The sequence below is a fragment of the Allokutzneria sp. A3M-2-11 16 genome (assembly GCF_024213555.1).
Lineage (GTDB): Bacteria > Actinomycetota > Actinomycetes > Mycobacteriales > Pseudonocardiaceae > Allokutzneria.
Genome location: NZ_JANAVO010000013.1, coordinates 56,655 through 112,172 on the forward strand (window position 1 = coordinate 56,655; position 55,518 = coordinate 112,172).

A 55,518-nucleotide genomic window follows, 5' to 3' on the forward strand; every position below is an offset into this window, starting at 1 on the left:
GTGCTCGTGCACCCAGTTGGCCACGCCGAGCACCGCGTCGACCGGGCTCGCCCCGCGGCGGAGCTCCCGGGCCACCGCGGCCAGCTCGCGGTGCCGGGGCACGATCTGGGTCGCCTCCAGGTACTCGGTGTAGCGGTCCACCACGTCCTCGGCCCGCAGCCGGTTCCAGGTCGCGGTGGTCACCGCGTCGCCCGCCGCCGCGGTCTCCACCACCGACGAGCCGACGATCTTCAGCTCGGTGTGCGGGGCGTGCAGGTCGAAGGAGGTCACCACGTTGCGCCAGTAGTCGGTGTAGCGGTAGGAGCGCGTCGCGGGCGTTGTCTCGACGCGGTTGACGACTACCTCCTGCCGCCGGTCCCCGCGCGGGGTCAGCCGCACCTCGTTGAAGGACTGCACGACGGGCGCGGAGTAGCGGTAGCCGGTGCTGTGCACCACGCGCACCCGCCAGCTCACGAAACCACCTCCGCGTTGTTCCACGCCACCCACGGCGCGGAGTGGAAGTACTGCAACGACACGGCCTCGCCGACCTCGTGGATCATGTCCTGCAACGCGCCCAGCCTGCTGGGCAGGTCCTCCAGCAGGTCGGCGGGCCGCAGGAACTCCAGGTCGCTGCGGGCCCGCCCGAGCAGCCGCAGCGCCTCGGCCTTCGCCCCGATGCGCACGCTCGGCCGCTGGTCCAGCTGCTCCAGGCACGCCTCGGCCTGACGCAGCGCGTGGAACACCGAACGCGGGAAAAGCCTGTCCAGCAACAGAAACTGCACCACCCGGCCCGCGTCGATCGCCCCGCGATAGGTCCGCAGATAGGTGTCCTGGGCGCCCGCCGAGCGCAGCACCGTCACCCACCCCGGCGAGGACAGCTTGTCGCCGACCCGGGACAACAGCAGCCGCACCACCATGTCCACGCGCTCCACCGAACGACCCAGGACGAGGAACCGCCAGCCGTCGTCACGGCTCATCGTGGAGTCGGCCAGCCCGGCGAACATCGCCGCCCGTTCCTCGATGAACGAGAAGAACGCGTGCGGGCCGACGCGACGGGCATAGCGCTGCCGCTCGCTGATCGCGTTCCAGGTGGCGTTGAGGCATTCCCACATCTCGGTGGAGACGACCTCGCGCGCGCCACGGGTGTTCTCCCGCGCACTGGTCAGCGACGCGGTGATCGACCCGATCTGGTCGGGGGAGTAGGCGACCAGCTCGGTCAGCGACCACGCGTCCAGCGACAGGTCCTCCGGCGGTGCGATGCCCAGGACGCCGAGCAGTTGGCGGCTCGTCGCGTCCGGGTCGACCGTGGCGTCCTCCAGCAACTGGTGCACAGAGACATCGAGGATGCGGGCGGTGTCATCGGCGCGTTCGACGTAGCGGCCGATCCAGTACAGCGATTCCGCGTTGCGGGCCAGCACGGCTTCCTCCTCTCGTCGCTACTGCTGTTGTTGTTGCGCCGCAGTCAGTTCCGGGCCCTGCTCGGTTACCCGGCCGTCCACGGCGTGCGAGCTGACGAGCCCGGGATCGCCGAGTTCGCGTTCCGCGGTGGACGAACGCGACGCCAGCACCCACGTGTCCTTCGAACCGCCGCCCTGCGAGGAGTTCACCACGAGGCTGCCCTCCGGCAACGCCACCCGGGTCAGGCCGCCGGGCAGCACGAACACGTTCTCGCCGTCGTTGACCGCGAACGGCCGCAGGTCGACGTGCCGCGGGGCCAGCCGATCACCGATCTTGGTGGGCACAGTGGACAGTTGCACGACGGGCTGCGCGATCCACCCGCGCGGGTTCTTCCGCACCCGCCTGCGCATCGTGGCCAGCTCGGAGCGGGAGGCGTTGGGGCCGAACACGATCCCGTAGCCGCCCGAACCCTCGACCGGCTTGACCACCAGCTCGTCCAGGCGGTCGAGCACGAACGCCCGCTCGTCCGGCAGCCAGCACCGGTAGGTGTCCACGTTGGGCAGCAAGGGTTTCTCGTCGAGGTAGTACTTGACGATCTCCGGAACGTATGTGTAGACGAGCTTGTCGTCGGCGACGCCGTTGCCCACCGCGTTGGCGATCACCACGTTGCCCGAGCGCGCGGCGTTGATCAGCCCGGCCACCCCGAGCACCGAGTCCGGCCGGAAGTGCACCGGATCGAGGAAGTCGTCGTCCAGCCGCCGGTAGATCACGTCGATCTGCCGCTCGCCCTCGGTGGTGCGCAGGTAGACGACGTTGTCCCGGCAGAACAGGTCGCGGCCCTCCACCAGCTCCACGCCCATCTGCCGCGCCAGCAACGAGTGCTCGAAGTACGCGGAGTTGTGCACACCCGGCGTGAGCACCACGACCGTGGGATCGGCGGCATTGGGCGCGGCCGAGGCCCGCAGCGCGCGCAGCAGGTGCACGGCGTAGTCGGAGACCGGCCGGACCCGGTGCCGCGCGAAGAGATCCGGGAACACGCGAGCCATGGTGCGGCGGTTCTCCATCACGTACGACACCCCGGACGGGCAGCGCACGTTGTCCTCCAGCACCCGGAACACGCCCTGCTCGTCGCGCACCAGGTCGATCCCGGAGACGTGCAGCCGCACCCCGTTCGGCGGGGAGATCCCGAACGCCTCCCGGTGGAAGTGCTCGCAGGAGGCGATCAGCCTGCGCGGCAGCACCCCGTCCCGCAGGATCTGCGCGTCGCCGTAGATGTCGGCGAGGAACGCCTCCAGAGCGCGCACCCGTTGCACGATCCCGCGTTCGAGCTTCGCCCACTCCGAGGCGGTGATCACCCGCGGGATCAGGTCCAGCGGGAACGGCCGTTCCTGGCCGGACAGGGAGAACGTGATGCCCTGGTCCACGAACGCCCGGCCCAGCGCCTCCGCCCGCGCCCCGAGGTCGGAGATCTCCGTCGGCGCGATGGACTCGTACAGGGTCTTGTAAGCGGCCCGGATGCCGAAGTCCGCGGCGAACATCTCGTCGTAGGCACCGGCGTGCGGACGCGTCGGATTGAGGTACCCGTCGAACAGCGCGCTCGTGGTGACAGGGGAACGCACGGCTCGGGTCATGGGTCCACATCCTGTCTGAGCCGGGCGGCACCGCGAGTCAGCACAGTGTCAACGACAGGTTTCCGCGCGAACACCCCTGAACGGCTGATCAGATCCCTTGGACACCGGTGGACGCGACCACACGCCTACCGTCCTGTGACTGCCGGAGCGGAGCCCAATACCCTTGGCGGATGGGCAGGAACACCTCGACGGCGGAACGCGCCGTCATGCTGGGCGCCCTGGTCGCCTCGGTGGCCAGGGACGTGGTGGCGGAGTCGGACAGCGGGCTGACCGAGTCCGAGGTCCGGCTGTTGTGGATGGTCGACCCGAAGGCACCGCCGAAGATCATCGGCGACTACGCCGAGCTGATGCGTTTCGACCGCGGCTCACTGAGCCTCATCGGCGGCAAGCTGGAACGCCTCGGCCTGGCGCGCCGCGTCGCGTTCCCGGCCGACCGCCGGTTCCGAACCCTGGTGCTCACCCCGGCCGGGCGCAGGCTGCGCACCCGGCTGATCAAGAACGCCGCGGCCCGGATGCCGCTGGACGCGCTCACCGGACGGGAGCAGGAGCGGCTGTTCACCTTGCTGGCCAAGGTCCTCGCCGCCGTCTAGCCCACATCCCGCAAGCGCTCCCCAACAACCGCACACCCCCCGGACCCTCCCCCCCAACATCAGCTGGGCAGCCCAAATCCCGTTTCGTACTCAAAACGGGTTTTTGGAGCGCTCTTTTTCCCGTTATGAGTACGAAACGGGGTTCTCTAGACGGCGCCCGCGGGGGATGGGGTGGACGGGCGCGTGTGGGGCATGGGACAGAGTTTACTTGGTGGGCGGAGTGCGGGGGACTTGAAGGAGGCGGGCTAGGCGGTGCGGACGGCGGCGGCGACGATCGGATCGCTGACCTCGGGGCCGGTCGGAGTCACCACGACGAGCCCGCGCGCGACCAGCTCCCGCACGAACCGCTCGTGCCGCCACGGCCGCACCCCGACCCAGGCGGCGACGAGCCCGCGGAGCTGTTTGATGTCGGCGACGGCGGCGGTGAACAGCCAACCCTCCGCGTAGCCGATGGACACCCCGACGAGAACGGTCCAGAACGACGGCCACTGGTGGCCGGTGGCGAGCAGCGCGTCGAGCGAGACGGCCAGGACGACGAACACGGCGAACTGCCACTGGCGCCGTCCTTCGAGCGCGATGGACGAGACCCCGAAGAGCATGCCCGGAACGAGCGCGGGGCCCATCTCCCCGAGCACCGGTACCTCGCTCAGCAGTCGATCGGTGACCTCGGCCAGCTCCACCGCCGCGAAGCCGATCAGGAAGCCCAGTGCGAGCCCGGCCGCCGCGCCGAGCAACCGCCGGACAACGCGTCCGGGCAGCGTCGGCCGGACCACCAGGGCCACGACCACCCCGGCCGTCAACCCGGTCACCGGGTTCAGCCACGGTGTGAGGCCCGCCGCCAGGACCAACGCGGGCAGCATGATCCCCTCGGCCAGCGCGCCACCCGCGTAGGGCGTGAGCTCCGTGCTCGGTGCGAGGTGTCGAAGCCACCGCTGAGCCAGGGCGGGAAGGCCACGCAGCTTTCTGTCCACATAGGACTGAACGCTGCGCGCCGCGGCGGCGGGGCCCAGTTGCCCGACCCACACCAGCCGTTCGCACAACAACGGGTCCGGGTTCTCGACGCCCGACGCGACAAGGGCGCGCTCCACCTCGTCGGGACTGAGCGGGTCGATCCGCACCTGCGCCAGCTGCGCGGGCGGGTCGATCGGGCCGGGCCTGCCCGCGACCGCGACCGCCAGGTGCGGGTAGGCATTCAGGAACTCCTCAAGCATCCCCGAAACCCATGCCGCCGCACCGGAATCCATCTTGTTGAGTCCGTCCAACAGGATGGTGAGCTGACATTCGTGCAGCCACCGCAGCGCGGTTTCCTCGCCGATGCCGTAGCGCTCACCCAGCTGGTGCGCCAGCCAGGCCGTCAGCGGGCGGATGATCCCCGTGCGCCCTGACCAGTTCGGCAGCGTGCCCAGGTCGAGTAGCACCGGGATCGGCTCGCGCTCGTGCGCGGCTCGTTCCGCGAGGTCGTCGGCCAGCTCCAGCAACAAGGTGGTGGAGCCGGACCCCGGCGGGCCCAGGAACAGCAACCGGTTGCCCGTGTCGGTGAAGGCGGTGACCGCAGCGTCCGGGCCCAGGTATCGCCGCAGATCACCGTTGGCGTTGAAGCGGTTCAGCGACTGCGCGCAGCGGTAGGGCGGATCGGACCTGCGTTGAGCGAGGTACTCGCGCACCCGGTCGAGGGCTCGGTCCCGTTCGTCGGTGTCGGAGAGCGTGGGGACGCGGCCGTCGAAGACGTCGATCCGGCCGATGTGCTGACGCAGCACGGGATGCAGGAACCGATAGCCGTCGTCGTGCCGGACGATGAGCCCCCTGCGAGCGCTCGCGCGCAGGAACCGGCGCAACCGGAAGGGCAGCAACCCGGTCCACCGGAAGACGATGCCCGCCGAGAGCATGTCCAGCAGCCACCCCGTGAAGGCGCCGATGGCCGCGGGCACGGTCAAGCCGAAGGTCCCCGCGCCGAGGATTCCGCTGATGGGCCCGATGACGAACGGGTGGCTCCCCGGGGCCGCCACCGCGACGACCACCCCGACGGTGACCAGACCGAGGACGAGCGCGACCGGAATGGACCGGCGCGCGGTCCTGGACTCGTAGAGGTGCCTGCTGTCCGAACCTTCCGGCAGCGGACTGGAGATCGCCGCGATCCCGACGCAGGTGCCGCCGCCGAGCATGCCGATCATCCATCCGGCCGTGAACCCGGGCACATTGGCGATGAACCAGACGCACAGCCAATACGTGACGAAACCCGCCACGACGACGGAGGCGACGCGGACGAACCACGACCGCTGTTCGGCGAACAGGTACGCCGACGCCACGACGGGGAGGACGATGACCGCCACCTGTGTGCCGAAGGACGCGTTCGCCAGCGCGTGCGCGCCGAACGAGGACGCCACTCCGAGCGCGCCGCCCAGCACCAGGCCCGCGAGCTGTCCGGCGAGTGCGCGCCACCGCCGCACGGCAACGGGATCGACCACGTAACCGGCGGGGGAGTTGTTGAGCGAGCCGAGCGCGCTCATGACGACCACGACGTTCAGCAGCGCCGTGACCAGACCGGTGATCGGGCCGAATAACAGCGTGACCGGCAGGACGATCCCGGTCGCGCTCGCGGCGGCGACGCCCGTGGGAACCACCCACGACCGGATCGCCAGCGTCAGCTCCGGCAGGTCGACGGTCCGCACGCCGCCCAGGGTGCGGGGGTCGATCCGCTCGGGGTCGGGGGTGTACGAGGCGACCCGGGTCAGCAGGCTGACCGTGCGCAGCACCTTCGCCCGGTCGGCCGCGTCGCGCCGGTCGAGCAGTTCGGTGAGGTAGGCGTCGAGCAGCTGCTCCCGCACCTGGACCAGGCCGAGCCCGGTGTCCAGGCGAACCGGGACCTGCTTGACGATGCGCAACCACAGCGGGGCGGTGAGGAGCGCGCGGAACTCCTCGTCGGCCAGCAGCGGGTGTCCCTCCAGCACCTCCTCGACCTGTTCGGCCGTCAGCGGTTCGACGAGCGCGGTTCGGCGCAGCAGCAAGGGATTCGGCAGGCTGGCGTACTCGGTGTCGCGGCAGGACACGACCAGCGGCGGTGGGACGCCCGCACCGACGAGATCGTTGACCGCCTTGACCGCTCGCGGGCGCAGCTCCGGCTGGATCTCGTCCAAGCCGTCCAGGATCAGCACCACCGAACGATCACCCATCCAGGCGCGCACGATGTCCGGCTCGACCCCGTAGCGCTGCCGCGCCTGGTTGAGCAGCCAGTCCAGCAGCGGCTGAGGTTCCGTACCCGAGCCGGAAGCCTGACGCCGCAACAGGTCGCGCAGCCGCTGCCGCTGTCGCCTGCGTCCCCAGCCACCCAGGGACAGCACCAGGGGGATCGGCGCGCTCTCGTCGGCCCGGTCCAGCAAGGTCGAGGCCAGCCGCAGCAGCTCGGTGCTCTTGCCGGAGCCCGCCGCGCCCAGGACCAGCAGCGACTCGTCCCAGTCGAACGCGGTGACCAGCGACTGGTCCGGCAGGTCCGCGTCGCCCGTGCGCATGGCCAGGTCGAGCGGCTCGACCACCGTGAACGTCTCCGCCAGCACGCTGTCGACGTGGTGCCGGGAACGCCGCGACGCCCGCGCGCGGTCGCGGGGCGTCGGCTTCGAACCGCCGAACGGCCGCGCGCGGACCCGGGGGTTGCGCCTCAGCTCGACCAGCGTCAGGGCGAGCGCGCCCGCGATCCACACCTGCCACTTCCAGGGCTCGACCGGCTTCAGGAAGTCCGGGAGATCATCACCGGTGACGACGTTCGTGAGCAGTCCCATCAGGACCAGCAACCACGTGGCCGTGATCGACACCCAGACCGGAGATCTCATCGTCGCGGAGCGTAGCGAAGATCACGCGCCCGGTGATCACGACTTGGGCAGCTCCAGGGTGACGATCGCGCCGCCGTCATCGGCGTTCGCGAAGCGCAGTTCTCCCCCCAGCACCCGCGCCTGTGCCACCGCGATCGTCAGGCCGAGGCCGTGCCCGCCGCCGCGGTCGCTGCTGCCCGTGCGGAACCGGCTCGGCCCGTCGCGCAGCAGCTCCGCGGAGAACCCGGGCCCGTGGTCGCGGACGCGCAGCACGGCACCGTCGACCTCCACGACCACCGGGGGCCTGCCGTGCTTGCGGGCGTTGAGCAGCAGGTTCACCAGGACCCGCTCCAGCCGCCGCGGATCGGTGCGCACCGGCTCCTGGCCGTCCACCCGCACCTCGGCCTCCGGCAGGATCGCCGAGACCCGCCGCCGCACGAACTCGCCCAGCACCAGTTCGGTCAGCTCCGCCCGCTCGGTCGCGGTGTCCAGCCGGGCCACCTCGAGGATGTCCTCGACCAGCCCGCGCAGCACCCGCACCCGGTCCCGCACCATCTCCGCGGGCCGCCCCGGCGGGAGCAGCTCCGCCGCCGTGACCAGGCCCGTCACGGGGGTCCGCAGCTCATGGGCGATGTCCGCGGTCACCCGGCGCTCCGCGACCAGCCGCTCCTGCAGGGCGTCGGCCATCGCGTCGACCGCCCGCGCCAGATCGCTGGTCTCGTCCCGCGGCCGGTCGCCGATCGCGTCGTGCACCCGCACGTCCTGGTCGCCGTCCGCGACGTGCCGCGCCGCCACCGCCGCCAGGCGCAGCCGCCGCGACAGCCGCGCGCCCAGCACCACGCCGAGCAGCGTGCCGAGCCCGACCACCGCGGCCGAGCTGATCAACAGCACCTCGTCCAGCTCCGCCAGCGCCGTGTCCCGGTCCTGGTAGGAGCTGCGCAGCGACAGCACCTTGCCGTCGATCTCGGCCGCCGCCCAGATCACCGACCCGGTCGGCGTGCGCTCCAGGAAGGTGGCGCGCTGACCGCCGCGGACCGCCTGCAACAGCTCCGCGGGCACGTCGGCGGAGTCCAGCGTGCTGCCGAGCACCGCCTGCCCGGTCCGCGCGTAGTCCCGCAGCACCAGCTGGATCCGCTCGTCCTGCAACCGGCGCGCGTCATCGACCTGCATGCTGATGAACTCCGTGCGCACCAGCACGCTCAGCGCGATCGCGACCAGCGCGCTGACCACGGCGATCACCGCGCTCAGCCGCCACCGCAGCGTGGTGGGGAACAGCCTCACGGGCTGCTCTTGAGCTTGTAGCCGAAGCCCCGGACGGTCTCGATCCGGTCCTGGCCGATCTTCGCCCGCAGCCGCTGCACGTGGACGTCCACCACCCGCGAGTCACCGCCCCACTGGTAGTCCCACACCTGTTCCAGCAGCACCTCGCGGGTGAGCACGTTGCCGGGGGAGTCGGCGAAGCACAGCAGCAACCGCAGCTCGGTCGGTGTCAGCTCCAGCCGCCGCCCGGCGCGCCGCACTTCGAGACCGTCCTTCTCGATCTCCAGGTCGCCGAAGGCCAGCGGCTTCGCCGAGGGTTGCTCGGCCCGGCCCATCCGGCGCACCACCGCGCGGATGCGGGCCACCAGCACGGCGCTGTCGAAGGGTTGGTCACGTAGTCGTCCGCGCCCGCCTCCAGGCCCAGCACCACGTCCACCGGATCGGCCCGCGCGGAGAGCATGATCACCGGGGTCGGGCCCTCGTCCCGAATCTGCCTGCACAGGCTCACCCCGTTGATGCCCGGCAGCATGATGTCCAGCAGCGCCACGTCCGGCCGCTCCGCCCGGAACGCCGCCAGCCCGGCGATCCCGTCCCCGGCGACCGTCACCCGGAAGCCGTCCCGCTCCAGGCTCAGCTGCGTGGCCTCGCGGATCACGTCGTCGTCCTCGACCAGCAACACGTGCGTGGTGGTCATCGGCCCGCCTTGACGAACGCGGCCCCGGTCCACGAGTACACCGTCGTCTCCTCACCACTGGGACAGCACGAACGATCACCCGTGCGGTACCTGGCCCGCACCAGGACCAGCCCGGAGCCGGGATCGGGCTGCACGATCACCCCGGACTCCTCGATCGCGAACAGCTGCACCGGAGGTTGCCCCGGCGGCAGCCCGTAGACGTAGGCGGCCCGGTTGTAGCCGTAGGCGGTGTAGGCCGCCGCCCGGCACTCCTGCACGTTGAGCACGACCTCGGAGACGCCGTCCCCGGTCACGTCCACGTAGCGGCTGTCGACCGGGTACCGGCCGCTCTCGCACGGGCTCAGCATGAGTTTGACCTTCTCGTTGACCTTGGCGTCCCCGCGCAGCAGGGCCACCACGTCCACGGTGACCGGCTGACCCGCGATCGTGGTCGGCAGCGGGCGCTCGACTTCGGCCGCCTTGCCCTCGACCCGCACCCCGCTCGGGGCGGCGCAGCCCGCGAGCACGGCGACCAGCGCCGCGCAGCCGAGTGCTCTCATCGCCGTCCGCACTCCACCATTCTGCCCATCCCGGAGTGACCGCCCTCACCGGAACGCGCCGTCGACGTGCGCTGTTACCCAGCCGAGGGGTAGGTGCCGGGGGACTGTTACACGACTGAGGGGAAGCGGCCGGAAACCGTCCATAGCGTCGAAGGCGAACGAGCCGAGGGGACGCGCATGGAGCAGGTACAACGGCGGCGACGGGTGCTGTCCGGAATAGGCAGGGCGACCGTCGTGCTGGTGTCGACGGCCACGTTGGGGGCGAGTGCCCTCGGCTGGACGGCCTACCAGGGAGTCACCGTAGCGGTCACCACCGACGACGTGATCGCCGCCCCGGCCACCGCGCCGAGCCGCGAGAAGGCCGCCGCGACCGACATGACCTTCCTGCTGGTCGGGGTGGACAGCAGGACCGACGCGCAGGGGCGCCCGCTGCCCAGGGAGGTGCTCGACGAGCTCCAGGCGGGCAACGCCTCCGGCGAGCAGAACACCGACACGATGATCCTCGTGCACGTGCCCGCCGATCGGGCGAAGAAGGCGTTCGCGGTCTCCCTGCCCCGTGATTCCTATGTGGACATCGCGGGCGGGTTCGGCAGGCACAAGCTCAACTCCGCCTACTCCAGGGCGAAGAACGCCGCGGGCGGCAGCGCCACCGCGGGCAGGCGCAACCTGATCGAGACGGTGAGCACCCTGACCGGGCTGCGCGTCGACCACTACGCCGAGATCAACATGTACGCCTTCAGTCAGATCACCAAGGCGGTCGGCGGTGTCCCGGTCTGCCTGAACAAGGCGGTCGAGGACAGCTACTCCGGCGCCGACTTCGCCAAGGGCGAGCAGGTGATCCAGGGCGCGGACGCGCTGAGGTTCGTCCGCCAGCGGCACGGCCTGCCCCGGGGCGACCTGGACCGGGTGCGGCGGCAGCAGGCGTTCCTGGCCGGGCTCGCCTCCCGGGTGCTGTCGGCGGGCACGCTCACCGACCCCGCTAAGGTCACCGGGCTGCTCGAAGCGATCAAGACCTCGGTGGTGCTCGACCAGAACTGGGACCTGCTCAGCCTGGCCGAGCAGGTGCAGGGCCTCAGCGGCGGGCGGATCGAGTTCCACACCATCCCGACGCTGCGCTCGGACCTGGCCACCCCGGCCGACGGCACCGCGGTCGAGGTGAACCCGAAGCAGGTCAAGGCGTTCGTCCAGGACCTGCTCAACGCGGTCCCGGCACCGCCGGTGCAGATGCGCCAGGGCCTCGGCCCGGGCGCGACCGAGCAGCCGCAGGAGACGATCACCGCGAACGGAGTGCACTGTGTCAACTAACCGGCTTCGCCGTGGGTCAACTGAACGCCTTCGCCGGGGACTGCCGTGGTGGGCGGTCGCGCTGGCCGGGATCGCGGTGACCACCGCGGGCATGGCCTTCGGCGAGGTCTACTTCCCGTTCGCCCTCGCGGGCGGGTGCGTGGTCGCCGCGCTGCTGGCCGACCGTTCCGCCCTGTTCACCGCGGCCGTGCAGCCACCACTGGTCGCCGCGGTCGTGCTCGGCGGGGCGGCGCTGTTCGGCGGTTCGCTGCTGCGCTCGGCCTCGGTGTTCGCCTCGGTCTTCCCGATCCTCGGCGCCACCACCGGCGCGGTGGTCCTGATCGCCCTGGTCCGGTTCGCCGTGCACCGCAGGGGAGCCCGGACCAGGACCGGCGCCCAGTAGGTCAGACCCGCTAGTTCACACCCGGAGCAGGCGGGTGGTCCGCCACCCCAACGCGAGCGCGGCCGCGGCGAGCAACGGGAGCCCGAGCAGCAGCACCAGTCCGCCGCCGATGTTGGCGCCGATACCGCCCGCGGTGAGGATGCGGCAGAAGAAGCCGACCAGCCCGCCGAGCGCCAGCGCGCCGAGGAACTGGCCCAGCCAGCGGCTGCGCGCCGCGGTCGTCGCGGTGACCAGCAGCGTCGCCGAGGCCAGCGCCAGCGCCAGGCTGCCGAGCAGCACGTCGATCGCCGGGCTCATCGACACGATCGGCACCGGCCGCACCAGGTAGTCCAGTCGCGTTCCCGGCGGCATCTCCGGGCTCAGGTCGCCCACCAGCCACCAGGCCGCGAGCGCGCCGGAGGCCAGCAGCCGCACCTGCGACCGCAACGGTGCCCGCGCCGGGTGGCGGTCGGCGCCCGCCTCGGGGGAGCGGATCAGCTGCCAGGTCCGCCACGCGAGCACGGCGGTGACAACGGCGATCACCGGCAGTTCGACGAAGAGCACGAAGATCGCGCCGATGTTCACGCCGATCCCTCCCGCGGTGAGAATGCGCGCGGCGTGCCCGAGGTAGCCGCCGATCGCCAGCGCCACCAGCAGCAACGCGTACCACCGCCGGTCCAGTTCCGTCGCGCACAGCACTTCGGACAGAATCCCCGCAATCAGCAGCACCGCGCCGAAGCCCAGCACCATATCCACGATCGGATTGCTGATCAGAGGGCTTACCAAGTAGTCCATTCGTGTTCCCGGCGGGAGTTCCGAGGACTTGTCCCCGGTCAACGCCCACCCCGCGAGCACCCCTGCCACCAGCAAGAAAAGCTGGACGCGCAGGGGAGCCCCGAGCACCCCGACGAAACGGCCGCTGTGTTTCATGCGCTTATCGTGAAGGGTGAACGGGGCCCGTGCAAATAAGAGATTCAAAGAATAAGTGAAACTACCTACTGTCGGACGTGATTTCGCGTTCGAGCGGTGTGCGGAAACGCGGAACGAAACGGACGTCGCCGATCCACGCGCGCAGCCGTTCCACCTCCGCCTCCACCGCGCGCACCACCGAGCGAGGCTGCTCGCCGAACAGCCGGACCCCGATCGCGCCGTCCCCGCGCTGCGCCCAGCCGCCGATCACCTCACCGTCGCACCACACGGTCGGCCCCACGTTGCCGTAGGTGTCGAACAGCGCGGCCCGATACGCGTCCGGCAAATACCAGTCGCGGTGTTTCCACCCCATGGGCGTCGGGTCCAGCGCGGGCAGCAACGCCACCCATTCCTCGGTCTCCACTGGATCGCAGGGGAGATCAAAGCCTTCCCCTTCGTCGAGCGCGACGACCTCAGCGCCGATCGCGGCGAGCGCCTTGCGGGTTTCCCCGAGTCCCCAGCCGGTCCACCACTTGATGTCTTCCAGGGTGCCGGGGCCGAACCGCTCCAGCCACCGCCGCACCAGCTCCGCCTTCGCCTCGGCCGCGGGAGGCTCCGGGTGCGGCGTCGCGAGCGTCCAGCCGAACTGGTTGCTGGTCCACGACCCGCGTGGCGCGGTTCGCCGGATCACCCCCTCCACCGACAATCCGCGCAGCACCCGCGAGCACACGTTTTGCACTGCCTCGTAAGGCTTTCCGGCCGCGACGACCACCTTCTCGCGCAGCTGCGGGATCTCCGCCGACAGCTCCGCCGCGGTCGCCTCACCCCGCTCGCGCAGCACGGAGAGGACCGCGTCGTGCGTGCCCGCCAACCACTTCGCGTCCCAGCCACCGCCTTCGGCGAGGTACTTCAGCAACAGCGTCTGCTGCTTCGCCGCGATCGTGCGCGCTGTCGAGGACCACACCGCGGGAGCGACCGCCGCGGAGACCACGAACATGGTGCGCCGCATGCACAACAGCCGCTCCATGCCCTCGAACAGTTCGTCGGTCATCGCGTTGAGATCCGCGAAGCGCATCCGGGCCCACGCGGAGAGGAACACGGTCGCCGGATCGGTCGCGTGCAGTGCGACCACGGCGTCGGCCGCCTCGGTCACGGTGTCGACGCGCCGCGACGGAGCGAGGAGGTGCCGGGCGCCGATCCGGGCGCGGCGCTGCTGAGCGGTGATCTTTCGGGTCACGGGTCAATCTTCGGTGCCGGACCCGGTCGGCGCTTGCACAAACGCGTCACTCCGCCTCGGGCGGCCCGAAAACGCTGTCCACGTGGTACTCGGCGATCCGCGCCGCGTCCTCCTTGCTCATCGAGCCGAGCACCACCGCCGCGCGCAACCCGTCCGCGACCGCGAGGAAGGTGCCCGCCTCCAGCGCCGCGTCGCGGTCGGCCGGGATGCCGCCCATCTCCTGGATGCCCTGGAACTGCTCGGTGAGCGAGGCCAGCGCCTCGGTGTAGATCCGCTGGTTGATCTCGGCCAGCCGCGGGTTGACGTGGGAGCGGGAGTCGAAGGCGATGATCACCCGCGCCTCCTCGACGCTCTCCGCGTCCATCGGCAGGCCGGCCACCGCGATCGCCCGGAACATGCCCCGGATCGAGGTCGGCGGCAGCAGCGGCTCCAGCCGGGCGCGGATGCGCTCGCGTGCGCTGTCCACGACCCGCTCCAGCGCGAAGACGAGCATGTCGTCCTTGGTCTTGAAGTAGTGCTGCACCGATCCCATGGACACGCCCGCCTCGCGGGCCACGTCACGCAGGCTGACCGCTTCCAGGCCGTCCCGGCTGGTGATCCGCAGCACGGCCTCGGCGATGTGCCGCCGACGCTGCTCGTGATCGACCTGCTTGGGCACGCGAGCACCTTGCTTCCCGAGACGGCGATGTCCTTCGACATACATAATAATGCAGTCGCATTACGACGGTGTCCCGGCGTCGTCACCCGGCGTGTCCGGCCTACCGGGGCAGCAGGCCCTCCGAGACCACGTCGCTGGCCACGGCCAGCAACCGCCGCAGCCCGGCGTCGTCCCGGCGCAGCTCGTCCGGGCGCCAGTGCAGGCTCATGATCCCGTTCCACGCCGCCCACAGTACGGTCGCGACCTCCTCGGGCTCGACCGGGCGGAGCCTGCCCGACTCGACACCCTCGCGCAGCGTCGCGACCAGCCGCGCGTTCTGCTCGTCCACCGCGCGGGCCAGCCGGGTCGCCAGCTCCCGGCCCGCGGCGTACTGCCCGGGGGCCTGGGGGAAGGCCAGCATCCGGAAGTAGTCTGGGTTGGCGAGGTAGAAGTCCAGGTACGCCTCGGCCGCGGCGCGGATGCGGTCGTTCGGCGAGCCGTCCCGGAGGTAGGCGCGGTCCATGTGGCCGCGGTTGTCGTCGATCGCGCGCTCGACGACCGCCGCGTGCAGCCCGGCCTTGGAACCGAAGTTGTTGTAGATGGACCCGACCGCGACCCCGGCGCGCTCGGCGATCTCCTCGACGGTGACGTCGTCGACCGAGCGCGTCCGGAAGATCTCCTCGGCTGCGGTGAGCAGCGCGTTCAACGTGCGTGCCTTCCGCGGATCCATCCCCCAACCCTATACACCCGAAAAACAGGGGGCCGCCGGTCTTCAAGTCCCCCCAACCCCCGCCCCAACCGTCTCAAACCACCCCCAACCCCCACACGCGCCAGCCCGTCTTGCTCCGAACGAGTCATTCAGCGCCCTGACATCCCCGACAACCCGTGCATCACCTCCACCCCACCAAACGCGACGTCGACGAGGGCCCACGTGCGGCCAGCGAGTTGGGTGGTCTTCAAGTTCCACCAACCCCGGCCGGAAACGTCTCAAACCGCCCCCAACCCACGCGGGCCGCGGACGAGCACAGGCTGTGTCCGCATCGCGTGTCCGCTTCGTGTGCGGGGTTGGGGGCGGTTTGAGACGGCTGGGAGGGGGGTTCGGGGGACTTGAAGACCGGCGAACCCCGGTTGGGGGCGGCAGTGCGGGCTATCGGGGTGGGCTACTGGTCGGTAATGTCGCGGGAATGGTCGTCGAGGACTCCCAGCACCCCGTGCGCGCGCTCGTTGTCGACTACGGCGGGGTGCTCACCACGCCGATCGGTCCGTCCTTCGCCTCCTGGCTGGCCGCTGACGGCATCGACCCGGACGCCTACAGCGAGATGCTGCGCGACTGGCTCGGGCGGGACGCGCCAGCTGACTCGCCGGTGCACCGGCTGGAGCGCGGGGAGCTCCGCGTCGCGGAGTTCAACCGGCTACTGGCCGCGCGACTGACCACTGTGGACGGTCGAACGATCGTGCCGGAAGGCTTGCTGGACCGTGCTTTCGCCACGGTGCGGCCGGACGCGGACATGCTCGACCTGCTGCGCGCGGCGCGGGCGGCGGGACTGCGCACGGCGTTGCTGTCCAACAGCTGGGGCAACAGCTACCCGATGGACGTGCTCACCCCGCTGTTCGACGTGCTGGTGATCAGCGGCGAGGTCGGCATGCGCAAGCCGGACGAGCGCATCTACCGCCACACCGCCGACCGGCTCGGCCTCCCGCCGCGGCAGTGCCTGTTCCTCGACGACGCGCAGCCCAACGTGGACGGGGCGATCCGCTCCGGGATGCGGGCGTTGCTGCACACCGATTCCGCCGCCACCATCCCCGCCGTCGCCGGGCTCGTCCCGGAGCTGGCGGAAGAACTGCGAGAGGGAGCGTCGTGAACCCACTGCCGGGACTCGACCTGGCCGCGGCCGAGGCGTACCTGCACCGCGAGCGACCCGGGCTGCTCACCGGCCCGCTCACCGCGGAGCTGATCGCGGGCGGCCGGTCCAACCTGACCTACCTGCTCACCGACGCGGGCGGCACCGAGTGGGTACTGCGCAGGCCGCCGCTGGGCCACGTGCTGGCCACCGCGCACGACATGGCCAGGGAGTACCGGGTGATCTCCGCGCTCGGCGCGACCCCGGTCCCGGTGCCGCGCGCGGAGCTGCTGTGCACCGACCCCGAAGTCCTCGGCGCGCCGTTCTACCTGATGGAGCGCGCTCCTGGGACCGTGCTGCGGCGCCGGAAGCAGGCCGACGTGCTGGGCGAGGACGGCGCGCGCCGTCTTTCCGAGCAACTCGTGGACGTGCTGGTCGACCTGCACTCGGTCGATCCGGCGGCGGTGGGGCTGGGCGACTTCGGCCGCCCGGAGGGCTTCATGGCCCGCCAGCTCGCGCGCTGGCGCAAGCAGCTCGACGCCTCCCGCAGCCGCCCGGTGCCGGAGCTGGACGAGCTGAGCGAGCGCCTGGGCGCGGACGTGCCGGACAGCGGCCGGGCCGCGATCGTGCACGGTGACTACCGCCTGGACAACGTGCTGGTGGCGATGGATCCCGTGCGAGTGAGCGCGGTCCTCGACTGGGAGATGGCCACGCTGGGCGACCCGCTGGCCGACCTCGGGCTGCTGGTCGTCTACTGGGACCGGCTGACCGGGATCGGCGACGCCATCGCCGACAGCTTCGCGGGCATGCCCGGCTTCCCGTCCTCGGCCGAGCTGGTCGCCCGCTACACCGCCCGCACCGGCGTCGATCCGGCCGAGCTGCCGTGGTACGTCGCGTTCGGGCACTTCAAGCTCGGCGTGATCGTCGAGGGCATCCACTACCGGCACACCCAGGGCAAGACCGTGGGCGCCGGGTTCGAACTGCTGGGACAGATGGTCGGGCCGCTGGCCAAGGGCGGCATCGCCGCGCTGGAGGGGGAACTGTAGATGGACTTCGCCACCGACGAGACCACCCGGGACTACCAGGCCCGGCTGACCGAGTTCATGGAGGCCCACGTCTACCCGGCGGAGGCCGCGCACCACGAACAGCTGGCCGCCGACCCGGACCGCTGGTCGGCGCCGCCGGTGCTGGAGGGACTGAAGGCCGAGGCGCGCAAGGCCGGGCTGTGGAACCTGTTCCTGCCCGACTCCCGCTACGGCGCCGGGCTGACCAACCTCCAGTACGCGCCGCTCGCCGAGATCACCGGTCGCAGCCCCGCCATCGCCCCCGAGGCGCTCAACTGCGCGGCGCCGGACACCGGCAACATGGAGCTGCTCGCCGAGTTCGGCAGCGAGGAGCAGAAAGACCGCTGGCTCAAACCGTTGCTGGAGGGCGAGATCCGCTCCGCCTTCTGCATGACCGAGCCCGACGTCGCCTCCTCCGACGCCAGCAACATCGCCACCCGCATCGAGCGCGACGGCGACCACTACGTGATCAACGGCCGCAAGTGGTGGTCCTCGGGCGCGATGAACCCGAACTGCGCGATCTTCATCGTGATGGGGCAGACCGACCCAGACGCCGACCGGCACCAGCGGCAGAGCATGGTGCTCGTACCGAGGGACACCCCCGGCGTGCACGTCAAGCGGGGGATGACGGTGTTCGGCTACACCGACTCCGCGCACGGCGGGCACGCGGAGATCGAGTTCCGCGACGTCCGCGTCCCGGTCGCCAACGTGGTCGGCGGGCAGGGCAGGGGCTTCGCGATCGCGCAGGCCCGGCTCGGCCCCGGCCGCATCCACCACTGCATGCGGCTGATCGGCATGGCCGAGCGGGCGCTGGAGCTGCTGTGCCGCCGCGCGGTCGACCGGATCGCCTTCGGCAAGCCGCTGGCCGACCAGGGCGTGGTGCAGGAGTGGATCGCCGAGTCCCGGGTGCGGATCGAGCAGGCCAGGCTGCTGGTGCTGAAGACGGCCTGGTTGATGGACACCGTGGGCAACCGCGGCGCGCACACCGAGATCCAGGCCATCAAGATCGCCACGCCGCTGATGGCCGAGTGGGTCGTCGACAAGGCCGTTCAAGCCCATGGTGGCGCCGGGATCAGCCAGGACTTCCCGCTGGCCCAGCTGTGGGTGCAGGCGCGGCTGCTGCGCTTCGCTGACGGGCCGGACGAGGTGCACCGGATGTCGCTGGCCCGGCGCGAGCTCAAGCCGTACCGCGCGCGGTAGGCGGGGCACACCGGGCACGAAAGCGGCCCCCCGGCTCAGCTGAGCCGGGGGGCCGTTCGGTGAAGCTTCAGGTACCCGAATCCTTAGAGCGGGCGGACCTGCTGGGCCTGCGGGCCCTTCTGGCCCTGGCCGATCTCGAACTCGACCCGCTGGTTCTCCTCCAGGCTGCGGTAGCCGCTGGACTGGATCTCCGAGTAGTGCACGAAGACGTCAGCGCCGCCGTTGTCCGGGGTGATGAAGCCGAAGCCCTTCTCGGAGTTGAACCACTTCACGGTGCCCTGCGTTGCCATTTACTAGTCTCCTCGACAGGTGCCGGGGTAGGTGCTCGCGGTCGCGACCACCTGGTCGGTACTGCACGCGACTTCTCCGGCCGAACCTGGAGAAAACAACGCCCGCATGTTCCGTTCCGCGAGCTTGAACCACACGAAACTGACGACCGCGCAGAGTCAATCACGAAGTCGGCTCATGAGCCACCGCTTCCTGACGGAATCCCTTGGACGGTCCTGTCCGCCACCGTGGCCGAACCGTCCCAAGAGGCCGGTGAGCTGGGAGATTCCCCTGGTGCGCAGGGGATCGCGGAAGTCCGTTCCGGTAACGATCATCACCCGGACGGCCGCATCCACGAGGTGGGACGGCACATGCGCCACTTGCGCACCGTGATGCTCTTGTGACGAAAAACCGGCCGAGTCGCGTCCTCAGGATGATCTGGCCAACGGTTCCCCCGGCGGGGTGAGGTCCCGGAGCAGGGTGTCCATGGACAGCCCGAGGGCCTCTGCGAGCGCGGCGACGGTGAAGAAGGCCGGGGTGGGGATGCGGCCCGTCTCGATCTTGCGCAGCGTCTCGGTGGAGATCCCGGCGCGCAGGGCCACCTGGGCCATGCTCCGGCCCGCCCGCGCGGCCCGCAGCGCCTGGCCCAGCCGCACGCCCCGCTCCCGTTCGGACTCGCTCAACGGCACTCGCACCATGCTGTGATAGTAATACCGGTATAGTTATCCCACATGCGAGGTGTGCTGTGATCGAGTTGAAGACCCCCGGGGAGATCGAGGCGATGCGCGCGGCGGGCCGCGTCGTCGCGACCACCCTGGCCACCGTCCGCGCCGCCGCCAGGCCCGGCGTGTCCTTGCTGGAGCTGGACGAGGTGGCCGCGACCGTGATCGCCGACGCGGGTGCCAAACCCGCGTTCCTGCACTACCACCCGGGCTGGGCGCCGAATCCGTTCCCCGCCACCATCTGCACGAGCGTCAACGACGCGATCGTGCACGGCGTCCCCGGCCGGTCGCGGCTGGCGGAGGGGGATCTCGTCAGCATCGACTCCGCCGCCGTCCTGGACGGCTGGTGCGGCGACTCCGCGATCAGCTTCGTGGTGGGCGCCGCCGATCCCGCCGACCTGGCGCTGATCGAGACCACGGAACGCGCGCTCGCCGCGGGCATCGCGGCCGCTGTGCCCGGCAATCGGCTCGGGGACATCGCGCACGCGATCGGTGTCGTGGCCCGCGCGGCCGGTTACGGGATCATGGCCGATCACGGCGGGCACGGAATCGGCCGGACTATGCACGAGGACCCGCACGTGGCGAACGAGGGCCGGGCCGGGCGTGGGCTGGTGTTGCGGCCGGGATTGACGTTGGCGGTCGAGCCGATGTTCACGCGTGGCGGACTGGACGCTTATCGGACCGATGCCGATGGGTGGACGCTGCGGACCACTGATGGCTCTTGGGCGGCGCATTCCGAGCACACGATCGCAGTCACCGAGGACGGCCCCCGGATTTTGACCCTGGCGTGAACGGACCACAGGCCGATCACTCATCGGCGCCACTCAGGTCTCTCCGCCGGAGGTGTGCGCCAAGCCCTGTCCCGAAAGCCCGCCTCATCCCGTGCTGAGGCCGCCAAGATCTTCCGTTTCGTACTCTTGCCGGGATTTGGGAGCGCTCTCTTCCCCGCTATGAGTACGAAACGGGAGATCTCTAGGTTGCGGCCGCCTCACGTTGGGTCTGGGGGCGGGTGGGGTGCATGAGCACAGTTTACGTGGTGTGCGGGGGGTTTGCGGGCGGTCAGGTTAGGGCGGGCTCGGCCAGTCGGAGCACCCCGGCGTCGGAGTCCAGGTCCGCCTCGACACCGAGCGGCAGGCTGAACTGGCCGGGGCAGTGGCCGAAGCCCAGCTCCCAGGCCACCGGCACGCCGAGGCCGGACAGGCGGTCCTCCATCAGCGCGCGCACCTCGGGAAGCGTCCCGCAGTCGGTCCACGAACCGAGCGCGATCCCGGCGACGCCCTCGAACCACCCGGAGCGCAGCAGCTGCGTCACCAGCCGATCGAGGCGGTACACCTCCTCGGTCACGTCCTCCAGGACCGCGATCGCGCCCTCCGCGCGCGGCGGGGCCTCGGGCGCTCCGAGAGCGGAGACGATCAGGCTGAGGTTGCCGCCCGTCAGCACCCCGCGAGCCGTGCCGCCGACGATCGGATCGCCGGAGCCCGCACCGAGCACCATCGCCTGCTCCGGCTCGAACAGCATGGTGTGCAACAACTTCGCGGCCAGCGGGTCCTCGGTGAGCGCGACGCTGGCGCTCATCGGGGTGAACAGCGTCGACTGGCCGACGTAGGTGGCGAAGGCGTCGTGCAGCGCGGTCACGTCGCTGGAACCGGCGAAGATCTTCGGTGCCACCGCGGCGATCGCGGGCCAGTCGATCAGGTCGAGCATGCGCAGGCAGCCGTAACCGCCCCTGGCGCACAGGACCGCGGCGACATCCGGGTCGCACCAAGCCTTCTGGAAGTCCGCGGCGCGGTCGGCGTCGGTGCCCGCCAGGTACTCGAACCGCGGGTGGTGGTCGAGCACGTGCTCACCGACCACCACCTCCAGACCCCACGACTTGAGCAGGCGCACGCCGTCTTCGAGGACGCTCGGCGGCACCGGACCCGCGGGCGCGACCACCGCCACCCGGTCCCCGGGGCGCAGCCGCCGCGCGCGTTGCCGCACTCTCATCTGTTCAGCTCCAAGGTCGGGACATCCACGGGGACGAAGCCTAAAACCTGCCCGTAGAAGGACAACTCGGCTTCAAGTGACGCCGCGACCGTCTCGGCCTTGCGGAAGCCGTGCTGCTCACCCTCGAAGGTGAGGTGGGCGTGTTCGATCCCGGTACCGGCGAGCTGCTGGGCGAAGCGTTCGCACTGCACCGGCGGGCAGATCTCGTCCTCAAGTCCCTGGAGCATCAGGATCGGTCCGGCGAGCCGGTCCACCCTGGTGCTGGGGGAGCGGTCGAGGTAGCGCTGCTCGGTCTCGGGCAGCTTGCCGACGATGCTCTGCAGGTACTGCGACTCGAAGTCGTGGGTCTCGCCCGTGGCCCAGCCAAGAAGGTCCAGGATCGGGTAGTACGCGGCGCCGCAGCGGTAGACCTTCACCGAGGTGAGCGACGCGGCCGTGGTCCAGCCGCCCGCGCTCCCGCCTCGGATCGCCAGCCGGTCGGGGTCCGCGCTGCCCTCCGCCGCGAGTGCCGAGGCGACCGCCGCGCAGTCCTCCACGTCGACGACGCCCCACTGTTCGCGCAGCCGCTCGCGGAACGCGCGGCCGTAGCCGGTGGAACCGCCGTAGTTCACCGCGACGACGCCGATGCCACGGCTGGTGAAGTAGGTGAACTCGTTGTCCAGGGTCCCGGAGATCCGCCCGGTCGGGCCGCCGTGCACGTGCACGACGTACGGCGGCAGCTCGCCTTCGGGCGCGGCGAAGTCGGGGTTGGTCGGCGGATAGACGTAGGCGGGGATGCGCTGACCGTCCGGCCCGGTGAACACCCGCGCCTCGGGCACCGGCAGCCACGCCGGATCGTCCAGCCCCTGCGGTGGTGTCGTGACCTGCGCGCACTCACCAGTGTTGAGATCGACTCGATACACCGCGCCGTGGCTGGTCGGCCCGCTGGCGATGCCCACGATCGTCGAACCGGACGCGGCGAGCGGCGACAGCCAGTGCAGCGGCGGCAGGTCGAGATCGGTGACGGTGCCCGCGTTCTCGTCCAGCAGCGCGAGGACGCCCGCGCGCAGCACCGCGTGCCTGCCGTCGCCGAGCGGGGCGAACCAGCGCGCGCCGAGCTTCCACAGCGGTCCGCCCAGCTCGTCGGCGATCGGCGCGACGTTGCGCGCGGTCCCGTCGAGGTCGATGCGGAACAGGTTCCACCAGCCGCTCGGATCGGTGATCGCGTACACCGATCCGTCGTCGGCCCACTCGACCTGGCAGACCGCCTCGTCACGGCCGCCCGCGAGGACGCGGTGCCCGCCGACTGAACCGTCCGGGTGGATCGGCGCGACGCACAGTTCGGTGGCGTCCCACGGCATGTCCGGGTGGTTCCAGCCGATCCACGCCATGTGCCTGCCGTCCGGGCTGCACTGCGGCGCGGTCATGAAGCGGTGGCTGGACTTCAGCTCGCGAATGGTGCCGTCCAGGCCGATCGCGACCAGCGAGCGGCGGACGTCGGTGGGGCCGGGGCCGGTGATCTCCTCGCGCACGCACCACACCGCGGTGCCCCCGGGCGGGGCGACGAGATCGCCGAAGCGCAGGCCGTGCCGGGTCCCTGGTTCCGGGGTCAGCGGGACCGGCTCGGCGTCCCCGTCGGTGAGGTCCAGCAGGTAGACGCGCTGGTCGTCCCAGTTGGTGAAGACCACTCGCGGGCCGTCCAGCACCACGTAGGGACGGCCGCCGTACTCGTGCACGCGGTTGCGGACGTTCCACGGGGCGCCGAGCACGCGGACCGGCTCTTCGCCGGGGCGACCGCGGAACAGGGCGACGCGTCCGCCCTCGGTCGGCTGGCCCTCGGCCCACCACAGCTGATCGGAGTGGAGGCCGGCCCACTGCGGTCCGGAGGCCACGGCGGCGGCCTCGGCCGAGCTGATCGGGGAGGCCCAGGTCCCATAGGGCGAGATCGTCACCACGCGACGAGGGTAGCCATTCACACACTGTCTACTGTGGACGAATGTGGCACTGCCTGAAAAGCAGTGGTCCGGACCATCTGTTCGCGATGAGCGAAACCGCGCGGTTGCCCGCCGGAAGGGGACGTCCTGGGCAAACGGGGCGAACCAGGCGATGGGTGATCAAAAAACGAGCCGGGGAATGTGCCTGGACGCCCAACGTGTCCTAGGGTCGTCAGTGCCATGGCCAGGATCATTCATCTCTTTCGCACGCCGGACCGTTTCGTCGCAGGAACGGTCGGGCAGCCCGGTGACCGCGTCTTCTACCTGCAAGCCTCTGAGGAGGGCAGGACGGTGAGCGTGTCGCTGGAGAAACAGCAGGTCGCCGTGCTCGCCGAACGCCTGGGGGCGTTGCTGGAGGAGGTGCAGCGGCGCTTCGGCGCCGACGTGCCCGCCGCCACGCCGGGCGAGGTCGTCGACAACCAGCCGCTGGAAGTGCCGCTGGACGAGGAGTTCCGCGTGGGCACCATGGGCCTCGGCTGGGACGCGGAGTCCCACGCCGTGGTCATCGAGCTGCTCGCGGTCACCGAGGAGGAGGTCGACGAGTCGGTCGTGCTCGACGACACCGAGGAAGGGCCGGACGCGGTGCGGGTCTTCCTCACCCCGGTGCTGGCGCGGGCCTTCGCCCAGCGGGCCGAACGGGTCGTCGCCGCGGGGCGCAAGCCGTGCCCGCTGTGCAACGGTCCGCTGGACGCCGACGGCCACATCTGCCCCCGCCAGAACGGCTACCGCCGCGGAGCGGTCGCCGACGAGGCCGACGAGTAGTGCGGCCGGGCGAGGCGGGCGCGCTGGAGCTGGTCCGGCACGGCCGCATCGAGGTGCAGGGCAGGCTGGTCGACGCGTCCAACGCCACCCTGTTCGGCTCGATCAGCCACGAGGGCGTGCGCGCGGAGGCGGTCTACAAGCCGATCCGCGGTGAACGCCCGCTGTGGGACTTCCCGGACGGCACCCTCGCCGGGCGCGAGGTGGCCAGCTACCTGCTCTCCGAGGCGGCTGGCTGGGGCCTGGTGCCGCCCACCGTGCTGCGCGACGGTCCCTTCGGCCCCGGCATGGTCCAGCTCTGGGTGGACGTGGAGCCGGAGGCGGACCTGGTCGACGTGATCGCGCCGGACGCGGTGCAGCCGGGCTGGCGGACGGTGCTGGAGGCGCACGACCGCTTCGGCGACCCGGCGGTCCTCGCGCACGCCGACCACCCGAGCATGCGCCTGCTCGCGGTCCTCGACGTGGTGCTCAACAACGCCGACCGCAAGGGCGGGCACGTGCTGCACGCCAAGGACGGCGCGGTATACGGGGTGGACCACGGCATCTGCCTGCACCACGAGGACAAGCTGCGCACGGTGCTGTGGGGCTGGATCGGCGAGCAACTGCCGGAGCAGGTGGCCGAGGTGCTGACGGTGCTGCGCGAGCGGTTGGCCGGGGACCTCGGCGAGGCGCTGGCCGAACACCTGACCCGCAAGGAGATTCGCGCGACCGAGGACCGGATATCCCGGTTGCTGGAGACGGCCGTGTTCCCGGAGCCCTCGGGGGAGTGGCCGGCGATCCCGTGGCCCGCGTTCTGATCAGGGGCGGGCTCGGCCCGGCTATCGCGAACATGGACCTGTGCAACCCGCCCTGAAGGGGACCGATGATCGTCATCGCGCACATCAGCGACACGCACTTCGACGGCGGGGACCGGGCGACCGGGCGCGCGGCGGCGGTGATGGACTACATCAGGGGCCTGCCCACGCCGGTGGACGCGATCGTGGTCAGCGGTGACATCACCGACCACGGCACCGAGGCGGAGTACGAGCAGGCGCGGGACACGCTCTCCGCCGACGTGCCGGTGCTGGTGCTCCCCGGTAACCACGACGCCCGCAGCACCTTCCGGGAAGTGTTGCTGCGCAAGGAGTTCAGCGGGGCCGACGCGGAGGACCCGACCGGGACCGACGCGCCGGTCAACCGGGTCCGCGAGGTCGGCGGTGCGGTGTTCCTGCTCTGCGACTCGGTGATCCCCGGCCGCGACGAGGGCCTGCTGGACGACGACACGATCGCCTGGCTCGACGAGCGCCTGACCGAGGTGTCCCCGGAGGCGCCCGCGCTGATCTGCGTGCACCACCCGCCGGTGAAGCTGCACGACCCGTTCGTCGACGCGCTCGGCATGCGCGGCGCCGACCGGCTGGCCCGGGTGATCGAGAAGCACCCCAGGGTCGCCGGGGTGCTGTGCGGGCACGCGCACGCCGCCGCCGCGACGACCTTCGCCGGGCGGCCGCTGCTGGTCGCGCCCGGCGTGGTGTCCACCGGCCTGCTGCCGTGGGAGCACGGCGGGATGAGCCTGGACCTGCCGCCCGGCCTGGCCTTCCACGTCCTCGACGAGGAGAACCGGCTCACCACCCACTACCGCGTGGTGCCCCACAACGGCCGCTCCACCGGCCAGACGTCGTAGCGCGAGGGGTCGGGTGCGACGTAGCCTGCGGGAATGTCGCCGGCGGCGACGCGGGCGAGGTGCCGCAGGTAGTCGAAGCGCTGCACCCCGGGCGTGATCGCGACCAGCAGGTCCGCGTGGGAGCCGGCAGCGGCGCCGAACGCGTGTGGCATCAGCGGGGGCACGACGACGAGGCCGCCCTTGCCGACGCGCTCCAGCTGGTCGTCGAGCATGATCTCCAGCTCCCCGTCCACCACGTAGAAGATCTCCGTGGACCGGGCGTGGTAGTGCGGTTTGCCGCCTTCCACGCCGGCTCCGAGACTCAGCCGGCCGGCGCTGATGCTGCCGCCGGTGGTGTCGCCGTCGGCGAGCAGCCTGCCCGACGTGGTGGGGGAGAAGGTCAGGAGCTCGGCGTCCTCTTCACGGAAGATCTGTGTCATGCCCCGAGTACACCCGCGCGGGGACACCGTGCCCAGACCTGGTTGTCCCCTACAGTTATCACCGATCGTGATGAGTGGGGTGGGGATGGAACTGCGCCAGCTGCGGTACTTCGTCGAGGTCGCGGACACGGGCGGCTTCGGGCGCGCGGCCGAGCGGTTGCACATCGTCCAACCGGCGGTGAGCCAGCAGATCCGCCGCCTCGAACGCGAGCTGGGGGTGCGGCTCTTCGACCGCTCCACCCGGCACGTGCGCGTCACGAGCGAGGGAGAACGCCTGCTGCCGGAGGCCCGCGCCGCGCTCGCCGCCGCCGACAGGGTGCGGAGCACCGCCGAGCACATCAAGTCCGGCGAGGGCCTCGTGCTGCGCCTGGGATCGGGGCGGGCGCCAGGGCCGGAGGTGCGGCGGGTGCTGGACGAACTCCCGGACAGCGTGCGGGTTCACCTGAGCACGCGGCCGCAGACCGAGCTGCCGGATGCGGTCCGGACCGGGGAGCTGGACGCCGCGTTCGTTCGCGCCCTCGCCGCGGCGCCCGGCCTGCACGTCTGTCCGATGTGGACTGAGCAGCTGGTCGTCGCCCTGCCCGCCGGTCACCACCTCGCGGATCGCTCCGAGCTGCACCTGCCCGACCTCGCCGAGCTGCCGGTCAGATTGGCTCCACGGCACCGCAATCCGCCGTTTCACGACCTGATCACCACCGCGTTCGCCGAGCACGGCATCGAGCCGCCGAACGGGCCCGAGTTCACCAACCTCATCGGCACGCTCGCGGACATGGCCGTCGCCGATCCGTCATGGACGCCCTTCTACGCGGTGGGTGACCCGCCCGCCGTCCGCCACATCGCCTTCATCCCGCTCGCCGCGCCGTTGCTGACAACCGCTCTCGTCGTCGCCTCGCCGCAGGCGCGGGCTCACGGACTGCTGCGGCCACTCCGGCGGCTACCGTGTCCTGACTCCGAGGGAGGTGCGTCATGAAGGTGGGGCTGGCGCTGCGCAACGGCGGGGCTCAGGTCGACGGTCGGGAACTGGTGGCCGCGGCGGTCGGCGCGGAGGAGGCCGGGCTCGACTCGGTGTGGGTGATGGACCGGTGGCTGCGACCACACGCCGCCGTGGACATACCCGGAGTGCCGGTCCCGGTGACCATGCCCGCCGACAGCTACTCGTGCGTGTTCGACCCGATCGAGACGCTGACCTTCATCGCCGCGCGCACCGAGCGGATTCTGTTGGGTACCAGTGCGATCAACGCGCTGTACCACCCGCCGGTGCTGCTCGCGCGACGGTTGGCCACGCTGGACCGGCTCTCCGGTGGCCGGGTGATCGCGGGCCTGACCTCGGGGTGGATGGCCGAGGAGTTCTCCGTGGCGGGTGTGCCGCGCGAGAGGGCGGGAGTGGGGCTGGACGACCACGTGGCGGCGATGCGCGCGGTGTGGGGACCCGACCCGGTGACCCACAACAGCGACCACTACGTCATCCCGACCTCGGACATCGGACCGAAACCCTTGCAAGACAACGGGATTCCGATCATGGTCGGCTACACCACCCCGGCCGGAGCGCGTCGCGCGGCCCGGATCGGTGACGGCATCCACCCGTACCGCAACGACTTCGACTCACTCGTGGCCGATATCGCGGTCGCGGGCGGGAAGCCCGTCGTCCTGCGCACGGACGTGGGGGCAGGCATCCTGACCGGCTCGGCCCGGCAGTGGGTCGACGGCCTGGCGCGGCTGGAGGAGCTCGGTGTCGACCACGTGCTCGTGCAGCTCGACGATGATCACCCGGTCGAGGCCCTGGCCGCGGCGGCGCACGCCCTCCGCTAGCCGGACCAGCACGCGGGCCAGCAGCGGATCGCCGTCCGTGGCGATCAGCGACACCGGCTCGTCCGTCCACAGTGGACGGCCGTGGAAACCGGCGGGGGCGACGTCGTGCAGGCGGTCGAGCCGTTCGGCCAGGACGTGCGGCACGCCCGCGCCGAACGTCCAGCCGCGTCCGACCATCCGGTCCACCTCGGCGGGGGACAGGCGCGGATCGCGGATGCTGTCGGCGAGCACGCGGACCCCGGCGGAGAGGCGGGCGAAGCTGATCGCACCGTCCAGGCTGTCCACCACCAGCCGCAGGACCTCCGTGGCGCCGAGCGCGTGCCCGAGGTGGCGGGCGATGTCGTGCCGGTCGAGCCCGGAGAGCAGGTCGACGTGGGCGCCGCCGCCCTCGGCGAGGGTGACCGTCCTGGTGCGCATCCCGGCCAGCCGGGCGACGGTGACCAGGCCGTCTCCCAGGTGCTGACCGGTGAGGTCGAGCACGGTGACCCGATGCCCGGCGGCGAGCAGGTCCGCGCCCAGCGCGACCAGCTCCCGCGCCTTGGCCGAGCGGTCCGCCGACTCGCCCCACAGGCGGATCGCCTGCGCGAAGATCTCCAGCCGGCCGCTCACGAGTGCCCTCGTTTCAGTACGTGCTCCCGAGCGCGGTGGTGACCAGGCGTTCCGCTGCGGCTCGTGCGCCGTCGGTGCGAATTTCGGCGGAGAGGGACAGAGCACGGGTGACCACCTCGGGTCGAAGGGCGTGGCTGAGCGCGGCGGTGACGGAGTCGGCGGTGGGCGTGCCCGGCGGGTGCGCGTGGCCGATCCCCAGCGCCTCGACGCGCCGCGCCCAGTAGTGCTGGTCGTAGCCCTGGGGGAGCAGGACCTGGGGAGTTCCGGCGCGTGCTGCGGCGGTCGTCGTGCCCGCGCCGCCGTGGTGCACGACGACGGCGACGCGCTTGAACAGCGCCTGGTGGTTGACCTCGCCGACGGAGAAGCAGTCGGGCGCGTCGTCGACGAGAGCCAGGCCGGTCCAGCCCCGGAGGACGATCACGCGCCGACCGAGCGAACGGGCCGCCCCGATCAGCGCCTCGGCGAGGCCCCGCGGCGCGCGAACGCTGCCGAAGCCGAGGTAGATCGGCGGATCACCGGCGTCGAGGAAGCTCTCCAGCTCCGGTGGCAGCGGGCGGTCGTCCGGCAGCAGCCAGGCGCCCGTGTGGACCACGTCCAGCTCGTCGGAGCCCGGCCACGGCCCGAGCACCGGGTCGGTCGCCAGGAACGGCCGGTCGCCGAAGATGTGGTCGCGCACGTCGGTGATCGGCTTCAGCCCGGCCGCGACGCGGTGCGCGTTGATCTCGTCGCCGACGTGCCCGTCCCAGCGTTGCGCGTCCCAAACCCAGCGAGTGCGATTGTCGACGAATTTCGACGGCCTCGGTCCGAATGGCGGCGGTGAATGGTGCACGGAAGGCAGCGTCATGGGGCAGTAACTGACGTAGGCATAGCCTGTGCCCGTTTTTTCGGCTAGGCTGCGAGTCGCGAATTGAAGCGCTCCGCCGGCGAGGAGGACATCACATCCCTCTGCCGCTTCCCGGACCGCGGTGAACTGCGCGGCGACGGAATCCGGCATCAGCCATTTCCGCCCTTCGTGGACCGGCACCGCCGGTGCGCCCGGCTTGGCGGATCTGTGCAGCTCAGGGCCGACAGGTGTGCTGGAGAAACCGTACGAGCCGATCCATTCCCGCAGGTCGGGCGGCACGCACAGGTGGGCTTCGTGGCCGAGCTCCCGCAGCTGGACGGCCAGCGCCACCAACGGCTGGACGTCCCCGCGTGATCCGATCGTGGACAGCAGTGCGCGCATGGAACTCCCCCGTGAGAAAAGTAAACGGCAGAAGGGCCCGAATTCTGGGGCATGGCCGGGCCCTTGCCGCAAGCCCCCCATTGCGATATAAGTTGACCTGGGGATTGGTTTCAGAACAGCCGCTGAATCCAGGAAAGGATGTGCTGGAACCAGTTCGGGTCGATGCGTTCGACCACCAGCACGAAGAGCCCGATCATGAATGCCGCGGCGGCGAGCGAGAAGACGAACCCGATCACCCCGCCGACCGTGCCGCCCCGGCGGTGGTAGTGGGCGTTGCGGCTCGCCCGTGAGAGGTCGTCCATCGCCCGCTGCGACGCCTGCTGCGAGGCGCGGCTGGCGGACATGCTCGCGTTGAGCGAGGCCTGCTGCGCGTTCTGGGAAGCCTGCTGGGCGGCCTGCTGAGACTGCCATCCCGGGGTGCTCATCGACGGTCCTCCTCCGTTGTCGCGCCGTCCGCCCGCAGGCGTTCGAGCGTCTGCACCAGTTCGAGCCACCCGGTGAACGGGTGCGCCGTCCCCGCCGCGTCGCGCACGCTCCCCTTGATCGGCTCGGCGTCCTTCATCAGGTCGAGCTGGAGCCGTAACGTCTGGCTGTCGATCTCGAAAGACACCACCCCAAGATGGCCGGAGCCGACCACTACGGCATCGTGGTACCTACCGAGAACATTGCGCCGCTGCTGCGGCCGCGAGGCATGGCGGGACGATGCGACTGATCGAACGGGACCGCGAACTCGCTGCTCAGAGCGCTGCGCTCGGCGAGGCGCTTGCGGGGTGCGGTTCGGTGCTGCTGGTCGAGGGGGCACCGGGGATCGGCAAGACCGCGCTCCTGCGCGCGGCGGCCGAGGACGCGCGGGAGCGGGGCTTCGGCGTCTTCACCGCGGTCGGCGGCGAACTGGACCAGGAACTGCCGTTCGCGGTCGTCCGGCAACTGCTCGAACCCGCGCTGGTCCTCGCCGATCCGGCCGCGCGGGCGGAGCTGCTGGCCGACGCGGCCGGGCTCGCCGCCCCGGTGTTCGGGCTCGGCGGGGAGCGGGTGGAGAACGCGGTCGGCAGCGTCGTGCACGGGCTGTACTGGCTGTGCTCCAACCTCGCCGACCGGGCGCCGATGCTGCTCGTGGTCGACGACGTGCACTGGGCCGACGAGGCGTCCCTGCGCTTCCTGTCCCACCTGGCCAGGCGGATCGCGGACCTGCCGGTGCTGCTCCTGGTCGGGGGCCGCCCCGGGCGCATGCTCGACGACTTCGTGGCCCGCGCGCTCAGCGGTGTCCCGCCGAAGACCCTGTGCCCCGAACCGCTCAGCACGGACGGGGTCGGGCTCCTGGTGCGCCGCAACCTCGACGCCGCGGCGGAGGACGAGTTCTGCCGCGCCTGCGCCACCGCGACCGGCGGGAACCCGTTCCTGCTGGCGGAGGCCCTGACCAGCCTGCGCGCTGACGGCATCCGCCCGGTCGCGGACGAGGCCCACCGGGTGGAGAACCTGCGGCCCGACACCATTTCGCGCACGGTGCTCACCCGCATCGCCCGGCTCGGTCCGGACGCGGTGCGCCTGGCGCGCGCGGTGGCGGTGCTCGGGCAGAGCGCGGACCTCCGGCACGTGGCTCAGCTGGCCGATCTCACGGTGCCCGCCGCCGCGACGCTGGCCGATACGCTGACCCGCGAGACGATCTTCGCCCCGGGCCGTCCGGTGGAGTTCGTGCACCCGCTCGTGCGCACGGCCGTGTACCTGGACTCCAGCGAGGTGTTGCGGGCGTCGGAGCACAAGCGCGCCGCCCTCGTGCTGGCCGACGGGGATGTCGCCGGGGAGCACTTGGCGCCGCATTTGCTTGCGGCAGAACCGGAATCCGATCCGTGGGTGGTCGAGACGCTGAACGCGGCGGCCACTTCGGCGCTCGGTCGTGGTGCGCCCGAGCCCGCGGCGGCGTTCCTGCGCCGTGCCCTGGCGGAGCCGCCGGTGCCCGCACAGCGCGGCCCGCTCTTCGCGGCCTTCGGGCGTGCGCTGGGCATGGCGAACCGGCCGGTCGAGGCGGCGGACGCGCTCCGCGAGGCGATCGCGCTCGCCGAGCACCCGATGCAGCGCGTCGGCCTGCTCTTCGAGCTGGGCTTCGTGATGTTGCTGATCGGCCGGGGCCGCGAGGCCGTCGAGTCGTTCCGCACCGCGCACAGCCTGGTCGGCGAGCTGGACGTGGACCTGTCGGCGCAGTTGTCGATCGCGTTGGCATTGGCGGACTTCACCAACATGGAGGCGCCACAGGACTGGGTCCGCAGGCTGGACCAGGCCGCCGCCGGGCTCAGCGGCGAAGCCGACGTGGACCGGATGATCCTGGGGCTGCTGGCTTTCGGCGCGTGCGCCACCGGCGACCGCCCGGCTGCGGAGGTCGCGAGGCTGGCCCGCGTCGCCGGAGCCGGGCCGCTGCCGCCACGCGATCAGTGGATGCTGGTCAACATGGCCAGCTCGGCGCTGGCGATCTCCGACCACCTGCCCGAATCGTTGGCACTGCTGGATCGAGGGCTCGACGAGGCGCGCAGGCTCGGTGACGCGGCGGAGTTCCGCTACCTCGCCGTGCTCCGCTCGCACACCGCGCTGTTCGCCGGACGGCTGCACGAGGCGGAGGCCGATGGCCGCACGGCGCTGGACCTGTGGGGCGACAGCAGGCCGCGCGACACCCCGCTCGCCGCGGCCGTGCTCGTGGAGGCGTTGCTCGACCGGGGCGCGGTCGACGAGGCGCAGCAGGTGCTGACTGAGCGCGACCTCGACGGTGACCAGCCCTTCGACCTGCTGATCGGTCACTTCGTCCTGCAGGCCCGGGGACGGTTGCGGCGTCAGCAGAACCGGCTCCCCGAGGCGATCGCGGATCTCCACTACTGCGGGGAGAAGCTGTTCGAGCACGGCTACACCAACCCGAGCTTCGCGCCGTGGCGGCCGGAGGCGGCGTTGGCGCACCTGGCTCTGGGCGACGCGGAGACCGCCGGTCGGCTGGCGGAGCAGGACCTGGAGCTCGCCAGGGCTTTCGGGGCGCCTCGGCAGATCGCGCTGGCGTTGCGCGCCGGGGCCGCGGTCAGCGGTGGAAAGCCGGGGTTGGACGCGCTTGAAGAGGCCGTGACCATCCTGGCGGAGTCACCGGCGGAGTTGGAGAAGGCCCGCTGCCTGGTCGAGTACGGCGCCGCGCTGCGCCGGGCCGGGCAGCGCAAGCAGGCCCAGGAGCCGTTGCGCCAGGGGCTCGACGCGGCGGCGCGGTGCGGGGCCCGGCTGGTGGTCACCCAGGCGCGGGAGGAGCTCGCGGCGGCGGGTGCCCGTCCGCGCCGGGAGATGCTGACCGGGCGGGAGTCGCTGACGTCGAGCGAGCTGCGGATCGCCCGGTTCGCCGCGGACGGCGCGACGAACAAGGAGATCGCCCAGACCCTGTTCCTGAGCAGGCGGACCGTGGAGATCCACCTGACCAACACCTACCGCAAGCTCGACATCACCAGCAGGCAGGAGCTCAGGGCCGCGCTAGCCACTGGGTGATCTCCTTGTGCAGCCTGGTTTTCAGCTCGTCCGGCGCGAAGGAGGCGTCCACTCCGGCGCGCGCGAACGCGGCCAGTTCGGAGTCGGAGCAGCCGAACGCGTCGCGGACGCGGACGTACTCGTCGCTCAGCGAGATCCCCATCATGTTCGGGATGTCGGTGTTGAGCGTGACGACCAGGCCCGCGTCGACGAGCCGGGGGAGCGGGTGCGCGGCGAGGGACTCGGCGACACCGAGGATCACATTGGACGACGGGCAGACCTCAAGGGGCATAAGGAGATCACGGACCTCGGCGACCAGCTCCGGGTCGTCGAGGACCCGCACGCCGTGCCCGAGGCGCTTCGTCCGTCCGATGTGGATCGCCTCGCGGATGCTGTCCGGCCCGCAGTCCTCGCCCGCGTGGTGCAACGGGTGCAGGCCCGCCTCCTCGGCCGCGGTGATCACCTCGGCGAACGGCGCGAGCGGGTATGCCTCCTCACCGGCCATGCCGATCCCGATCACCGCGTCGTGCGCCTTGGCCAGTTTGAGCGTGTTCCATGCGCGGTCGACCGACCGGCGGCGCGAGTGGTCCAAGATCACCCGGCAGACGACGTCGTGGCGGCGCTGGCCCTCTTCGAGCCCGCGCAGGACCGCCTCCAGCGGCATGTCCAGGTCGCCGAGGCGCTCCCCGTGCGCCGCAGCGGTGAACGTGACCTCGACGTAGCGGGTGCCCTGCGCGGCTTCGTCCTCGCAGAACTCCAGCGCGATCCGGGTGAAGTCCTCCGGGCGCAGCAGGCAGCTCCGGATGATCGAGTTGGCGTCGGCGAACTCGCGGAACCCGGTGAACACCGTCCTGCCGTCGCCGAGGTGCGCCGGGACCTCCACGCCGTTGGCCGCGCCGATCTCGCGCAGCGTCCGCCACCGGATCGTGCTCTCCAGGTGCACGTGCAGGTGGGCCTTGGGCAGTCGAGTCACGTCCCGCATGAGCGTGACCCTAGGCGGACCGCGGTGCCGCGGCAGCGGAATTATCCGGTGCCGGGGTCGCGGAGGGTCTCGGCGCGGGCGCGGGTGACGAAGTTGTTGAGGGCGTGCTCGCGGAGCGCGAGGTTGCCCGCGAGTTCTCCCGCGGCGGCGACCTGGAGGGACAGCGTGGCGCGGTGGGTCATCGCGCGGTTGAGCGTGGCGGGGTCGGTGATCTCCGCGACGTGCGCGGCGCCGTAGATGCCGACCAGCGGCGCGAGGTCGATCGCGGGATCACCCGCGCAGAGGTGGTCCCAGTCGAACAGCCCGCTGATCCGCCCGTCGCGCCACAGCAGGTTGTGCGGGCCGAAGTCGCCGTGCACCAGGCGCACCGGAGCCCGGAACTCGGTCACGATCACCGCCGCGACCACCTCAGCCGCGGTGTCCCGCAGATCCTTGGGCAGCAACGGAACCAGGTGATCCATCACCACGGCAGGCCACTGATCGCCGCCGCACCACACGCGTGGTGCGGGCAACCCTGGCGGCAGCACCGCCGCGGCCAGGGCGTCGAGTGCTTCGGCGAACTCCGACGCGGCCTCCGCCCAGGGGATGTCGGGGTGGAACTGCCCGTCGAGCCGGGAGACCAGCATGCCCGTGCGGCCGTCGTGCGAACGCGGCTCGGAGAGCGGCTTCGGCACCGCGAAGGGCAGCTCGATGCCGCTGAGCAACAGCGCGGTGCGGTGCTCGCGGGCGACGCGGTCGGCATCGGTGGTCACCCGGGCGACCACCTCGGGCAGCACGAGCACGTCGTGGAAGGCGCCGTGCCGGTAGCGCGCGGCCGTCCAGTCGTACTCCGGCCAGCAGGCCGCCGCGTGGTCCTTTGTGGACTCGATGAGGCGGTTGCCGACCGAGGACATGCTCAGAAAATACCTATTTCCTGAGTTTGAGCAGCTGCGACACGGTAACGAACCGATACCCCTGCTGGCGGAGTCCGGTGACGATGCCGGGGAGCGCGGCCCGCGACGGCGCGCGGCCCGGGTACATCACGTGCATCAGGATGATCGAACCGGGGCGGGTCTGCTCCAGCGCCGCCCGCACCATCGCGGGCGCGTCGTGGCCGGTGCCGGAGTCCGGTTCCACGTCCCACATAACGGTGACACGGTCGTGCTCGGCGAGGTAGCTCGGCAACGTCCACAGCTTCTTGCCGAACGGCGGCCGGAAGGTGATCTCGCCGTCCTGCCCGGCGGCGCGCAGTTCGCGGTCGGTGTCCTCGACCTCGCGCCGCACGAACTCCGGGCCGACGAGCGCCATCCGCTGGTGCGAGTAGCTGTGGTTGCCGAGCTCGTGCCCGGCCGCGCGGATCTGCCTGCCCAGGTGCGGCCGGGCGGCCAGGTCGTTGCCGTTGAGGTAGAACGTCGCGGGAACGCCCAGGTCGGCCAGCGAGCGCAGCACCTCCGGCGCGAGGTCCGTCGGCCCGTCGTCCAGCGTCAGCGCGACCACCTTCTCCGGCGTCTCCACGCGGTGCACCAGCTCGCCGAAGAGCTGGTACGTGCGCGAGTTGGTGAGCTGGTACAGCCCGAACGTGCCGAGGCCGAGTACGAGAACGACCACCGCGGTGATCACGAGAGCCTTGCGCATGCGGGTCAGAGTCGCAGGCGCATGTCGTACTGGTCGATGCCGGGGGCGAACCCGTCCGGCACCACGTTCGCGGTGACGAAGCCGAAGCGTTCGAAGAACCCCGCGCTGTGCTGGCTGGTCGCGAGCACCACGGTCGCCGGGCCGGTGGCCGCGATGGCGTCAAGGCGGTGTCTGAGCAGTTGAGCGCCGAGCCCGCGCCGGTGGTGCTCGGCCGCGACCATGCCCCAGCACAGGGTCCAGGTGCCGGGCTCGGTGCGGTGCGGCGCGTATCCGCCACAGGCGATCAGCTTGCCTTCCTCCCGGCCGACGAGGTAACGATCGCCGAATGAGCCGAGGAACTCCTCGAACTCCGCGCGCTCGGACTCGGCGAAGTACTTCGGCACATTACAGTCGAACACATCGAGGACTTCGCGCAGGTCAGCGGCCTGATAGGCGGAGATGAGCATGCATTGATGATCTCAAACCGTCATCCATTAACCAAATTGTGACGGCCAGCCGAAAGATTCCACCGAAAGGACCTAGCTCGCCGACGGGTAGCACGCGGACCGTGTTTGGCGCCTACCTCATCCGTTTGGGGTTCCCTGCCCCCAACCCGAGGAGTTACCGCCATGGAACCGATTCTCGCGCGCCGGACCCTGCTCGGCAGCGGACTCACCCTCACGGCACTGGGCCTGATCGGCACCTCGCCCGCCACCGCCTCCGTGCGGGAAGCCGCCGCCCCGGCCATCCACGGCACGGCCGCCTGGAGAGCGCGGCCCGCCCGCGCCGCCATCTCGGTCCTCGCCCGCCGCACCTCGAAGATCATCGTCCACCACACCGCCACCCCGAACAGCACCGACTACAGCCTGGCGCACGCGTTCGCGCTGTCCCGGTCGATCCAGAACCACCACATGGACGCCAACGGCTGGATCGACACCGGCCAGCACTTCACCAACAGCCGCGGCGGCCACATCACCGAGGGGCGCCACCGCAGCCTGGAAGCGCTCAACAGCGGCAACAAGCACGTCCTCAGCGCGCACACCAGCGGGCAGAACGAGGTCGCGTTCGGCATCGAGAACGAGGGCCTCTACACCAGCGTCGGCCCGACCGCGGCGCAGTGGAACTCGCTGGTGCAGCTCTGCAAGCACATGTGCCAGAAGCACGGCATCGCGACGTCCCAGATCTTCGGGCACCGCGACTTCAACAACACCGCGTGCCCCGGCAACACGCTCTACGCGCGCCTGCCGGAGCTGCGCCGCGCGGTCGCCGGGGCCATGGGCGTCGCGCCCGAGGCCGACCCGATCACCTGGCAGCTCCTCCAGCCCGGTGACACGGGGGAGCGGGTGCTCGTCGCGCAGCACCTGTTCCGCGCCAGGGGTGAGACCTCGGTCCCCGCGACCGGGATCTACGACCAGGAACTCGACGCCGCCGTGCGCAGGCTCGAAGCCAGGCACGGCATCCCGTCGAGCGGGCTCGTCGGTGCCGAGACGTGGCCGCTGATCGTCGCTCCGCTCAAGTCGGGCGAGCGCGGCGAGGCCGTTCGTGCGTTGCAGCTGTTGCTGACCGCGCACGGGATGGTCAACCGCTCCGACGGCGTCCTCGACGGCCGCACCGAGACCGCCGTCCGGAACTTCCAGTCCCGCAACGGTCTCCGCGCCACCGGCGTCGCGACCGCCGACACCTGGCGCCACCTGCTCTTCTAGCCACCCGCCACGTTTTCCCGTTTCGTACTCATAGCAGGATTTGGGAGCGCTCCATTTCCCGTTATGAGTACGAAACGGGATTGGTTTGGACCACTCCGGCCCACGTTCGGGGGCACAGGAGGTGGAGGAGCACGGCGTCAGTGTAGTCGACCGGCCACTGTGGACGATTCGCGATGAGCCCCGCCAATGTCGCGTTTGGTCCGTTGAGCGTGCTGAATGAGTCATTGAGGCGGTCTGACGCACCGAATGACTCATTCAGCCCGAAAGCGTCAGATTTGGCGGGTGGGCATGGTGACGATGGACGGGAAGCTGACGTGGGCAGGACGGGTCACGGCGAAGGTGATCAGCTCGGCGACGTCGGACGCCCGGAGCGGCTTGCACGCGTCGAGCAGTGACCGCACCCCGGCGCGCGCGTCGGAGTTGGCGATGTGGTCGTAGATCTCGGTGTCCACGAGGCCGGGCTCCACGGTCGTGGTGCGCACACCGTTGGGCGCGAGCTCGGCGCGGAACACCTCGGTGGCGTGGCTCAGGCCCGCCTTGCTGGCGGTGTACGCGACGGTCCCGGTGAACGTGCGGCGGGCGGAGATCGACGACACGGACACGATGTCGGCGACGCCTTCCCGTGCCGCGGACTTCAGCAGCTCGGGCAGGAACGTGTTGACGGCGAGCAGCGCGCCGGTGAGGTTGACGTCCACGGTGAGCCGCCACGACTCCGGGTCGGAGCTGCCGGGCTGGAACACGCCCGCGTTGTTGACGAGGATGTCCACCCGGCCGAAGTGGTCGACGACTTCGCTCGCGGCCGAATCGGGGGCACCGGGATCGGTGAGATCGGTCGGGACCGCCAGCGCGCGGCCGCCGTTCGCCTCGATCGCCGCGGCCAGCTCCGCCAGACGGTCCGCTCTGCGGGCCAGCAGGGCGACGTGGATACCGGCGGCGGCGAAGGCGTGCGCGGTCGCTTCGCCGATGCCACTGGAGGCGCCGGTGATGACCGCCGTGCGGAAGTCGTTTCTCACGGGCGGCAGCGTCCCGGCCCCGGGCACCGCTGACCAGGCCACGCCGTTCCTGGGACTGGCAGTACCAGGAACAGGGCGCACACGACGCGTCATAATCCGGCGAGTGGAGCATCGAGCCGAGATGGGAGAGTTCCTGCGTTCGCGCCGGGCCCGGCTGACCCCGCAGGACGTCGGGTTGCGGGCCTTCGGCGGGCGGCGGCGGGTGCCGGGGCTGCGCCGGGAGGAGCTGGCGCCGCTGGCCGGGGTGAGCGTGGACTACTACGTGCGCCTTGAGCAGGGGCGGCGGGTCAACGTGTCGCGGACCGTGCTGGACGCGCTGGCCACCGCGCTGCGGCTGACCGACTCCGAGCGCGAGCACCTGCACAACCTCGCCAAGCCCGGTCGCCAGTCGGTGGCACCGCGCCGGGTGCGCCCGCCGGTGCAGCACCTGCTGGACGCGATGGGCGGCGTTCCCGCGTTCGTGCTCGGCCGGAGGATGGACGTGCTGGCCTGGAACGACTTGGCCTGCGCGCTGATGGGGGACTTCGCCGCGCGGGAGCGGGACGCGCGGAACATGCCGTGGATCATCTTCATGGACCCGCGCAGCAAGGAGCTGTACTCGGACTGGGAGACGGTGGCCAAGGAGGTCGTCGCCTACCTCCGGCTGGACGCGGGGAAGTACCCGGACGACCCCCGGCTGGCCGCGCTCGTCGGCGAGCTGTCCGTCCACAGTGAACAGTTCCGGCGGTGGTGGGCCGGGCACAACGTGCAGGAGAAGGTCCACGGTAGCAAGGCGTTCCGGCATCCCGTCGTCGGCGAGCTGACCCTGGACTACGAGAGCATGGCGCTGCCCAGCGACCCGGATCTGATCGTCGTCGCGTACACGGCGCCGCCGGGTTCGGAGTCGGCGGAACGGCTGAGGCGGTTGGAAACGGGCACAAACGGTCGGCATCGGGGCGGCGAACCACTTGGCCTCCCCGCGTTCGCCGGGCACGATCGGGCTTGACCAGGCCCGGGAGGTGCGGTGCACGCGGAAGATCGCCAGCGGTGGATCGTCGCGAGGGCACGCGCGCGGGGACGGCTCGACGTCAGCAGCATCGCCGGGGAACTCCAGGTGGCGCCGGAGACGGTGCGCCGTGACCTGAGCGTCCTGGAGAAGCTCGGGTTGATCCGGCGCGTGCACGGCGGGGCCTATCCGGTGGAGCGCGCGGGTTTCGAGATCACCCTGACCACGCGGGTGCACAGCCGCCTCGCGGAGAAGCGGCGGATCGGCGCGGCGGCGCTTGCGCGGCTCGGTGACGTGGAGTCGGTGTACGTCGACGAGGGTTCGACCTGCCAGGTGCTCGCCGAGACCTTCCCGGAGTCGAGCAGGCTCACGGTGATCACCTCCGCGCTGACCACCGCCTCGACGATCGACGCGAACTCCGACGCGACGGTCCTGGTCCTGGGCGGGCGGTTGCGGGGCAAGACTCAGGCGACCGTCGACCACTGGGCGGTCCGGATGCTGCGCGACATGGTCGTCGACGTCGCCCTGATCGGTGCGAACGGGGTCAGCCGCGAGCGCGGGCTGACCACGCCGGACCCGGCCGTCGCGGCGGTCAAGACGCAGGCCATGGAGTCCGCGCGCCGCCGCGTCCTGGTCGCCGACCACTCGAAGTTCGGCGTGGACAGCTTCTGCCGCTTCGCCGACGTGCGGGACTTCGACCTGATCATCACCGACTCCGGTCTGTCCGCCGCCGAGGCCCACCGCTACCACCTGCTCGGACCCGAGGTGGTCCGCGCGTGATCGTCACGGTGACCCCGAACCCCAGCCTGGACCGCACGCTGGTGCTCGCGGAACCGTTGCGGCACGGGGAAGTCCACCGAGCCGGGCGCGCGCGGGTGGAGGCCAGCGGCAAGGGCGTCAACGTCACCCGGGTCCTCCGGGCGCGCGGCGTCGAGTCGGTCGCGGTGCTGCCCTCCGGCGGATCGGTGGGCGCGGAGCTGGTGGCGCTGCTGACCGTGCCGCACGTGGTGGTGCCGATCGAGGGGCAGGTGCGCAGCAACATCAGCCTGCTCGACCCGACCGGCGCCACGAAGATCAACGAGCCCGGTCCCGAGCTGACCGCATCGGAGCTGAAAGTCCTGGTCGACGCCACGATCGCGGAAGTGCGTTCCAGGAAGGCGCACTGGCTCGCGATCTGCGGGTCGCTGCCACCCAACAGCGGCCCGGAACTGGTGAAAGCCCTGGTCGCGTCGGCTGGCGAACTTCGCGTTCCAGTGGCAGTGGACAGCTCCGGTCCGGGACTGCGCGCGGCGGTCGAAGCCGGGGCCGACCTGATCGCCCCCAACGACGCGGAACTGGCGGAGCTGACCGGCTCGCCGGTTCAAGCCCCGGAGGACGTCCTCGCGGCGACGCGCGAGCTCGGAGTGAACGCCCTGGTCAGCCTGGGCGCGCGCGGAGCGATCCTGGCGCCGGTGCGCGGTCCGGCGCTGCACGCGGAACCGCCGGTGATCACCGTTGTGAACCCGGCGGGAGCGGGCGACGCGCTGCTCTCCGGCTGGCTGGCGACGGGGGACCTGGCCGCGGCGGTGGCCTGGGGGACGGACGCGTGCCTGGTCGAGGGGACCGCCGATGTGCCCGCACACGGGGTACCCGTCGAGGACGTGCGACTGAGGAGGATCTAGGTGCGAGTCCAGGTTGTCGGAGACGGCTTCATCCCCGAGTGCGACTTCGTCGAGGAACTCGGCGCCCGCGTGCCGGACGCGGACGTGCGGTCGATCGCGTTGCCGGGAGACAAACGTTCTCAGCACGCGGCGCAGCAGATCATGGAGGTCAGTGGGGCGAACGCGGTCGCGGCTCCCGAGGAGGTGCTGAGCGCGGTCTCCGACGCCGAGGTGCTGTGCGTGCACTTCGCGCCCGTCGGCGCGCGACTGTTCGACGCAGCACCGGACCTCAAGCTCGTCGCGGTGGCGCGCACCGGCTTGGAGAACATCGATGTGGAGGCGGCGACCGCGCGCGGAGTCGGAGTCGTCGGTGTCTACGGGCGCAACGCCTCCGCGGTGGCGGAGCTGCAGATCGGCCTGATCCTCGCCGAGGCGCGCGACATCTCCCGCGCGGACGCTTCCATCAAGGCGGGCGGCTGGCGCAAGGAGTTCCCCGGCCCGCGCGTCGAACTCGGCGGGCGGACGGTGGGCATGGTCGGGTTCGGGCACGTCGGCAAGCACTTCGCGAAGAAGCTGAGCGGCTTCGAGTGCCGCCTGCTGGCCTACGACCCCTACGGCGCCGACCACCCCGGCGTGACCAGAGTGTCCACATTGGACGAGATCTTCGCCGAGTCGGACTGCGTCGTGGTGCAGGCGAGGCACACGCCGGAGACGGAGCGGTTCATCGGCGCGAAGCAGTTCTCCCTGATGAAGCCGGGCGCGTACTTCGTCAACGTGGCCCGCAGCAGGCTCGTGGACACCGACGCGCTCTACGAGGCGCTGTCCACCGGGCAGATCGCCGGGGCCGGGCTCGACGTCTTCGACGCGGAGCCGTTGGCGGAGGATTCTCCTTGGCGGCAGCTGGACAACGTCACCATGACCACGCACTTCGGCGGGGACACGGAGGAAACGAACCGCACGTCCGCTGCTTTGGTTGCGGCGGCCGTCGCGGAGTTCGCGGCTACCGGGCGGGTTGGCGCGGCGGTCAACGCCGAGGCGCTCGGATGGTGAACCTGCTCGGGGTCGACGCAGGTCAAACGGTGACGAAGGCGGTCGTGGTCGATGCTGCGACGGGTGAGGAGATCAGCTCCGCGGAAGCGCGCGTTCCGGAGCTGACTCCGCGTCCGGGCTGGTTCGAGCGCGACATGGACGCGGTGTGGAACGGCTGCGCGGAGGCGATTCGGAAAGCGATCGCGCCGGTTGGCGGTGACAGTGTCGCGGCGGTGGGGCTGTGCGGCCACAACGATGGTTGCTATCCGGTGGACGCGGCGTTCCGGCCGGTGCGGAACGCGATCCTGGCGACGGACTCGCGTGCGGAGTCCTATGTGGACCGTCACGATGCGCGTGCGCTCGCCCTGACCGGGCAGGTTCCCTTCGCCGCCTCTCCTGCCGCGTTGCAGAAGTGGTTGCGGGACAACGAACCTGACGTGGTGGAGCGCGCGCGGTGGCTGCTGTTCTGCAAGGACTGGCTGCGCCTGCGGTTGACCGGCGTGGTGGCGACCGATCCCACCGAGGCGTCCGCGTCGTTCACCGACGTGCACACGCAAAGGTGGAGTCCGGCGGCGTTCGAGCACTACGGCCTGGCGGAGCTGGCCGACCGGCATCCGCCGATCCTGGACAGCGCGGCGGTCGCGGGCACCGTGACGGCCGAGGCCGCCGCATTGACCGGCCTCCGCGTCGGCACACTGGTGGCGACGGGTGCGCACGACGTGGACGCGGCGGCTTTGGGGCTCGGCGCGATCACGCCGGGTGCCGTGTCGATCGTGATGGGCACGTTCAGCATCAACCAGGTTGTCGCCGATCATCCGCACACCGATCACCGTTGGCAGGCAAGGGCATTCCTGCAAGCCGGGCGGTGGCTGGCGATGTCCACCTCTGCGGCGTCGGCCTCGAACCTGGAGTGGTTCGCGAAGACGCTGTGGCCTGGTGTCCTCGCGGTGCTCGAAGAGGAGGTCGCGGCGAGCACGACCGAAGATCTGCCGATCTACCTGCCGTTCCTGCGTGGATCACCGGATGGCAGCCGCCCGAGCGGGACGTTCCTCGGGCTTCGCGCGCACCACACGCGCGGCGACCTGCTGCGGGCGTTGTTGGAGGGCGTGGTGCTCAACCACCGGACGCACCTGGACGCGCTGCGCTCGGCTTTTCCTTTCCATGGCGCGGCGCGTGTGGCGGGCGGGGGCACGCGGAGTCCACTATGGACGCAGATGCTGGCCGATGGGGTGAACATGGCCGTGGAAGTGACGAACGGCGCCGAGCCCGGGGCCAGGGGAGCGGCGTTGCTGGCAGGCATCTCTACGGGTCACTACGCATCGCTGGGTGAAGCGGTGAGCACGGTACGCGTGGTGCGCACGCACGAGCCGTCTCCGCCGGAGGTCGTCCGCATGCGCGCTCGGTCAGCCCGCTACCACTCCGCCGTCGATGCCCTTTCCTCCTGGTGGAACGAGTAGCGGCTCGCCGTGTCCAAATAGGACAGTCCGTGCGTTGAGCGCCGCCATGGCTTTGTAGGACTCCATCGCGCGTGCCTTGTCCAGGTTGAACACCCCCAGCGCCACCTGGCCCACGTTGGAGACCGTGTCGCCGGTGAACAGCACGTCGTGTTCGGGCAGGTGGATCGCGATGCTGCCGTCCGTGTGGCCGGGGAGGTGCAGGATGCGGGCCCCGCCGCCGAACGGCAGCACCTCGCCGCCGGAGAGCGTCACGTCCACCCGCGCCGGAGGGGCGTCCGGGACGCCCGGGGTGATCTGCTCGAAGAGCTCGCGCTCCCAGTCCTCGGTGATCACCGGGGGCGGTCCCGGGACGGTGCCGGTGATGATCGGCGCGTCCGCCTCGTGGGCGTGCACCCTGGCGTTCGGCCAGGTGTTGACCTCCGCGGCGCCGCCGGCGTGATCCGCGTGGAAGTGCGTCAGCACCACGTGCTCGACCTCCGCGACGGACCGGCCGAGGGAGCGGACCGCCTCGGCCAGGTCCGGCCCGGAGCCCGCGACGCCCGTGTCGACCAGCGTCACCGAGCCGGGGTCCTGCCACACGTACGCCTGGCCGAACGCCAGCCGCACCACGTGCAGGTGCGGCAGCACTTCGATGATCTCCATGCCGACGAGGGTAGGCAGCGTCCGGGACGGCCCGGCCGTGATTTCACCAAGGGCTGACTTACACCCAGGCGGTCCGCTCACGGCGCACGAAGGACTCGAAATCCCTTGCCGGGCGGCCGAGAACGCGCTCGACGTCGCCGCTCTGCTCGACGATCGTGCCCTCGCGGACCGCCTCGTAGACCGTGCGCAGGTCGCGGGCGTCGTCCACCGGGACGCCCTGGGCGACGAGGTGCGCGACGTACTCCGGGCCGGACACCTCCTTGTAGCGGATCTCGCGGCCGCTCTCCCTCGCCACCAGCGCGGTTCCTTCGGCGAAGGAGATCCCGCGCGGTCCGGTGAGCGTGTACGTCTGCCCGGAGTGGCCGTCCTCGGTGAGCGCGGCCACCGCGACGTCGGCGATGTCCTCCACGTCGACCATGGGGTCGGGGTGGTCGCCGGTCGGCAGCACGACCTCGCCCGCCAGGAGCGCCGGGAGGAGCAGCGGGTCCTCGCTGAAGTTCTGGAAGAAGTGGTTGGGCCGCAGGACCGTCCAGTCCACGCCGGACTCGCGGGCGGCCCGCTCGCCACGCAGCATGACCTGGAAGTGGTAGAGGTCCGAGCCGCGCCCGGACAGCGCGACGACGCGCCGGACGCCCGCCTCGACCGCGCGCTGGACGAACTCGTGGATCGGGTCGAGCGCGAACGGCGGGACGAGGTAGAGCGCTCCGCCGCCCTCGATGGCCGGTCCCCAGGTGGCACGGTCGGTCCAGTCGAAGGGGATCTCCGTGGAGCGGGAGAGCGGGCGGACCGGCAGGTTTCGTTCACGCAGGCGGGAGACGACGCGGCGGCCGGTCTTGCCGGTGCCGCCGAGGACCAGGTTCACGTTGGCTGTCATGGGCCCAGCCAACCGCGCGGATCGTGGACGTTCCATGGCGAAAGCGCTCAGAACCATGTGTGATCGTCTACGCTGGGGGAGTGGACGCATTCGGTGACCTGCTTCGCGGAGTCCGCGCCAACGGCGCGCTGTTCGGCCGGACGGTGCTGACCTCGCCGTGGGCGTTGCGCTTCGTCGACGGCGCGACGCTCACGCTGTGCACGATGATCAACGGTGAGGGCTGGGTCGTCTCCGACGACGGCCGACGCACGCACATCCCGCACCGCGGAACCGTGATCGTGCGCGGTCCCGCGCCGTTCGTGGTCGTCGACGACCCGTCGCGTGAAGTGCACGAGGCCCTCGACATCCGTTGCGCCACAACGTGTCCGAGCACCCTCGACTCCGACGCCGCCGCGATGGTCGTCGGCATCTACACGTTGGAGAGCGGGGTCGGCCGACGACTCCTCGCCGCGCTGCCGCCCGTGCTCGTGGCCCCTGAGGAGTGCGGCGGCGAGGACGACGCGGTGCTCCGCTTCATCGCCGAGGAGGCTGCCGCGGAGCGCCCCGGCCAGCAGGTCGTCCTGGACCGCCTGCTGGACTGGCTGCTCGTCTGCACGCTCCGCGCATGGTTCGACCGCTCTGCGCCCGCGTGGTACCAGGCCCAGAGTGATCCCGTTGTGGGACAAGCACTTCGTGCTCTGCATTCCGATCCCGCGCGCTCGTGGACGGTCGCTTCGCTGGCGTCTTCGGTCGGCGTGTCCCGTGCGGCGCTGGCGAAGCGCTTCACGGCTTTGGTCGGTGAACCACCGCTGACGTATCTGACCGGTTGGCGGATGGATCTCGCCGCCGATCTGCTCGCAGAGCCGGAGAGCACGGTGGCTTCGGTGGCTCGACGAGTCGGCTACGCGGACGGTTTCGCTTTCAGCGCGGCGTTCAAGCGGGTGCGAGGTGTCGCGCCGAGCGCGCTCCGCCTCGCCAAGACCAGCTGAGCCCCCGCCCCCCACCCACCAAGTAAGCTGTGCCCATGCGCCCCAACCGCCCCCAGGCCCAACGCGAGGCGCACGCAACCTAGAGATCTCCCGTTTCGTACTCTTAACGGGGAAGAGAGCGCTCCCAAATCCCGGCAAGAGTACGAAACGGAAAAAGCGCGGGCGGAGTGCTGTGCGGGGCCTGGGGTGGGTTCTGGGTTGGCGGAGTGCGGCGGGCCCACGTGCTTCGAGTTGTCACACTTCGGCGCGTCGGCTCGTCTTCGTGGTGAGAAACCGACCGCGAAGTAGAGGAGCACTTGGTGCACGCCGTCACACTGGCCACGACACTGCGCGACCTGCACCACGCCGACGAGCCGTTGCTGTTGCCGAACGTCTGGGACGCGGCGAGCGCGAAGGCCGCCGAGGGGGCGGGGTTCCCGGCGCTGGCGACGACCAGCATGTCGGTGGCGCTGTCGCTGGGCTACGCCGACAACGAGGCGGCGCCCGCCGACGAGATGTTCGCGGCGGTGGCCCGGATCAGCCGCGCGGTGTCGGTGCCGGTGACGGCGGACATCGAGGCGGGCTACGGGCTTGCGGCTGATGAGGTGGTGGACCGGCTGCTCTCCGCGGGGGCGGTCGGGTGCAACCTGGAGGACAGCGACCACGGCGGTGCGGGGATGGTGGACGCGACCGCGCAGGCGGACCGGCTGGCGGCGGTGCGCGCCGCGGCGGAAGCCGCAGGGGTGCCGATCGTGATCAACGCCAGGGTGGACTCCTTCGTGCCGCGCCACCAGGTTGAGGACCGCCTTGGCGAGGCGCTGCGCCGAGGCCGCGACTACCTGGCCGCCGGGGCGGACGCGGTGTTCCCGATCTTCGCCGCGACCGAGCCGGACATCAGCGCGCTGGTCGAAGGGCTGCCCGCGCCGGTGAACATCGCCTACATCCCGGCGGGCCTGCCGTTGCCCGCCACTCCCGGCCTGGCCGGGCTGGCGAACCTGGGCGTGCGCCGGGTGAGCTTCGGCGGGGGCCTGCACGCCGCGGCCGAGCGAGCGCTGCACAGCGCGCTCACCGCGATCCGCCAGGGCGAAAACCCTTACTAGCGCTGGCGAACGACGAGCACGGGGCAAGGCGCGTGGTGCAAGGCGAACCGCATGACCGTGCCCGCATCCCGCCCCACCACGAGGATGTCGGAGTCCGTCGCGTGGGCCACTGCGTCCAGAGCGCTGCCATCCGGCCGCGAGAGCACCTGGAGCGCCGATCCGTGCACCTTGGCGATCGCGGTGGCGGCGCGGAGGACGGCGGTGGCCTGGTCGCCGCCGCTGACCAGCGCGGTGACCAGGCCCTGCCGCCCGGCGATCGAGGACCAGAGACCCCGCACCACCACGGTGTCGCACCGCGCGGAGCGCGCGACGGGCAGGACCAGGGCACCCAGGCCGAACGCGCGGTGCTGCTCACCGCGGCAGCCGAGCACGAGCAACCGCGAGCCGGCGCTCGCCGCGAGCAGACCGGGCAGGGGGTCGGTGCCCGTCCGGTTCACCACGCGCAGCTCGGCGCCCGTCGCCGAAGCGTGCCGGATCGCCCACGTCAGCGCCATGTCGCCCCAGTACGAGCCGTCGATGCCCACGGCCACACGGGCGCAGGGCCGACGTGTGCCGGTGCGGGCTTCGAGGGATCGGACTACGACGGTGGCGGGCATGGTGGCCTCCGGTGGTCGTTTCGCCTGTACAGCGCAGCGTGCGTGCGGTGGGCCGGACAAGGGGCGAAAGACCTCAAGCACTGTCCACTGTGGACATGCCGGGAAATCTTCCACGGACAAGGACTTTCGGCACGCGCGACGGTGGCCGCCGCTGGGTGAGACTGCTGGGGACGACGGGAGGTCCATGGAACTGGAAGTCCTGGGGACGGGCGAATGCCTGCGGCTGCTCGGCACCGCAGAGCTCGGACGGATCGCCTACACCGAGCGGGCCCTGCCCGCCGTGGTGCCGGTGAGCTTCGTGCTGCACAACGGCGCCATCGTCTTCCGCGCCGGGCGGAGCGGAAAGCTCGCGGCCGCGATCAACAACGCCGTGGTCGCCTTCGAGACCGATGCCGTCGACGTGGCGGCCCGCACCGGCTGGAGCGTGACCGCGGTCGGCTACGCCAGGGTGGTGCGCGATGCGACCGAACGGGCCGTGCTGGCGGGTCTCGGACTGCGCGCGTGGCCCCCGGGGGAACACCAGAACTACGTCGTGATCGCGCCCGAGATCCTTGAGGGGCGCCGGATTCCGGACGGCCGAGGGCCGGGGCTCATTACGCCATCCGTGCCGAGATCACCGGAAGTCCTCTGATACCAAGGAAGTAGTCGGTCTCCGTCGGCTTGGCGGACGGTCTCCGGCGTGCCACGCTGTGCGGCGGCCGAGTGGGACAACCAGAGGAGCCTGCCATGTCCCCGGCAGACACCCCCACGCCACCGCGCGCCGGTCCGGAGCTGGACTCGACGCTGCACCGCATCGTGCAGGTGGCGGTCGACCTGGTCGGCGCGCGCTACGGCGCCCTCGGCGTGCTCGGCAAGCACGACGGGCTCTCGGAGTTCGTCCACGTGGGCATCAGCGCCGAGCAGCGGGCGCGGATGGGAGAGCTGCCGGAGGGCCGGGGGTTGCTCGGCTTGCTGATCGAGCACCCGACGGTGATCCGGCTGCCCGAGCTGGGCAAGCACGCCACGTCGATCGGTTTCCCGGCGAACCACCCGCCGATGAACAGCTTCCTCGGAGCACCGGTGCGGGTGCGCGAGGAGATCTTCGGCAACCTCTACATGACGGAGAAGCGGGACGAGGCGGAGTTCACCGCCGAGGACGAGATGGTGCTCCAGGCGCTGGCCGCGGCGGCGGGCGTGGCCATCGAGAACGCGCGCCTGTTCGAGCACTGCCGCCGGCGCGAGCGCTGGCTCGAGGCGTCCTTGGAGATCCGGGCCGAGCTGCTGGCAGGGGCTTCCACCGACGACGCGCTGCGGCTGGTCGCCCGGCGCGCGGCCGAGTTGTCCCAGGCGGACGGCGTGCTGGTGCTGCTCGCCGACGACGCGGACAGCGGCGAGCTGACCGTGCGGACCAGCGCTGGCGAGCGGACCAGGCAGCTGCTGGGCGCCACGATCGCCACCTCCACCGCGCCGATCAGGGAGGTCTACCGCGCTGGTGGCACCAGCCTGGTGCCCGTGCTCGCCGATGTGCTCGGCGCGGACCTCGGCGCGCACGTGGACCTGCTGGGTCCGGCGCTGGCCGTGCCGCTGCGGACCGCGGTGGGGATCGGTGGTGTGCTGCTCGCGTTGCGGGACAAGGGCGGGACGCAGTTCGAGCCGGAGCAGGTGCCGGTGCTGGCCTCCTTCGCCGACCAGGCCGCGCTGGCGCTGGAGGCCGCCGAAACGCAGCGAGCGCAACGCCTGCTGGACGTGCTCGCCGATCGCGACCGCATCGCCAGGGACATGCACGATCACGTGATCCAGCGGCTGTACTCCTCGGGGATGAGCCTCCAGGGCACGCTGCGCCTGATCAGCCAGCCCGCGGCGCGGGTGCGCATCCAGAAGGTCGTGCACCAGCTCGACGAGACCGTGCGCGACATCCGTACCTCGATCTTCGACCTGCACACCGCGAGCGCGGACTACCCGGGCAGCCTGCGCAGGCGATTGCTGGACGCGGTGGCCGAGGCGGCCGCGGGCGGCGGGCCCGCGCCCTCGGTGCGGATGGCGGGCGCGGTGGACACGTTGGTGCCACCGGAGATCGCCGAGCACGCGGAGGCGGTGGTCCGCGAGGGCGTCACCAACGCGGTCCGGCACGCCAGGGCCACGACGATCACCGTCACCGCCGAGGTCGCCGACGACTTCGTGCTGGAGGTCGTCGACGACGGGGTCGGCATCCCGGACTGCGTGGCGCGCAGCGGGCTGGCCAACGTCGAGCAGCGCGCGCGGGCCTGCGGCGGCACCGCGGTCCTCGCCGCGCAGCCGGGCGGCGGCACGCGGCTGACCTGGCGGGTGCCCCTGTCCTGACGCCTCAGGGACGGGGTGGCCGCGGGCCGCGCAGCTCGGTGGCGAGCACGGCGACCTGGGTGCGCCGGGACATGCCGAGCTTGGCCAGCACGTGCGAGACGTAGTTCTTCACCGTCTTCTCCGCCAGGAACATCCGTGTGGCGATCTCGCGGTTGGTCAGGCCCTCGCCGATCAGCTCCAGCACCGCGCGCTCCTGGTCGGACAGCGCGCGCAGCGGGTCGACGGTCTCCTGTTCGCGGCGGATGCGGTTGAGCAGCGCGGTGGTCGCCCTGGTGTCCAGCAGCGACTGGCCCGAGGCGACGGTGCCGATGGCCGCGACCAGGTCCGTGCCGAGGACCTGCTTGAGCACGAAACCCGACGCCCCTGCCATGATCGCGTCGAAGAGGGCCTCGTCGTCGCCGAAGGAGGTCAGCATCAGGCAGTTCAGCCCAGGCATGCGGGACCGCAGCTCCCGGCACAGCCCCACGCCGTCGCCGTCGGGCAGCCGGACGTCGAGCACGGCCACGTCGGGATGGCAGGCCGGGATCCTGGTCAGCGCCTCGACCACCGAGGACGCCTCACCGACCACCTCGAAGCCCGGCTCGGTGCCCAGCAGGTCGGCGACGCCTCGGCGGACGATCTCGTGGTCGTCGACGAGGAACACCCTGGTGGCCATGGCCGAACGGTACCGGCGCGCGGCCTCGCCGAGGCAGGGCCGAACGGCATCGTCCGCTCGGGGTCCCCAACGGGTGGAGTAGGGACTTTCGGCTCAGCTAGTGGAGAACTCGGGCCCTCGTGGGTGCGCGGGGCGAGTAGTGGACTGCACCGTGAGACTTCCGGGACGGGTCCGGTGGCACAGACCTGGGCCTCGTCCCGGACCCAACAGTCCACAGTAGACGGACAGGAGGCGGAAGTGCTCGAGTCAGTGCGGGCTGACGAGCCCGTGGTTCCCGTCCGCGCGCCGGTGGAGCACGGCACCCCGCCCGGTCGCCGCGTCGACGAAGAACACGAACGGCTCATCGCCGGTGTCGAGCCGCTCCGCCGCGCGCACCACCGCGAGCCTCGGCGCGGTCGCCGCCTCCAGCACCAGGTCCTCGCCGTTCGAGACCACGTGGTCCCGGCCGGTGTCCCGTTCGACGAACAGGTAGAACTCGTGGCCCAGCAAGGCCATGTCCGCGAACGCTTCCGCAACGGTCATCGGCCCCGGAGCGCAGGTCTGGCCGCGCACGAGCCTGCGGTTCGCCGTGGTCGTCATCTGTCCTCCTCTCGATCGGGCTCCGTCCAGTGCAGCGCCGCCCTGCGCCGAACGGCCAGGGTCGTTGGTCCCGCATGAGCGCGCGGAGCCGGTCATGACCAAGCCCATCGTTGTCGGGGTCGACGGCTCGGCCTCGGCCCTGCACGCGGTGCTCTGGGCGGCCCGCGAGGCCGAGCTGCGCCAGGGGCCGCTGCACCTCGTGCACGCCTGCCTGGAGATCAGCGCCTACACCCCGGCAGAGCTGCCCCGGTCCTTCGGCGAGGCGCTGCGGCAGCAGGGGAGGGCACACCTGGCCACCGCCGCCGAACGCGCGCGCGAGACCGCCCCCGGTGTCGAGGTGCGCCGGGGGCTCGTCGTCGGCGCGGCGGCCGAGTGCCTGGTCACGCTGTCCGAGCAAGCCTTGCTGGTGGTGCTCGGCTCGCGCGGCGTCGGCGGGTTCGCCTCGCTGGCCGTCGGTTCCGTGGCCAGCGCGCTGGCCGCGCACGGACACTGCCCTGTCGTGGTGGCGCGAAGGTCCACTGTGGACACGACGGTGCCGAGGGCGGGGCCCGTGGTCGCGGGCGTCGACGGCTCGGCCGCCAGCGACGCGGTGCTGGAGTTCGCCTTCGACGAGGCATCCCGGCTCGGGACCGCGTTGGTCGCGGCGCACACCTGGAACGACCACATCGCGGAGAGCGCCTGGGCGGTGGCGCCGTACCTGACGCTCGACTGGCGGTCTGTGGAGGTCGACGCCCAGCATCTGCTGGCCGAGCTCCTCGCGGGCTGGCAGGAGAGGTATCCCCGGGTTCCGGTGCGGCGCGTGGTCAGCCGGGAGGCCGCGGCCCGAGTCCTGATGAAGCAGGCGGCCCCGGCGCGGCTGCTCGTGGTCGGCTCGCGGGGGCGGGGCGGGCTGAGCGGCATGCTCCTCGGCTCCACCAGCCAGGCGCTGCTGCACCACGCGCCGTGCCCCGTGGCCGTCGTCCGGCCGCCCGCCCCGGCAAGGTCTTCGATGGAAATTGAATTAAAGTTCGCTAAAAACCGACGTTGATTCTTGTTTTGAGTTCCGCGAGTTGCTGACAGCTCCGGTCCCGTTGGGGTATTAAATGACTTGTGAATATCTGGGGATGGTGCGGTGGACCAGCAAGTCCCTTGAACAGGTGACGCCCGCCCGGAGGGCGTCCCACCTGCGTTGCAACGGCTGAGTCAGCCGGACCCACCCGCCTGGGGGCGGGGGAGCTGGGGGAATTGTGGTTCAGGAAGTTCGGATAAGGCTGTGCAAGTTCAGCCCGATTTTCGAGTACGGGCTCGGGAAGCTGCTGGGGTCGGTCCCCGGCTTCCAGGTGGTCGTCGACCGCGGCGTCACCCGACCGGGGCACGTCGACATCGTCTGCGCGGCCACGGCCGACGTGGGAGCGGTGGTGCGGATGTCCTCGCGGGCGAGGGTGCTGGTGATGACCGACTCCTGCGAGGCCGAGGACGCCCAGCGCTACTTCCTCGCGGGCGCGCTGGGCTGCGTGAACGCGTCGGCGCCGCTGCGGACCGTGGTCGAGGCGGTCCAGCGGGTCGCGCGGGGCCAGCGGTTCCTCGCCACGGACTTCGGCGTCCCCGCGCCGGTGGGCCCGGGCGGCGGCAACGAAGAGCTCTCGCCGAGGGAGGCCGAGGTGCTCTCGCACATCGCCAACGGCCGCACGCACGACCAGATCGCCAGGACGATGGGGATCAGCAGGCACACCGTGGACACCTACGTGAAGCGGGTGCGCAAGAAGCTCAGCCTCGGCAACAAGGCGGAGCTCACCCGCGCGGCGATCTCCTCGCAGCTGGCGCTCAGCCGAGCACGCTGACCGTCCCCCGCAGCCCGTCGACCCGGATGCGGTCGCCGGTGGCCAGCCGGGCGGTGGCGGTACCGCAGCCGACCACCGCCGGGATGCCCAGTTCGCGCGCCACGATCACGGCGTGGGACAGCGGCGCGCCGATGTCGGTGACCACCGCGGCGGCCCTGGGGAACAGCGGGGTCCAGCCGATGTTGGTGGACACCGCGACCAGGATCTCGCCTGGCAGCAAGGACTCCGCTTCCTCCACTGTGGACACGACGCGGGCGCTCCCCTCGACGACGCCCGCCACGCCGGGGAACCCGGTGATCGCACCGTCACCGGGTTCCTCGGCACGGTCGAGGGCGTTCGGGTCGAAGCGGCCCCGGATGAGCGTCGGGTACGGCGGCAGGGCGCGGTACCGCAGGTGCGCCGCGCGCCTGCCCGCGATCTTCGCCACCGCCGCGCGGTCCCCGTCGAGCACCGCGACGATCTCCGGGAAGGACAGGAAGAACACGTCGTCGCCGAGGCCGGTGAGCTCTCCGGCGCGGACGGCGAACACCCGGAACACCCAGAACCCGCGGACGAACTCCGACCGGGCGCGCTCCCGGACGCGCGCGGCCTCGGCGAGCCGGTCGAGCCGGAGGCGGATCAGCCTCGCCCCGAGCGGCCGTCGCGCGCGGAGCCCGCGCCACGCCGCGTCCCGCGCCCCGGCCTGCCGCCGCAGCAGGGCTTCGGGATCACCGAGCCCGGCGAGCTGCCGGTCCAGCCACTCCGGGTCCTCGGCGGGCCGCGGCGCGGAGACCTCGAACTCGTCCGGGCATCGGTGCCCCCACGCCCACAGGTAGTCCTCGCGGTCGACCTCGCCGCGTCGCAGCCGCGCCAGCCCGAGCACCGGGCCGAGGCTCACCAGCGCGCCCTCGGCCTCGTCGTGCAGCCCGGTCATCAGCGCGGCCGCGTCGGCGTCGCCCACCCAGCGCCGCAGCACCGCCGCGACCCCGTCCGGGCTGGCCTGCCGCGCCCCGGCTTCGAGCGTCCGGCAGGTCCCGGTCAGCAGCTCCGCCACGTCCGAGCGCCACAACCCGGCGAGCGCGCGCGGGTCGTCGGTCGCGCCGATCCGCCGGTGGAGTTCCTTGCAGCGCTTGGGGTTCTCCGCGAGGAGCCCGCCGAGCCGCCTGCGGTAGGTCAGCGCCTGCCGGACCATCCACGCGACCATGGCGGCGGCCGCGCGCACCGCCGTGCCACGCGACATCGGCACGCGGGGGATCTCCACCTCGGAGCCGATCTGCCCGAAGACGCGCTCGCTCCGCTTCAGCGCGAGCCCGCCGAGCCCGAGCGCGCTCGCCAGGCTGAGCGGCACGCTCAGGTTGAGGTAGAACCGGCCGCCGATGTTGCCGGTCAGCGGGTGCCCGGCGACCTCCGGCATGGCCAGTTCGCGCACGAGCGACCACGTCGCCGGGGTCATCACGCTCGGGATCGCCTCGCCGACGTTGGTGCTGGTCCACAGGTAGTCCCCGCGGTGGCTGTCGTCGGCCCGCTCGTCGAGCCCGGTGATCGGCCGCGCCTGCACGAGCCAGAACTCGCCGTCGTGGCGCGCCCATTCGACGTCCATCGGCATGCCGTGCAGCTCCGCAACGCGCTCGCCGAGCCGGGCGAGCTCCACGATCTCGGCCTCGGTGAGCACCGGATCGGGGACCGTCCGCACGACCTGCCCGTGCGCGACGACGTAGGTGTCCGGCGTGACCTCACCGCTGACGAGCGCTTCGCCGAGCCCCCGCGCGGCGTTGATCACCAGCTCGTCGCGGTCACCGGTCAGCGGGTTGGCGGTGAACAGCACTCCGGCGGACTCGGCGGGCACGAGCCGCTGCACCACCACCGCCATCGCCGCGCTGGAGATGCCGGTGCGATCGCGATAGGCGGTGGCGCGGTCGTTCCACAACGACGCCCAGCACCGCTCGACCGCCTCCAGCACGGCGTCCGCGCCGACGACGTCGAGGAAGCTGTCGTACTGACCGGCGAAGGAGAACCCGGGCAGGTCCTCCGCCGTGGCGGACGACCGCACCGCGACCGGTCCGTCCAAAGTGGACAGTTCATCGCGGATGGCGGCGGAGACCTCGTCCCTCGCGGAGGCGAACCTCCGGTACGCGTGCGTCGTGACGTGGAATCCGGTGGGCACCGGGAAGCCCGCGCGGGCGAGCTTCGCCAGCGAGAGCCCCTTGCCGCCGACGGTCGCCAGATCCGTTGCCGCGTCGAGAGG

General features: G+C 71.4%; 54 protein-coding genes and 1 pseudogene (2 of these 55 running past the window's edge). 25 read left to right on the top strand and 30 right to left on the bottom strand.

Annotated features, from left to right (window positions below; all coding sequences use genetic code 11):
- The 3 genes in view from NLX83_RS42135 to NLX83_RS34700 are tightly spaced (at most 18 nt apart) and all read right to left on the bottom strand, a layout consistent with a single transcriptional unit that may run on beyond the window.
- Positions 1–453, bottom strand: partial view of a transglutaminase family protein gene (locus tag NLX83_RS42135; protein ID WP_254239483.1) — the 5' portion only. The gene continues 390 nt to the left of window position 1, outside the view; 453 of the gene's 843 nt are visible here — the first part of the coding sequence; it begins with the start codon at positions 451–453; its stop codon lies off the left edge, out of view.
- Positions 450–1,397, bottom strand: a complete 948-nt coding sequence (locus NLX83_RS34695; RefSeq protein ID WP_254239484.1) for an alpha-E domain-containing protein — start codon at positions 1,395–1,397, stop codon at positions 450–452. Before NLX83_RS34695 ends, NLX83_RS42135 begins: the two co-directional genes overlap by 4 nt.
- Before the next feature lie 18 nt (positions 1,398–1,415).
- Complete coding sequence (locus NLX83_RS34700; RefSeq protein WP_254239485.1) at positions 1,416–3,008, bottom strand: circularly permuted type 2 ATP-grasp protein; 1,593 nt, start codon at positions 3,006–3,008, stop codon at positions 1,416–1,418.
- A 170-nt stretch (positions 3,009–3,178) separates the two neighbouring features.
- Here NLX83_RS34700 and NLX83_RS34705 point away from each other — a divergent pair, with 170 nt between their 5' ends.
- Positions 3,179–3,598, top strand: coding sequence for a MarR family winged helix-turn-helix transcriptional regulator (locus NLX83_RS34705; protein ID WP_254239486.1), 420 nt, complete (start codon positions 3,179–3,181; stop codon positions 3,596–3,598).
- Positions 3,599–3,843: 245 nt separating this feature from the next.
- On the opposite strand, the gene NLX83_RS34710 is transcribed toward NLX83_RS34705, so the two are convergent.
- The 4 genes and pseudogenes from NLX83_RS34710 to NLX83_RS34725 all read right to left on the bottom strand — a co-directional run bounded on the left by NLX83_RS34710 (position 3,844) and on the right by NLX83_RS34725 (position 9,894).
- The gene (locus NLX83_RS34710) at positions 3,844–7,422 is read right to left on the bottom strand and encodes an NACHT domain-containing protein (protein ID WP_254239487.1); all 3,579 of its coding nucleotides are present in this window, start codon (positions 7,420–7,422) and stop codon (positions 3,844–3,846) included.
- A gap of 36 nt (positions 7,423–7,458) precedes the next feature.
- The gene (locus NLX83_RS34715) at positions 7,459–8,682 is read right to left on the bottom strand and encodes a sensor histidine kinase (protein WP_254239488.1); all 1,224 of its coding nucleotides are present in this window, start codon (positions 8,680–8,682) and stop codon (positions 7,459–7,461) included.
- A pseudogene (gene cseB, locus NLX83_RS34720) lies at positions 8,679–9,355 on the bottom strand (two-component system response regulator CseB). Before cseB ends, NLX83_RS34715 begins: the two are co-directional and overlap by 4 nt.
- Complete coding sequence (locus NLX83_RS34725) at positions 9,352–9,894, bottom strand: hypothetical protein (RefSeq protein ID WP_254239489.1); 543 nt, start codon at positions 9,892–9,894, stop codon at positions 9,352–9,354. The pseudogene cseB and the gene NLX83_RS34725 overlap by 4 nt, the downstream one beginning before the upstream one ends.
- Positions 9,895–10,071: 177 nt before the next feature.
- On the opposite strand from NLX83_RS34725, the gene NLX83_RS34730 reads away from it, so the two are divergent.
- On the top strand, positions 10,072–11,199 hold the full coding sequence (locus NLX83_RS34730; RefSeq protein WP_254239490.1) for an LCP family protein: 1,128 nt from the start codon (positions 10,072–10,074) through the stop codon (positions 11,197–11,199).
- Positions 11,189–11,581, top strand: a complete 393-nt coding sequence (locus tag NLX83_RS34735) for a DUF6542 domain-containing protein (protein ID WP_254239491.1) — start codon at positions 11,189–11,191, stop codon at positions 11,579–11,581. Before NLX83_RS34730 ends, NLX83_RS34735 begins: the two co-directional genes overlap by 11 nt.
- Before the next feature lie 15 nt (positions 11,582–11,596).
- Here the strand turns inward: NLX83_RS34735 and NLX83_RS34740 are convergent, their stop codons facing one another.
- The 4 genes from NLX83_RS34740 to NLX83_RS34755 all read right to left on the bottom strand — a co-directional run bounded on the left by NLX83_RS34740 (position 11,597) and on the right by NLX83_RS34755 (position 15,073).
- Entirely contained in the window at positions 11,597–12,490 is an 894-nt protein-coding gene (locus NLX83_RS34740; RefSeq protein ID WP_254239492.1) for a hypothetical protein, read from the bottom strand.
- Between the two features lie 61 nt (positions 12,491–12,551).
- Positions 12,552–13,706 carry a winged helix DNA-binding domain-containing protein gene (locus NLX83_RS34745; RefSeq protein WP_254239493.1) on the bottom strand — a complete coding sequence of 385 codons (1,155 nt, stop codon included), beginning with the start codon at positions 13,704–13,706 and terminating at the stop codon, positions 12,552–12,554.
- 46 nt (positions 13,707–13,752) lie between these two features.
- Complete coding sequence (locus NLX83_RS34750; protein ID WP_254239494.1) at positions 13,753–14,364, bottom strand: TetR/AcrR family transcriptional regulator; 612 nt, start codon at positions 14,362–14,364, stop codon at positions 13,753–13,755.
- Between the two features lie 100 nt (positions 14,365–14,464).
- Positions 14,465–15,073, bottom strand: a complete 609-nt coding sequence (locus tag NLX83_RS34755; protein WP_254239495.1) for a TetR/AcrR family transcriptional regulator — start codon at positions 15,071–15,073, stop codon at positions 14,465–14,467.
- A 454-nt stretch (positions 15,074–15,527) separates the two neighbouring features.
- Here NLX83_RS34755 and NLX83_RS34760 point away from each other — a divergent pair, with 454 nt between their 5' ends.
- From NLX83_RS34760 to NLX83_RS34770, 3 genes are read left to right on the top strand one after another with little or no spacing between them, the layout of a single operon-like run.
- The gene (locus NLX83_RS34760; protein WP_254239496.1) at positions 15,528–16,205 is read left to right on the top strand and encodes an HAD family hydrolase; all 678 of its coding nucleotides are present in this window, start codon (positions 15,528–15,530) and stop codon (positions 16,203–16,205) included.
- Positions 16,202–17,230 carry a phosphotransferase family protein gene (locus tag NLX83_RS34765; protein ID WP_254239497.1) on the top strand — a complete coding sequence of 343 codons (1,029 nt, stop codon included), beginning with the start codon at positions 16,202–16,204 and terminating at the stop codon, positions 17,228–17,230. Before NLX83_RS34760 ends, NLX83_RS34765 begins: the two co-directional genes overlap by 4 nt.
- Complete coding sequence (locus NLX83_RS34770; protein WP_254239498.1) at positions 17,231–18,448, top strand: acyl-CoA dehydrogenase family protein; 1,218 nt, start codon at positions 17,231–17,233, stop codon at positions 18,446–18,448. It abuts the gene before it with no gap.
- Between the two features lie 83 nt (positions 18,449–18,531).
- Here NLX83_RS34770 and cspE read toward each other — a convergent pair whose 3' ends face one another.
- Together cspE and NLX83_RS34780 are read right to left on the bottom strand one after the other, a co-directional pair.
- Entirely contained in the window at positions 18,532–18,738 is a 207-nt protein-coding gene (gene cspE / locus NLX83_RS34775) for a transcription antiterminator/RNA stability regulator CspE (RefSeq protein WP_254239499.1), read from the bottom strand.
- 405 nt (positions 18,739–19,143) lie between these two features.
- Positions 19,144–19,413, bottom strand: a complete 270-nt coding sequence (locus NLX83_RS34780; RefSeq protein ID WP_254239500.1) for a helix-turn-helix domain-containing protein — start codon at positions 19,411–19,413, stop codon at positions 19,144–19,146.
- A gap of 47 nt (positions 19,414–19,460) precedes the next feature.
- On the opposite strand from NLX83_RS34780, the gene map reads away from it, so the two are divergent.
- The gene (gene map / locus NLX83_RS34785) at positions 19,461–20,228 is read left to right on the top strand and encodes a type I methionyl aminopeptidase (RefSeq protein ID WP_254239501.1); all 768 of its coding nucleotides are present in this window, start codon (positions 19,461–19,463) and stop codon (positions 20,226–20,228) included.
- 268 nt (positions 20,229–20,496) lie between these two features.
- Here the strand turns inward: map and NLX83_RS34790 are convergent, their stop codons facing one another.
- Complete coding sequence (locus tag NLX83_RS34790) at positions 20,497–21,423, bottom strand: S66 peptidase family protein (protein ID WP_254239502.1); 927 nt, start codon at positions 21,421–21,423, stop codon at positions 20,497–20,499.
- Complete coding sequence (locus NLX83_RS34795) at positions 21,420–23,357, bottom strand: dipeptidyl-peptidase 5 (RefSeq protein ID WP_254239503.1); 1,938 nt, start codon at positions 23,355–23,357, stop codon at positions 21,420–21,422. The genes NLX83_RS34790 and NLX83_RS34795 overlap by 4 nt, the downstream gene beginning before the upstream one ends.
- 219 nt (positions 23,358–23,576) lie before the next feature.
- Between NLX83_RS34795 and NLX83_RS34800 the strand changes: the two genes are divergently transcribed.
- The 3 genes from NLX83_RS34800 (at position 23,577) to NLX83_RS34810 (ending at position 25,815) form a co-directional block, all read left to right on the top strand.
- A complete protein-coding gene (locus tag NLX83_RS34800) occupies positions 23,577–24,158 on the top strand; it encodes a DUF3090 domain-containing protein (protein ID WP_254239504.1) in 582 nt (193 codons plus the stop codon).
- Positions 24,158–24,952: an SCO1664 family protein gene (locus NLX83_RS34805; protein WP_254239505.1), complete on the top strand. Its 795-nt coding sequence runs from the start codon at positions 24,158–24,160 to the stop codon at positions 24,950–24,952. The genes NLX83_RS34800 and NLX83_RS34805 overlap by 1 nt, the downstream gene beginning before the upstream one ends.
- A 65-nt stretch (positions 24,953–25,017) precedes the next feature.
- On the top strand, positions 25,018–25,815 hold the full coding sequence (locus NLX83_RS34810) for a metallophosphoesterase (RefSeq protein WP_254239506.1): 798 nt from the start codon (positions 25,018–25,020) through the stop codon (positions 25,813–25,815).
- On the opposite strand, the gene NLX83_RS34815 is transcribed toward NLX83_RS34810, so the two are convergent.
- Positions 25,767–26,234, bottom strand: coding sequence for a cupin domain-containing protein (locus NLX83_RS34815; protein ID WP_254239507.1), 468 nt, complete (start codon positions 26,232–26,234; stop codon positions 25,767–25,769). The two genes, NLX83_RS34810 and NLX83_RS34815, sit on opposite strands and share 49 nt — an antisense overlap.
- Positions 26,235–26,304: 70 nt before the next feature.
- Between NLX83_RS34815 and NLX83_RS34820 the strand changes: the two genes are divergently transcribed.
- Together NLX83_RS34820 and NLX83_RS34825 are read left to right on the top strand one after the other, a co-directional pair.
- Positions 26,305–27,204: a LysR family transcriptional regulator gene (locus tag NLX83_RS34820; RefSeq protein ID WP_254239508.1), complete on the top strand. Its 900-nt coding sequence runs from the start codon at positions 26,305–26,307 to the stop codon at positions 27,202–27,204.
- A complete protein-coding gene (locus NLX83_RS34825; RefSeq protein ID WP_254239509.1) occupies positions 27,201–28,043 on the top strand; it encodes an LLM class flavin-dependent oxidoreductase in 843 nt (280 codons plus the stop codon). Before NLX83_RS34820 ends, NLX83_RS34825 begins: the two co-directional genes overlap by 4 nt.
- 622 nt (positions 28,044–28,665) lie before the next feature.
- Here NLX83_RS34825 and NLX83_RS34830 read toward each other — a convergent pair.
- From NLX83_RS34830 to NLX83_RS34840, 3 genes are all read right to left on the bottom strand, one after another.
- Positions 28,666–29,877 carry a glycosyltransferase gene (locus tag NLX83_RS34830; protein WP_254239510.1) on the bottom strand — a complete coding sequence of 404 codons (1,212 nt, stop codon included), beginning with the start codon at positions 29,875–29,877 and terminating at the stop codon, positions 28,666–28,668.
- Between the two features lie 110 nt (positions 29,878–29,987).
- Positions 29,988–30,302 carry a hypothetical protein gene (locus NLX83_RS34835; protein WP_254239511.1) on the bottom strand — a complete coding sequence of 105 codons (315 nt, stop codon included), beginning with the start codon at positions 30,300–30,302 and terminating at the stop codon, positions 29,988–29,990.
- The gene (locus NLX83_RS34840; protein WP_254239512.1) at positions 30,299–30,487 is read right to left on the bottom strand and encodes a hypothetical protein; all 189 of its coding nucleotides are present in this window, start codon (positions 30,485–30,487) and stop codon (positions 30,299–30,301) included. Before NLX83_RS34840 ends, NLX83_RS34835 begins: the two co-directional genes overlap by 4 nt.
- Before the next feature lie 92 nt (positions 30,488–30,579).
- On the opposite strand from NLX83_RS34840, the gene NLX83_RS34845 reads away from it, so the two are divergent.
- A complete protein-coding gene (locus NLX83_RS34845) occupies positions 30,580–33,381 on the top strand; it encodes an ATP-binding protein (RefSeq protein WP_254239513.1) in 2,802 nt (933 codons plus the stop codon).
- On the opposite strand, the gene add is transcribed toward NLX83_RS34845, so the two are convergent.
- From add to NLX83_RS34865, 4 genes are read right to left on the bottom strand one after another with little or no spacing between them, the layout of a single operon-like run.
- The gene (gene add, locus NLX83_RS34850; protein WP_254239514.1) at positions 33,356–34,342 is read right to left on the bottom strand and encodes an adenosine deaminase; all 987 of its coding nucleotides are present in this window, start codon (positions 34,340–34,342) and stop codon (positions 33,356–33,358) included. The genes NLX83_RS34845 and add overlap by 26 nt on opposite strands.
- Positions 34,343–34,383: 41 nt before the next feature.
- Complete coding sequence (locus tag NLX83_RS34855) at positions 34,384–35,235, bottom strand: phosphotransferase family protein (protein ID WP_254239515.1); 852 nt, start codon at positions 35,233–35,235, stop codon at positions 34,384–34,386.
- A gap of 13 nt (positions 35,236–35,248) precedes the next feature.
- The gene (locus NLX83_RS34860; RefSeq protein WP_254239516.1) at positions 35,249–35,956 is read right to left on the bottom strand and encodes a polysaccharide deacetylase family protein; all 708 of its coding nucleotides are present in this window, start codon (positions 35,954–35,956) and stop codon (positions 35,249–35,251) included.
- 5 nt (positions 35,957–35,961) lie between these two features.
- A complete protein-coding gene (locus NLX83_RS34865) occupies positions 35,962–36,402 on the bottom strand; it encodes a GNAT family N-acetyltransferase (RefSeq protein ID WP_254239517.1) in 441 nt (146 codons plus the stop codon).
- A 162-nt stretch (positions 36,403–36,564) separates the two neighbouring features.
- Between NLX83_RS34865 and NLX83_RS34870 the strand changes: the two genes are divergently transcribed.
- Positions 36,565–37,638: a peptidoglycan recognition protein family protein gene (locus NLX83_RS34870; RefSeq protein ID WP_254239518.1), complete on the top strand. Its 1,074-nt coding sequence runs from the start codon at positions 36,565–36,567 to the stop codon at positions 37,636–37,638.
- Between the two features lie 269 nt (positions 37,639–37,907).
- Here NLX83_RS34870 and NLX83_RS34875 read toward each other — a convergent pair whose 3' ends face one another.
- The gene (locus NLX83_RS34875) at positions 37,908–38,651 is read right to left on the bottom strand and encodes an SDR family oxidoreductase (protein WP_254239519.1); all 744 of its coding nucleotides are present in this window, start codon (positions 38,649–38,651) and stop codon (positions 37,908–37,910) included.
- A gap of 103 nt (positions 38,652–38,754) precedes the next feature.
- Between NLX83_RS34875 and NLX83_RS34880 the strand changes: the two genes are divergently transcribed.
- The 5 genes from NLX83_RS34880 to NLX83_RS34900 are packed head-to-tail and all read left to right on the top strand — an operon-like array spanning position 38,755 to position 43,762.
- The gene (locus tag NLX83_RS34880) at positions 38,755–39,636 is read left to right on the top strand and encodes a helix-turn-helix transcriptional regulator (RefSeq protein ID WP_254239520.1); all 882 of its coding nucleotides are present in this window, start codon (positions 38,755–38,757) and stop codon (positions 39,634–39,636) included.
- A gap of 18 nt (positions 39,637–39,654) precedes the next feature.
- Complete coding sequence (locus NLX83_RS34885; RefSeq protein ID WP_254239521.1) at positions 39,655–40,416, top strand: DeoR/GlpR family DNA-binding transcription regulator; 762 nt, start codon at positions 39,655–39,657, stop codon at positions 40,414–40,416.
- The gene (locus NLX83_RS34890) at positions 40,413–41,297 is read left to right on the top strand and encodes a 1-phosphofructokinase family hexose kinase (protein ID WP_254239522.1); all 885 of its coding nucleotides are present in this window, start codon (positions 40,413–40,415) and stop codon (positions 41,295–41,297) included. The genes NLX83_RS34885 and NLX83_RS34890 overlap by 4 nt, the downstream gene beginning before the upstream one ends.
- Positions 41,298–42,326: an NAD(P)-dependent oxidoreductase gene (locus NLX83_RS34895; RefSeq protein ID WP_254239523.1), complete on the top strand. Its 1,029-nt coding sequence runs from the start codon at positions 41,298–41,300 to the stop codon at positions 42,324–42,326.
- The gene (locus tag NLX83_RS34900; RefSeq protein ID WP_256564910.1) at positions 42,320–43,762 is read left to right on the top strand and encodes an FGGY-family carbohydrate kinase; all 1,443 of its coding nucleotides are present in this window, start codon (positions 42,320–42,322) and stop codon (positions 43,760–43,762) included. The genes NLX83_RS34895 and NLX83_RS34900 overlap by 7 nt, the downstream gene beginning before the upstream one ends.
- Here the strand turns inward: NLX83_RS34900 and NLX83_RS34905 are convergent.
- Together NLX83_RS34905 and NLX83_RS34910 are read right to left on the bottom strand one after the other, a co-directional pair.
- Positions 43,709–44,404 carry an MBL fold metallo-hydrolase gene (locus NLX83_RS34905; protein WP_254239525.1) on the bottom strand — a complete coding sequence of 232 codons (696 nt, stop codon included), beginning with the start codon at positions 44,402–44,404 and terminating at the stop codon, positions 43,709–43,711. The two genes, NLX83_RS34900 and NLX83_RS34905, sit on opposite strands and share 54 nt — an antisense overlap.
- A 58-nt stretch (positions 44,405–44,462) precedes the next feature.
- Positions 44,463–45,278, bottom strand: a complete 816-nt coding sequence (locus NLX83_RS34910; RefSeq protein WP_254239526.1) for a hypothetical protein — start codon at positions 45,276–45,278, stop codon at positions 44,463–44,465.
- Positions 45,279–45,358: 80 nt separating this feature from the next.
- Between NLX83_RS34910 and NLX83_RS34915 the strand changes: the two genes are divergently transcribed.
- Entirely contained in the window at positions 45,359–46,246 is an 888-nt protein-coding gene (locus NLX83_RS34915; protein WP_254239527.1) for an AraC family transcriptional regulator, read from the top strand.
- Between the two features lie 296 nt (positions 46,247–46,542).
- Positions 46,543–47,325, top strand: coding sequence for an isocitrate lyase/PEP mutase family protein (locus NLX83_RS34920; protein ID WP_374118847.1), 783 nt, complete (start codon positions 46,543–46,545; stop codon positions 47,323–47,325).
- Here NLX83_RS34920 and NLX83_RS34925 read toward each other — a convergent pair.
- On the bottom strand, positions 47,322–47,921 hold the full coding sequence (locus tag NLX83_RS34925) for a universal stress protein (RefSeq protein ID WP_254239529.1): 600 nt from the start codon (positions 47,919–47,921) through the stop codon (positions 47,322–47,324). The genes NLX83_RS34920 and NLX83_RS34925 overlap by 4 nt on opposite strands.
- Positions 47,922–48,105: 184 nt before the next feature.
- On the opposite strand from NLX83_RS34925, the gene NLX83_RS34930 reads away from it, so the two are divergent.
- Positions 48,106–48,552 carry a pyridoxamine 5'-phosphate oxidase family protein gene (locus NLX83_RS34930; RefSeq protein WP_254239530.1) on the top strand — a complete coding sequence of 149 codons (447 nt, stop codon included), beginning with the start codon at positions 48,106–48,108 and terminating at the stop codon, positions 48,550–48,552.
- A gap of 95 nt (positions 48,553–48,647) precedes the next feature.
- Positions 48,648–50,240, top strand: a complete 1,593-nt coding sequence (locus NLX83_RS34935) for a sensor histidine kinase (RefSeq protein WP_254239531.1) — start codon at positions 48,648–48,650, stop codon at positions 50,238–50,240.
- A 4-nt stretch (positions 50,241–50,244) separates the two neighbouring features.
- Here the strand turns inward: NLX83_RS34935 and NLX83_RS34940 are convergent, their stop codons facing one another.
- On the bottom strand, positions 50,245–50,895 hold the full coding sequence (locus NLX83_RS34940; RefSeq protein WP_254239532.1) for a response regulator transcription factor: 651 nt from the start codon (positions 50,893–50,895) through the stop codon (positions 50,245–50,247).
- A gap of 246 nt (positions 50,896–51,141) precedes the next feature.
- On the bottom strand, positions 51,142–51,474 hold the full coding sequence (locus tag NLX83_RS34945; protein WP_254239533.1) for a sigma 54 modulation/S30EA ribosomal C-terminal domain-containing protein: 333 nt from the start codon (positions 51,472–51,474) through the stop codon (positions 51,142–51,144).
- Positions 51,475–51,568: 94 nt separating this feature from the next.
- Between NLX83_RS34945 and NLX83_RS34950 the strand changes: the two genes are divergently transcribed.
- Positions 51,569–52,501, top strand: coding sequence for a universal stress protein (locus tag NLX83_RS34950; RefSeq protein ID WP_254239534.1), 933 nt, complete (start codon positions 51,569–51,571; stop codon positions 52,499–52,501).
- Positions 52,502–52,700: 199 nt separating this feature from the next.
- The gene (locus NLX83_RS34955) at positions 52,701–53,294 is read left to right on the top strand and encodes a response regulator transcription factor (protein WP_254239535.1); all 594 of its coding nucleotides are present in this window, start codon (positions 52,701–52,703) and stop codon (positions 53,292–53,294) included.
- Here the strand turns inward: NLX83_RS34955 and NLX83_RS34960 are convergent.
- Positions 53,278–55,518, bottom strand: partial view of a PEP/pyruvate-binding domain-containing protein gene (locus NLX83_RS34960; RefSeq protein WP_254239536.1) — the 3' portion only. It continues 24 nt past the right edge of the window; the window shows 2,241 of its 2,265 coding nt (coding positions 25–2,265); the start codon falls outside the window, past its right edge — the gene reads right to left on this strand; it ends in the stop codon at positions 53,278–53,280. The two genes, NLX83_RS34955 and NLX83_RS34960, sit on opposite strands and share 17 nt — an antisense overlap.

What these genes read in the sequence shown, in the direction of transcription:
- NLX83_RS34700 (WP_254239485.1), bottom strand. Translation starts at nt 3,008, where the DNA reads ATGACCCGAGCCGTGCGTTCCCCTGTCACCACGAGCGCGCTGTTCGAC.
- NLX83_RS34705 (WP_254239486.1), top strand. Translation starts at nt 3,179, where the DNA reads ATGGGCAGGAACACCTCGACGGCGGAACGCGCCGTCATGCTGGGCGCC.
- NLX83_RS34710 (WP_254239487.1), bottom strand. Translation starts at nt 7,422, where the DNA reads ATGAGATCTCCGGTCTGGGTGTCGATCACGGCCACGTGGTTGCTGGTC.
- NLX83_RS34725 (WP_254239489.1), bottom strand. Translation starts at nt 9,894, where the DNA reads ATGAGAGCACTCGGCTGCGCGGCGCTGGTCGCCGTGCTCGCGGGCTGC.
- NLX83_RS34730 (WP_254239490.1), top strand. Translation starts at nt 10,072, where the DNA reads ATGGAGCAGGTACAACGGCGGCGACGGGTGCTGTCCGGAATAGGCAGG.
- NLX83_RS34740 (WP_254239492.1), bottom strand. Translation starts at nt 12,490, where the DNA reads ATGAAACACAGCGGCCGTTTCGTCGGGGTGCTCGGGGCTCCCCTGCGC.
- NLX83_RS34755 (WP_254239495.1), bottom strand. Translation starts at nt 15,073, where the DNA reads ATGGATCCGCGGAAGGCACGCACGTTGAACGCGCTGCTCACCGCAGCC.
- NLX83_RS34760 (WP_254239496.1), top strand. Translation starts at nt 15,528, where the DNA reads ATGGTCGTCGAGGACTCCCAGCACCCCGTGCGCGCGCTCGTTGTCGAC.
- NLX83_RS34770 (WP_254239498.1), top strand. Translation starts at nt 17,231, where the DNA reads ATGGACTTCGCCACCGACGAGACCACCCGGGACTACCAGGCCCGGCTG.
- cspE (WP_254239499.1), bottom strand. Translation starts at nt 18,738, where the DNA reads ATGGCAACGCAGGGCACCGTGAAGTGGTTCAACTCCGAGAAGGGCTTC.
- NLX83_RS34780 (WP_254239500.1), bottom strand. Translation starts at nt 19,413, where the DNA reads ATGGTGCGAGTGCCGTTGAGCGAGTCCGAACGGGAGCGGGGCGTGCGG.
- NLX83_RS34790 (WP_254239502.1), bottom strand. Translation starts at nt 21,423, where the DNA reads ATGAGAGTGCGGCAACGCGCGCGGCGGCTGCGCCCCGGGGACCGGGTG.
- NLX83_RS34800 (WP_254239504.1), top strand. Translation starts at nt 23,577, where the DNA reads ATGGCCAGGATCATTCATCTCTTTCGCACGCCGGACCGTTTCGTCGCA.
- NLX83_RS34810 (WP_254239506.1), top strand. Translation starts at nt 25,018, where the DNA reads ATGATCGTCATCGCGCACATCAGCGACACGCACTTCGACGGCGGGGAC.
- NLX83_RS34815 (WP_254239507.1), bottom strand. Translation starts at nt 26,234, where the DNA reads ATGACACAGATCTTCCGTGAAGAGGACGCCGAGCTCCTGACCTTCTCC.
- NLX83_RS34820 (WP_254239508.1), top strand. Translation starts at nt 26,305, where the DNA reads ATGAGTGGGGTGGGGATGGAACTGCGCCAGCTGCGGTACTTCGTCGAG.
- NLX83_RS34825 (WP_254239509.1), top strand. Translation starts at nt 27,201, where the DNA reads ATGAAGGTGGGGCTGGCGCTGCGCAACGGCGGGGCTCAGGTCGACGGT.
- NLX83_RS34830 (WP_254239510.1), bottom strand. Translation starts at nt 29,877, where the DNA reads ATGCGCGCACTGCTGTCCACGATCGGATCACGCGGGGACGTCCAGCCG.
- NLX83_RS34835 (WP_254239511.1), bottom strand. Translation starts at nt 30,302, where the DNA reads ATGAGCACCCCGGGATGGCAGTCTCAGCAGGCCGCCCAGCAGGCTTCC.
- NLX83_RS34845 (WP_254239513.1), top strand. Translation starts at nt 30,580, where the DNA reads ATGCGACTGATCGAACGGGACCGCGAACTCGCTGCTCAGAGCGCTGCG.
- add (WP_254239514.1), bottom strand. Translation starts at nt 34,342, where the DNA reads ATGCGGGACGTGACTCGACTGCCCAAGGCCCACCTGCACGTGCACCTG.
- NLX83_RS34855 (WP_254239515.1), bottom strand. Translation starts at nt 35,235, where the DNA reads ATGTCCTCGGTCGGCAACCGCCTCATCGAGTCCACAAAGGACCACGCG.
- NLX83_RS34860 (WP_254239516.1), bottom strand. Translation starts at nt 35,956, where the DNA reads ATGCGCAAGGCTCTCGTGATCACCGCGGTGGTCGTTCTCGTACTCGGC.
- NLX83_RS34865 (WP_254239517.1), bottom strand. Translation starts at nt 36,402, where the DNA reads ATGCTCATCTCCGCCTATCAGGCCGCTGACCTGCGCGAAGTCCTCGAT.
- NLX83_RS34870 (WP_254239518.1), top strand. Translation starts at nt 36,565, where the DNA reads ATGGAACCGATTCTCGCGCGCCGGACCCTGCTCGGCAGCGGACTCACC.
- NLX83_RS34900 (WP_256564910.1), top strand. Translation starts at nt 42,320, where the DNA reads ATGGTGAACCTGCTCGGGGTCGACGCAGGTCAAACGGTGACGAAGGCG.
- NLX83_RS34905 (WP_254239525.1), bottom strand. Translation starts at nt 44,404, where the DNA reads ATGGAGATCATCGAAGTGCTGCCGCACCTGCACGTGGTGCGGCTGGCG.
- NLX83_RS34910 (WP_254239526.1), bottom strand. Translation starts at nt 45,278, where the DNA reads ATGACAGCCAACGTGAACCTGGTCCTCGGCGGCACCGGCAAGACCGGC.
- NLX83_RS34925 (WP_254239529.1), bottom strand. Translation starts at nt 47,921, where the DNA reads ATGCCCGCCACCGTCGTAGTCCGATCCCTCGAAGCCCGCACCGGCACA.
- NLX83_RS34930 (WP_254239530.1), top strand. Translation starts at nt 48,106, where the DNA reads ATGGAACTGGAAGTCCTGGGGACGGGCGAATGCCTGCGGCTGCTCGGC.
- NLX83_RS34935 (WP_254239531.1), top strand. Translation starts at nt 48,648, where the DNA reads ATGTCCCCGGCAGACACCCCCACGCCACCGCGCGCCGGTCCGGAGCTG.
- NLX83_RS34940 (WP_254239532.1), bottom strand. Translation starts at nt 50,895, where the DNA reads ATGGCCACCAGGGTGTTCCTCGTCGACGACCACGAGATCGTCCGCCGA.
- NLX83_RS34945 (WP_254239533.1), bottom strand. Translation starts at nt 51,474, where the DNA reads ATGACGACCACGGCGAACCGCAGGCTCGTGCGCGGCCAGACCTGCGCT.
- NLX83_RS34950 (WP_254239534.1), top strand. Translation starts at nt 51,569, where the DNA reads ATGACCAAGCCCATCGTTGTCGGGGTCGACGGCTCGGCCTCGGCCCTG.